The sequence below is a fragment of the Corynebacterium epidermidicanis genome (assembly GCF_001021025.1).
GTDB classification, from domain to species: domain Bacteria; phylum Actinomycetota; class Actinomycetes; order Mycobacteriales; family Mycobacteriaceae; genus Corynebacterium; species Corynebacterium epidermidicanis.
The window spans coordinates 1-57671 of record NZ_CP011541.1; the positions used below are offsets into that span (position 1 = coordinate 1).

A 57671-nucleotide genomic window follows, 5' to 3' on the forward strand; every position below is an offset into this window, starting at 1 on the left:
GTGCAGCAAAATCCGGAACAACTTCACGCCCAATGGCAGGACGTGGTTGCTGAACTCACCCGGCGCTCCCAGGAGCCCAATTCGGGCATCGCACCGCTCACTAAGAGGCAGCTGGGGTTCCTCCAGTTGTCACCCCCATCACTTTCGTCCCCGGTTTCGCCCTATTGGCCACGCCCCACGAAATGGCCAAAGAGGTCGTCGAAAACGAATTGGCCGAGCCTATCGAACAGGTCCTGCAATCGATGCTCGGTGCCCACACGAGGTTGGCTGTTTCGGTAGCTCCCACCGAAACCTTGCCGGCGGCGTCATCCCCGCAACCGGTCGTCGAGAAGCTGCCCGACGACTGGGCGGAGGTCCACATTCCGGTTGCGGAAGAGCCGGAACCCCCAGCCCCGGTAACGCCGGTGGCCCCGGAACCGCAGCGCATTGCTCGCGAGCAGCGCAACCCGCGTTCCGATGTCACGCTCAACCCGCGCTACACGTTTGAAAACTTCGTCATTGGTGGGTCCAATCGCTTCCCGCACGCGGCGGCCGTCGCCGTAGCGGAGTCCCTGGCCACGGCCTACAACCCCCTGTTTATTTGGGGCGGTTCCGGTCTGGGTAAAACCCACCTGCTGCACGCGATCGGCAACTACGCCCAGGTCCTGCAACCGGGGTTGCGGGTTCGGTATGTGTCTTCCGAGGAATTCACCAACGACTACATCAACTCGGTGCGCGACGACCGCCAGGAAAAATTCAAGCAGCGCTACCGCAACCTGGACATCCTGATGGTCGACGACATCCAATTCCTCGAGGGCAAGGAAGGTACGCAGGAAGAGTTCTTCCACACCTTCAACGCTTTGCACCAGGCAGACAAGCAAATTGTGCTGAGCTCGGACCGCTCGCCGAATGACCTCTCGATTCTTACGGATCGCCTGCTGACCCGCTTCAAGGCCGGCCTGATCGTGGACATCCAGCCTCCAGACCTGGAAACCCGGATCGCTATTTTGTCGAAGAAGGCCAAGCTTGACGGGACGGTGGTTCAGCACGACGTCCTCGAGTTGATCGCCTCGCGGTTCGACACCTCGATCCGCGAACTCGAAGGCGCCTTGATTAGGGTCATCGCGTATTCCTCGCTGATCCGAGAGCCACTTGATCGACGCACCGCCGAGATCGCACTGCAAGACATCATGCCTAGCAGCGAAGACCCCGAAATTTCGGCGACCTCGATCATCCAACAGACGGCCGAATATTTTGAACTTAATGAGGATGCGTTGACCGGCACCGGGAAAACCCGCGCCGTGGCGCACGCTCGACAGTTAGCCATGTACCTCTGCCGCGAACTCACCGACTTGTCGCTGCCACGCATCGGGCAGTTCTTCGGAGGCAAGGACCACACGACCGTGATGTACGCGGTGCGCAAGATCAACCGCGAAATCAACGAGAAGCGTGACACGTACGACCAGATCCAGGCCATTACCTCACGAATTAAGTCTAAGAACCGCAGCTAGCTGATTGATTGGGGCTTGGGGCGCTCTTTTTGAGGGCTCCCGAGCCCCTTTTTTTGCGCTGCAGACCTGCTATGTCGTCCCTTCGTGGTAGTCGGACTACGCAGAACGCCCAAAAAACCGCCAAAAATAGGCCCGGTAGGTAGTCCGACTACCGTGAGGGGACGCAGTAGGGCTATTGAAGCCCTTCAACTCAGGCGCAGCCGACCCGAATAGACTGCCCAACCCCCGCCCGCCGCCTACCGACGCCAGCCGCCGCCTACCGACGCCAGCCGCCGCCTACCGACGCCCGCCGCCCACCTACCGACGCCCGCCGACAAACCAGGCGTCCGCCCTAGACACAAACCAGAAAGCTATCCACAGACTTATCCACACCTGTGTAATTACAACTTTGTAATTCGGTGAGCCTCATCACAAAACTGGCGTCCAGGCGCACATTCCGACCCTGTGCACAACTGCCTGAAACCGTGGTATAGAAAGGTGGACAATGTGTGGACAACCCCGACCTGCTCAAGTTCTCCACAATTGAGGCAAGTTATCCACCGAAATACCACAAGTTATCCACAGGCAAGACTCGCCGATACGAGCTGCACGAATTACATCTTTTCCACAGATTGCACAGCACTTACTGTTGTTCCCATCTTTAAACTTGTAATTTCTAAAGCAGAAAAGGGGCCTGGGGAGAAGTTGTCATCGAGCGTCGCAGACGCCTCGAGGCAACCAAGCCGGAACGAATGACAAAAGTTCCCTAATCTCGTCTGAGCCAGGTACGTTTGTTTGTAATTCCAAGATTCGGATCGCAAGGAGATTTCTCGAGCATGGACCAGCAAGCTGTAACCTTCCGCGTCGCGAAGGACGATTTCGCCAGCGCGGTAGCGTGGGTGGCGCGTAGCCTGCCATCGAAGCCAACTCAACCGGTTTTGCGCGGCATGCTGATCACCGCTGACGACGAGGGCCTCGAACTCGCAGGTTTCGACTACGAAGTCTCCACCAAGCAGCGGATTTCTGCTGAAGTTTCCCAGTCCGGTCGTATTGCCGTAGCTGGCAAGTTGATCGCGGAAATCGTTGCGACCCTGCCGAACAAGCCTGTCGACGTCACCCTCGACGGCTCGAAAGTGTTGGTTTCCTGTGGTGCTTCGCGCTTCGAACTGCCAAGCATCCCGCTGGATGACTACCCGCAGCTACCGGCTTTGCCGGAAGTCACTGGCGCGATCGATCCGAAGTTGTTCACCGATGCCGTCACCCAGGTCGCTACCGCGGCCGGTCGCGATGAAACCCTGCCGATGCTCACCGGCGTGCATTTGGAGATCAATGGCGAAGAAGTCCTGCTTGCTGCCACGGACCGTTTCCGCCTCGCGGTGCGCAAGTTCAACTGGATTCCACGCAATCCGCAGGTCGAGGCTAAGCTGCTGATCCCAGCCAAGACCCTGCTGGAGAACGCGCGCAGCCTGGATACCAGCCTCAACGACCCAGTTGAAATCGCAGTTGGCAACGAGGAAATCGGTGCTGAAGGGCTGTTTGGTGTTCACGCCGATACTCGCCAGACCACCACCCGTATGCTCGACGCCGACTTCCCGAACTTCCAACCTTTGCTGCCAAAGACGCACACCTCGATCGCTACCGTGGAGATTGGGCCACTGCAGGATGCCATCAAGCGTGTTTCCTTGGTTGCTGATCGAAATGCCCAGATTCGGATGAGTTTCTCGGAGGGCCAGGTCATCCTGGACGCCGGTGGTAACGATTCTGGTCACGCCGAAGAAGTCCTACCTTGTGCTTTTGCAGGTGAACCGCTGCATATCGCCTTCAATCCGGGTTACCTCAAGGACGGCCTGGCGGTGATCCGCACCCCGCGTGTTGTTTTTGGTTTCACCCAACCTTCCCGCCCGGCGATCATGATCCCAGAACCACAAGAACTCCCGGAGGCGAGCGAAAACGGCGAGTTCCCAACCCCGGAAACCGACTTCACTTACCTCCTGATGCCGGTTCGTCTGCCAGGCTAAGCCGAATAAACTGTGTTTCTGCGCCATCTGAAGCTAAGGGACTTTCGTTCCTGGCCCGAGCTTTCCCTCGAGCTCACCCCAGGAATGACGGTTTTTGTGGGCCGCAATGGCTTCGGCAAGACGAATATCGTCGAAGCCATCGGCTATGTCGCTCACCTCGGCAGCCACCGCGTTTCCCAGGATGCACCATTGGTCCGGGCGGGTGCGGACAGCGCGCGTATCTCTGCCACGGCGGTCAATGAAGGCCGGGAGCTCACCGCACACCTGCTACTCAAACCACACAGTGCCAACCAGGCGCAGCTCAATCGTACGAAACTTAAAAGCCCGCGCGAGGTTCTCGGCGTGGTCAAGACGGTGTTGTTTGCCCCGGAGGATCTCGCTCTGGTGCGCGGGGAGCCCGCCGAACGACGCCGCTACCTCGACCAAATCCTGGCCACCCGCATGCCGCGCGTCGCCGGTGTCAAGGCAGATTATGATCGCGTTTTGAAGCAGCGAAATGCCCTGCTCAAGTCAGCCTCTGCTGCTTTGCGACGTGGCTATGACGACAACGAAGGTGGCGCAGCGCTGGCAACTTTGGACGTGTGGGACGCACAACTTGCAAGTCTCGGTGGCCAACTCATTGCGCACCGGATCCGGCTCGCAGCCGAATTGGAGACTTTTGTCGCGGCCGCATATTCCCAGATCGCCCCGGAGTCCCGCCCTGCAGGTTTGAGTTACCTTTCCTCTGTGCCGGAGGCAGGTGCAGACCCGGACATCAACGAGGCACTCATGCTCACTGAGCTCGCGGCAAAGCGGCACCGCGAGATCGAACGCGGCCTTTCCCTCGTTGGCCCCCACCGCGACGACCTTGAGCTGATGCTCGGCGACCAACCCGCCAAAGGCTTCGCGAGCCACGGCGAAACCTGGACGTATGCCCTCTCTCTCCGTATCGCCGAGTTCAACCTGCTGCGTACCGACGGCACCGATCCCATCCTCATCCTCGACGATGTCTTCGCCGAGCTCGATGCTAAGCGACGCCGCGCCCTGGTCGACATCGCAGCTGGAGTAGAACAGGTGCTCATTACCGCGGCTGTCGACGGCGATCTCCCAGATAATCTGGGGGAAACCAATATCACCCGGCACCGAATCACCGTGCGCGATCTCGCCGAAGGGGGACGGATTTCGGAGTTGGATGCCGATGACTAGCGAAGATCCTATCCAGCAGGCGTTCGAACAGATGCGGGCCGAGGCGAAGAAGCGCGTTGGCTATGTTCCCGACTTGAACAAACAGGTTGAGCGACGGAGGTTGGAAAAACCCACCAAGCCGAAGATGCGGGGCATCCCTACCGGGAGGGACGGGCGTCGATTAGCCAGGCGTGACCAGACGGTTTCCTTGTCGTCGGTTCTCAACCAGGAGATCAAGGCTCGGGGTTGGCAGCGGGAAATTGCTGGTGGCTGGGTGAATTCGCACTGGGCCGAGTTGGTGGGGCCGAACATTGCGCAGCATACAAAAGTAGAGATGCTAAAGGACAAGAAGCTGTTTATCACGTGCGATTCAACGGCATGGGCGACGAACCTGCGGATGATGCAGCGTCAAATTTTGCAGCAAATCGCGGCTCATGTTGGGCCGGACATTATCGCTGAACTGCGTATTTTTGGTCCGCAAGCGCCGAGTTGGCGGAAGGGGCCATTGCATGTGAAGGGGCGTGGGCCGCGGGATACGTATGGGTAACAGATGGCTGCAGCATTACGAAATAGTAACGATTATCGTTTAGGTGTTGAATATCGATAAATGATGTTTGAATCTAGATGTGTTACTTCCCTTCTACTCCGAAAGGATCGACATGTTTAGAAAAAAAGCAGTGCTTATCGTTGCCTGTATGACTGGAATTGCTAGCCTGACTGTTCCAGTTGCTGTGGCTGCACCGGCGGAGTCTGTAACGGCGGGTGTTCCGGAACAATCCAACGTTCCTGCCGTTCGCGAAGCTCAAGAGCAGTATCGCCAAACCGCTTCTCCAGAGGAATATGCAGCAGCGATGCGGGCATTTGAAGAGCTGCAGACTGAAGGATTGATTTCGCGGCAATCTGAAGCTGGCCCGGATAACTCGGTTCGTGGATTCGGTTGTGTTTCCATTCCGAAGTGGGCAGTAGTCGCACTTGCTTGGGATATGATCGCCCGTGGGGCAGTCGTCGGTACCGTTGGGGGATTCCTGGACACCACAATTGTTGGCCTGCCTGCAGGTGCAGTCTTGAACGCACTCGGAATTGCAGCAGGTACTAGTGGTAACGGAGTGCTTTATTGGGCCGACCATACAGATTGGCCAAAAAATATCTGCTTGTAGGAGTATTCATGCCTGGCTGGTTTATCGGCTTAATAGTTACATTCTTGGCATCCATTGTTGGGCCTCTCATCTCCAAAGTGAGATCCAAGAAGAAGACACCGGACGACTCCAAGTAAAAGGGAAAATTAGGCTCATTCTCTTTTCACGAGAGTGGGTCATTTAGTTTCCTAAATTTATTTGATGACAGCAGAAATGTTTAGAAGAGTAAATACAGTGGCAGAATAGTCGTCATGTGCGGGCGACCTGGGCCACGAACCTGCGGAATATGCAGCAGCGATGCGGGCATGTGAAGAGCTACAACGTGCCGGTGTAAATACAACAAGTCAAATGCCCAACGGGAGCGAGGTTGCTCCACGTGGAATTGGGTGCATTTCGATTCAGAAATGGGCTGTTGTCGCATACGCGTGGCAGATGAGGCTCGGAGGAATCGTCGAAACTGCAGTTGGCGGTGCAGCGACCGGAAGGATCCTTGGAACTCCAGCAGGTGTAGTTCTAAGTCTCATTGGAGCCGACGTGGTTGAAATTGGGAGTCAGTTGCTTGCTTGGGTAGACGCTACTAATTGGCCAAAATCGATTTGTATTTGAGTATTGGAGTAGAAAATATCCCCTGAACTGTGGATTCCAAGCATTGATACTTTTATTTGCTTTGTCCTTGCCCTCATTCTCGGGAATCAGATTAAGCACCGGATGAAGGCTGAACAAAAGATTCGGGAACTCGAAGCTGTGCTCAATAGCAAAACGCTAACCGACGACAAATGACGCGCGCTATAACGATCGAATTTATTCAAGGACAAGATCGTGCGGGGTGCAGTAGTTGCTGGAGCCGGTGGTTTCATTGACGCTACAATCCTTGGTTTTCCAGCAGGTGCAGTCTTGAACTCACTCGGAATTGCTGAAGAAACATCGGGTTACGCCTTGTCCGACTGGGCTGAATCTACTGATTGACCAAAGAGCGTGTGTATCTGATCCAGAGATGCTTTAAATACAGAAAATGAAGCGAGCTAGGAGAATCCATGTTCCCAGGATGGCCAATCGCTGTAGCGATGCTTATAGGCTCACAAGTTGTGTATTTCGTTGCGACCGCCTCACGCAGGAAACGAAACCGTGTAAAGGGACCAAAACATCAATAGTGGAATGGTTCAAAGGTAAGGACCTTAGGCTCATTGTTTTGCTCAGATTCAATGAGCCTAATTTCCGTTTGAAGCAACTTATGATTTTCGGCACCGCGTCGAAAAGCTAGTCAAAAACCAAAAATACACGCCAGATTAGCGCCTACGCGTGTCAGCACTAGCCCGCGTAGGGGGAGTACACAGTGTAAGATAGAGGGGTCTATAAGCAATTAGAGCAAGGAGTGCTACCAACTCGTGGCTGCGCAACATGAATACGATGCTTCATCGATCACGATCCTCGAGGGTCTAGAAGCTGTCCGCAAGCGCCCTGGCATGTACATCGGCTCTACCGGTGAGCGCGGCCTGCACCACTTGGTGTGGGAAGTCGTGGATAACTCGGTAGACGAAGCCATGGCAGGTTTCGCAGACCGCGTGGATGTCACCCTGCTCAAAGATGGCGGTGTCGAAGTCATCGATAACGGCCGTGGTATCCCAGTGGAGATGCACCCATCTGGCGCCCCAACGGTGCAGGTCGTCATGACTCAGCTGCACGCCGGCGGTAAGTTCGACTCTGAGTCTTACGCGGTTTCCGGTGGTCTTCACGGCGTGGGTATTTCCGTGGTGAATGCGCTGTCCACCCGCGTCGAAGCTGACATCAAGCGCGACGGCAAGCACTGGTACCAGCGTTTTACTAATGCGGTACCAGACCCACTGGAAGAAGGCAGCAACGCCCGGGGGACCGGTACCACAATTCGGTTCTGGCCGGACGCCGAAATCTTTGAGACCACCGAGTTCAAGTGGGATATCATCGCCAAGCGTCTGCAAGAGATGGCCTTTCTGAACAAGGGACTCACCATCACCCTCACCGACCAGCGCGTTACCGAGGAAGAACTTGAACTGGAAGAACTCGCCGAAGCTGGCGACGCCGCGGAAGAGGTTTCCCTCGACAAGGCCGATGAAGCCGTAGAGGCTGCACAGGCCAAGCCAAAGAAAAAGGAAAAGACCAAGACTTTCCACTACCCAGATGGCCTGAAAGACTACGTCACCTCGATTAACAAGTCGAAGACTGCGGTTCACCCGACCATCATCTCTTTTGAGGCTAAGGGCGAAGGACACGAAGTTGAGATCGCGATGCAGTGGAACTCCGGCTACTCCGAATCCGTGCACACCTTCGCAAACACCATCAACACGCACGAAGGTGGCACCCATGAGGAAGGCTTCCGCGCTGCGCTGACCTCCTTGATGAACAAATACGCCCGCGAGCACAAGCTGCTCAAGGACAAGGAACCAAACCTCACCGGTGACGACTGCCGTGAGGGCCTCGCCGCAGTGATTTCCGTTCGGGTTGCTGACCCTCAGTTCGAAGGCCAGACCAAGACCAAGCTGGGTAACACCGAGGTGCGTTCTTTCGTACAGAAGTCCACCAATGAACACCTCGCGGATTGGTTCGACGCCAACCCAGCCGAAGCGAAGGCAGTCATCTCCAAGGCGGTGTCTTCCTCGCACGCTCGCCAAGCTGCCCGCAAGGCCCGCGACCTGATCCGTCGCAAATCTGCCACCGACCTCGGCGGCCTGCCAGGCAAGCTTGCCGACTGCCGCTCCAAGGACCCGGAGAAGTCCGAGCTCTACATCGTGGAGGGTGACTCCGCAGGTGGTTCCGCCAAGTCCGGACGCGACTCGATGTACCAGGCCATCCTGCCACTGCGCGGCAAGATCCTGAACGTCGAGAAGGCCCGCCTGGATAAGGTCCTGAAGAACAACGAAGTCCAGGCCATCATCACGGCACTGGGCACGGGCATTAACGACGAGTTCGACATCGCCAAGCTGCGCTACCACAAGATCGTGCTCATGGCCGACGCCGACGTCGATGGCCAGCACATCGCAACCCTGCTGCTCACGCTGTTGTTCCGCTTCATGCCAGACCTCATCAAAGAAGGACACGTCTACCTCGCGCAGCCACCGCTCTACAAGCTCAAGTGGGGCAAGGGCGAGCCAGGCTTCGCCTACTCCGACGCCGAGCGCGACCAACAGCTCAAGGAAGGCCTCGACGCCGGCCGCAAGATCAACACCGACGACGGCATCCAACGCTACAAGGGCCTGGGCGAGATGAACGCCAACGAGCTGTGGGAAACCACCATGGACCCCTCGATCCGCATCCTGCGTCGCGTGGACATGGAAGATGCCCAGCGTGCCGACGAGCTGTTCTCGATCCTCATGGGCGACGACGTAGCAGCGCGTCGTTCCTTCATCACCCGAAACGCGAAGGACGTCCGCTTCCTGGATATCTAAAGTTCCCCTCTGGCTGCTTGGCGAAACCTGCGCTGGGCGCTGTGCAAAAGCAGCCAGGGGAACTTAGAATAATTCCTTATCAACCCAGTTTGTATAGACTGGGGAACATGAAAATTCCCCAAGGCCCATGTGAATCCATCGCCGATACCCTCGGAAACACCCCACTGGTAGCCTTGGGGAATTTCCCGTTGGAAAACCTCACCGCCTGGGCCAAACTCGAACAGTTCAACCCCGGTGGCAGCGCCAAAGACCGCACCGCGCATGCAATGGTCAAAGCAGCAGACATCAAACCGGGTGCCATGGTTATTGAGTCCAGCTCCGGCAACCTTGGACTAGCGCTGTCCCGCGAAGCAACGCTCGGGAAGTGGGATTTCCACTGCGTGGTCGATCAGCGCGCCAACAAAGCAACCGTTGCCTACATGCGCGCGATGGGGGCGACCATCCACGCCCTCACCAAACCCGACCCGGAAACAGGGGACTGGCTGATGGCCCGACGAAATAAGGTCGCTGAACTGCTACAACAGCACCCCGAGGCCATCAACCTAGACCAGTACTCCAACCCGGCTGCCTTCACCGCCCACGCGCAAGGAACCATGCGCGAGATTCACGCACAACTTGGCTTCGCCCCGGACTACCTCCTCGTTGCTGTCAGCACCACCGGCACGGTCGGCGGCTGTCTGCGCTACATTGCCGAACACCAACTACCCACCCAAGTCATTGCAGTGGATGCCGAAGGCTCAGTGCTTTTCGACGGCCTTCGTGGCACCCGACACCTGCCTGGATTTGGCGCCGGTGTCGTGCCCGAGCTATCAGAATCCGTGAATCCGCACCGCGTGATGCGGGTTGCCGACGTGGCGTCGATAAGCGCTGCCCGCCGCCTCGCCCGCACCACGTCGATCCTGCCCGGTGCTTCGGGCGGGGCGGTAATCGCCGCGCTCCAGAAACTTGACGCTGAGGCGTCGGGGACAGCGGTGGTGGTGCTGCACGACGGCGGGAATGCGTACCTCGAGACGATTTACCGGGATGACTGGGTGCGCGAGAACCTGGGTGAAGAAGCGTTGGAGGAGATCAATGGCTAAGTTGCGCGTCGCGATTGTTGGCGGTGGGCCACGCGGATTGTGGGCTGTCGAGGAACTGCTCAACTTGGCGTGGCAGCGTGCCCTGGAGCTGGATATCACCGTGTTCGATCACGGCGGAATCAAGGCTTACGACCTAAGCCAGCCCGACTATTGGATCCTCAATGTGGATGCGCGGATCGTCGAAACCACCACCCTGGGCAGCTTCAATACCTACACCGGAAACTCGCGCCCCTATCCACCCCGGGCAGCGGTGGGGGAGTTCTTCGCGGAAGCATGGCGCCAGCTACCGATACCACCGAGCTGCACGCTGCAGCACCGCGACGAGGAAATCACAGCTCCGGCTGAACTGTGCACGCAGTTTGATCAGGTTTTGGATGTCCGCGGGCACCAGGCCTCGTGGGAAGGGCAGCTGCCGGATGCGCTCCGCGTGTATCCACACGGGCAACTGGCCGACATTAGTGCAGGTAGTAGCGTCGCGATTCGGGGCACTGCACTGACCTTCATTGATGCGGTGCTTGATCTCACCCAAGGTCGGGGCGGGCAATTCACCGACGCTGGGTATCAGCCCAGCGGCCAAGAACCTGCGGTTATTCGGCCGGTTAACCGCCGGGGCCGATTCATGGACGTCAAACCGGACCCCGGAGTGGTACCGGACTTAGTGGAGATTTCTAATCGCTTCGGCCCCCAGGTCTTGGCGGCGCAGTCTACGCGCGACATCGTGGACACGGTGCTAGCCGCCGCCCGGTGTTTGACCGACGACCCCGCAGTGTCTGACGTGCTGGACGTTGACCAGCCGGAGGTAGAGGTCGACCCGGTGGCAGAGCTCAAAACCTCGCTACGGGTGGCGCGCGGGGAGCTGCCCCTGAACGCGCGGGCCGCGGTGGGTGTGGCGTTCCGCGCCCTATATCCGCAGCTTGTGGAAAGAGTTTCATTCAACTCTGAACTAACTGGCTTTCGGGAATTAGCTCGTCACCTAGAGCCGATCGCCTTCGGGCCCCCGGCTGACAACGCCAGCAAAATAGTCAGCCTGCTCGACGCTGGTCTGATTGAACCTCCCACCAGCGGCGATTTCCCCGAAGCAGACTTCACCATCGATGCAGTTTTAGCACCACCGCCGAATCCGCCGGTGCGCACCGATCGCGATGGTTTCATCGGTGAGAACCTCGCGGTCATCGGCCGCGCCACCGAACTGTGGGTCCTGGGCAACGACACACTCTCGCGCACGCAACACGACGTTATTCCGCGGTGGGCCCGCCGGGTGGTCGCCGGTATCTCGCCGACTCGCGTCCACGGTTTGCCACCACTCGCGCCCACGATGTCTTCGTGGTCGGCCCGCCTGAGCACGGATCGGGTGGGGTGTGCGGAACTTCTTGCCGAATTCGGCAGCCCGGTGAACGTGGTCAACCCGAGCCCGATGCTGAACAATGCGGCGGAGTTGGTGGCCGCGGGAGAGGAATTCGGCGTCGACGTCCGCGTTTTCTACGCGCGCAAGGCCAACAAGGCGCTGGCGTTTGTGGACGCCATGCGGGACGCTGGCCAGGGGATCGATGTAGCGAGCTTCCGCGAATTAGCGCAGGTCCTAGCTGCTGGGGTTCCCGGGGACCGGATCATCGTCAGCGCCGCGATTAAGTCCGATGAGCTACTACAACTAGCCATCGATAACGGGGTGACCATCTCCGTTGATAGCGTCAGCGAACTGGATCGGATCAAGGAGCTCGCTTGCCGCCCGACTGCTATTGCGCCCCGCCTTGCCCCCAACCCAGCGTCGCTGCCTCCCACCCGGTTCGGCGAGCGTAGCACTACCTGGCAGCAGGCGCTCGCCGGCGACCTCGGCCAGGTTCGCGTGACTGGTGTTCACGTGCATCTGCATGGATACGCGGCGGCCGATCGCGTGGCAGCCCTGCGGGAGGCGTGTACGTTGATCGACGCCCTCACCAGCCTCGGCCACCAGCCGGAATTTATTGACCTCGGTGGCGGAGTGCCCATGAGCTATCTCCACTCCGAGGAACAGTGGCGCCATTTCCAGCAGATGCGTGCGCGCCTCGACGGCGTCGACAAGCCCGGCCAGCTTGCCGAATTTACCTGGAAGAACGATCCCCTGCGCACGCTCTACCCATATTGGCAGCGCCCCACGCGCGGCACCTGGCTGCGAGAGATTTTGCGCGACATTGCCCGTGAGCTGCGGAGTAGGGGGTTGCGGCTGCATCTCGAGCCCGGCCGCTCGCTTCTCGACGGCTGTGGCTTGATCCTGGCGCATGTGGAGTTCGTGAAGAAGCGTAGCGACGGCGTAGCGCTCGTCGGCGTGGCGATGAACCGGACCCAATGCCGAACCACCTCGGATGATTTCACCATCGACCCGGTGTTGCTGCCCGCGGATCCGAACCGTGCCGGTGCAGAGATCGAAGCGTATCTGGTGGGGGCGTACTGCATTGAGGATGAGGTGATCCTGCGCCGCCGGATCCGCTTCCCGCGCGGGGTACAGCGCGGTGATATTATCGCCATCCCCAACACGGCTGGATACTTCATGCACATTCTGGAGAGTGCGTCGCACCAGATCCCGCTGGCCAAGAATGTGGTGTGGCCGGCCGGCGAGCTGGATCGCATTGATGAATAGCAGGGTTTTTGTGAGCACCAGCGGGCCTACAATGGTTGTATGACCACACTGATCCGCGCGGATGGGCTCAACATCACGCGAGGCAAGAACCAGATCCTACATGACATCCAGTTTGATCTGCGTGCAGGCCAAATCATTGGGATTATTGGGCCGTCAGGTTCAGGAAAGACCACTTTGCTTCGCGCTATTGTCGGCGTGCAGCGGTTCCAGGGGGAGCTAACGGTGTTGGGGCATCCTGCAGGGGATCGTCGCAACCGGGGCCGTATCGGTTACATGACGCAAAGTGCCAGTGTGTATGAAGGTTTGACGGTGGCGGAGAATGTGGATTACTTTGCTAAGTTGGCTGGGGTTCGTGGCGCTACCGATGAAGTTGTGGAGTTCTTGAGCCTAGGTGACCAGCGAAATCAGAAAGTCAGCAACCTGTCTGGAGGGCAGCGCAACCGGGTGAGTTTGGGAGCCGCGCTGGTCGGTAACCCAGAGCTACTTGTTTTGGATGAGCCGACGGTCGGTCTCGACCCGCTGACTCGCGAAAGTATTTGGCAGCACCTCCGCGACCTCGGCACCAGCATCCTCATCTCGAGCCACGTCATGGATGAGGCGGCTCGGTGCGATGACATTTTGTTACTGCGGGAGGGGCGGGTGTTGGCACATGCGAGCCCGGCAGAGCTGCGTCGACAAGCGGGGGCGCAGGACTTGGACGATGCTTTTCTGACGTTGATTAAGCGGGAGCAACGATGAATTTGATTGGGGCCACCATGCAGCGGATCCTGCGGGAAATCACGGGAGATCGGCGCACGGTTGGGCTTATTGTGGCGGTGCCGTCGCTGCTGCTCGCGCTGCTATATTTCGTATACGACGGCTCGCAGCTCTTTAATCAGGTGGCGGTGATGATGCTCGGGGTGTTCCCGATGCTCCTGATGTTTATTGTGGCTTCGGTGACGATGCAGCGCGAGCGCAAATCCGGCACCCTCGAACGCCTCATGACCACCCGATTGACGCAGGCTCAGCTGCTCGCAGCCTATGGTTTGGCGTTTAGTGCGTTCGCGCTGGTGCAGTCGTTGGTGTTGGTGGTGATTGCTCATTTTCTGCTCGGCGTCGTCACTGAAGCGCCGATCGGCTGGATCTTTGTGATTGCGCCACTTTCCGGCATCGTCGGAGGGGCGTTTGGATTGCTGGCCAGTGCTTTTGCGGAAAATGAGTTCCAGGCAGTGCAGTTCATGCCGGTTTTCTTCGGCCCGCAGTTCTTCCTGGGTGGCATTTTGGTGCCACGCGGTCAGATGAACGAGGTCCTCCACGGGATCTCGAACGTGCTGCCGATGTCTTATGTCATCGACTTACTGAGGGGCCTGATGATGAGCAGCCAGCTGCCTGAGCATTTTGCCCGCGACATCGTAGTGGTGGTGCTGTTTGCTGTGGCTGCGCTCGTGCTCGCGGCGACCTCGATGCCACGAGCAACGAAGTAACGGCCAAACGTTAGGTGTCGTTCCTCTCGATAACTTCTCCCAGGCCGGCAACATTTTCCGCGAGGATCTTTCCCCCACGCGGCCGCAGTGAGCCGTAAACCTTATTCAGCGCAGGGTAATTCAACTTCGAGGCCACTTTGTCGGCGGACGCCATGAGCTTGTCGGCTACCTCAGCCTTGTGGGCCTCGAGATGGCTCGCGAAAGATACCTGCTCAGGGCGCGAATCCCAGTAAGGGGAAAGCACCTCGAGGGCCTCGGGAAGGAAATGCTTTACACCCAACTCAATCGCATTGGGCTTGGCCTTTTCTGCGGCCTTGAGCCCGCCTTTGATGGCCATGCCCGTGATCCCGGACTGCTTATCGACGGTCGTGCGAACATAATCAGCCACGTCGCGGTAGAGGGCGTCCCTGCGTTGGCCAGTGAATACGTCATTGAGTGAGCTCATGTTCTCATCCTAGCTAGGTTCTACTAAAGGTGAGGGTAAAGGAAGATCCCCTTAGGGCACAGCTTCCTTATTGCTAAGGCAGCGATCTCCTAAAGGGACCCGTCGCGATTCTTCCGCCACAGTAGTTAACTGCAATCACAACAGTCACAAATGTAACAAAGAGGGGCGAGGAGTAGCAACCGGTATGGGCGATTTCACCTTTCGGCATAGGCGACCAAGACGTGCGCCAGCACATCGTTGTGGGAACTAAGCGGGCGCAGCTTTTCACAAGCACTAAACACGGCCTCGCGTTGCGACTCTGAATTGCGGAACACGGGAACACCACCAATCGTCGCACCGACCAAGGCGGCCACGGAAACAAGCGCGGGAAGTGAGCGTATCGACGCCCCCGTCAGCGACGCAACTTCGTCGGCAAGCACGAGGGCGTACTCAGCGTCCACGGCGCACCCGCTCCTCCAGCGCTGCGTAGGAGGCGACCTCGCGCCGGGCTAGTTCCCGCAGCTCAGCGGTGCGAACTGTCCGGGCTGCCTTCTCGACGATCGCGCGTGCCGCAGCCTCCTGCTTAGAAACTCCCAACGAGGAGGCTAGGAGGGTAAGCGCTGCGTCTTGTTCGGTGGTAAGGCGGAGTGTCATGGCCATGGTATCAATATGATACCAGCGCACGCGCTCAACGCCTGAAAAACGTACACTGGAGGGGATTTCCTAGCAGAAAAGGTTTAACAAGTGAGCGACGAGAGTCTCTTTGATCGTATTCAGCCGATCGACATCAACGAGGAGATGCAGTCGAGCTACATCGACTACGCCATGTCCGTCATCGTCGGTCGCGCGCTGCCCGAGGTCCGCGATGGCCTGAAGCCGGTGCACCGCCGCATCCTGTACGCCATGTTTGACAATGGTTTCCGCCATGACCGCTCGTACGTGAAGTCCGCGAAGCCCGTCGCCGAAACGATGGGTAATTACCACCCGCACGGCGACGTCGCTATTTACGACACCCTCGTGCGTCTCGCCCAGCCGTGGAACATGCGCTACCCGCTGGTCGACGGCCAGGGTAACTTCGGTTCCCGCGGCAACGACGGCCCGGCCGCCATGCGTTACACCGAGTCCCGTATGACTCCGCTGGCGCTGGAAATGGTGCGCGACATCCGCGAAAATACCGTCGACTTCGTGCCCAACTACGACGGCAAGACCACCGAGCCAACGATTCTGCCTTCGCGTGTGCCTAACCTGTTGATGAACGGCTCCGGCGGTATCGCCGTCGGTATGGCTACCAACATCCCGCCGCACAACTTGAATGAGCTGGCTGAGGCTATCTACTGGATGTTGGAGAACCCAGAAGCTGATGAGGCGGCCCAGCTTGAGGCCTGCATGGAGCGCATCAAGGGCCCAGACTTCCCGACCGCTGGTCTGATCGTGGGTACCGATGGCATCAAGGATGCGTACACCACCGGTCGCGGTTCCATCCGCATGCGCGGCGTGACGTCGATCGAGGAAGAGGGCAACCGCCAGACCATCGTCATCACCGAGTTGCCTTACCAGGTCAACCCGGACAACATGATCTTGAACATCGCAGAGCAGGTTAACCAGGGCAAACTCGCTGGTATCGCGAAGATCGACGATGAGTCGTCCGACCGCGTGGGCATGCGCATCGTGATCACGCTCAAACGGGATGCCGTACCACGCGTGGTGCTCAACAACCTGTACAAGCACTCTCAGCTGCAGACCAACTTTGGTGCCAACATGCTCTCCATCGTGGATGGCGTGCCCCGCACCTTGCGTATTGACCAGATGGTGCGCCTGTACACCGATCACCAGATCGAAGTCATTATCCGACGCACCCAGTTCCGCCTGGACGAGGCTGAAAAGCGCGCCCACATTCTGCGTGGCCTGGTCAAGGCGCTCGACATGCTCGACGAGGTCATCGCCCTGATCCGCCGTTCGCCAACTGTCGAGGAGGCTCGCTCGGGCCTGATGGGGCTTCTCGACGTCGACGAGATCCAAGCAGACGCGATCCTCGCCATGCAGCTGCGTCGCCTGGCTGCCCTGGAGCGGCAAAAGATCGTGGATCAGCTCGCCGAAATCGAGCTGGAAATCGCCGACCTCAAGGACATTCTGGCCAATCCGGAACGGCAGCGCGCCATCGTACGCGACGAGTTGAAAGAAATCGTCGATAAGTACGGCGATGAGCGCCGCACCCAGATCGTGGCCGCGACCGGCGATGTCACCGAAGAAGACTTGATCGCCCGCGAGAACGTAGTAGTAACCATTACATCCACGGGTTACGCCAAGCGCACCAAGGTGGATGCGTACAAGTCGCAGCGCCGTGGCGGCAAGGGAGTACGAGGCGCAGAGCTGAAGCAGGACGACGTCGTCCGCCACTTCTTCGTGTGCTCCACCCATGACTGGATCCTGTTCTTCACCAACTACGGTCGCGTGTACCGCCTGAAGGCCTATGAGCTGCCGGAAACCTCCCGCACCGCGCGCGGCCAGCACGTGGCCAACCTGCTGGAATTCCAGCCCGGCGAGCAGATCGCCCAGGTCATCCAAATCCAGTCCTACCAGGACGCGGAATACCTGGTCCTGTCCACCCAGCAAGGTCGCGTGAAGAAGTCCCGCCTGCTCGACTACGAATCGAACCGCTCTGGCGGTCTGATCGCGATCAACTTGAACGAGGGCGACAAGCTCATTGGTGCCGCGCTTTGTTCCGGCGACGACGAGCTGGTGTTGGTGTCCGAGGAAGGCCAGTCCATCCGCTTCCGTGCGGACGATGAAACGCTGCGCCCGATGGGCCGCGCCACTGCGGGTGTTAAGGGCATGCGCTTCCGTGGCGACGACCAGTTGCTGTCCATGTGTGTCGTCCGCGACGGCGAATACCTGCTGGTAGCCACCTCGGGTGGGTACGGCAAGCGCACAAGCATGGAGGAATACTCCGTGCAGGGTCGCGGCGGTGTCGGTGTGGTGACCTTCAAGTACAACGCGAAGCGCGGCAAGCTCATTGGCGCGCTCGCGGTTGACGACGACGACCAAATCTTCGCCATCACCTCGGGCGGCGGCGTGATTCGCACCGAAGTCAACCAGATCCGCCCAACTTCGCGCGCCACGATGGGTGTGCGCCTCGTCGATCTTCCTGACGGGGTGGAATTGCTAGCCATCGACAAGAACGTCGAGGACGAAGGCGAAGAAGCCGCCGAAGCTGTCGCAACCGGCAAGGTAGCTTCCCCAGCGGAGGCCTCGGCTGTCGCTGCGGAGACCGAGTCTTTGGAGACGGTGGTTGACTCCGCCGACCAGCCTCTCGACGCGTCTGGCGTGCCGCAGGACGATTCGCAGGACGAGGAGTAGGTAGATGGCTGCTAAGCAGATGACCGTGCAGCACGTGTCGGTAGGTTCGGCGTTTAGAACCGCGCTCGTTTTGTCGCTGGCCGGGCTCATCGCCTGGATGATCTGCGTGATCCTGCTGTACCTAGGCATGGCGCAGGCGGGCGTGTGGGACAGCTTGAACTCCGTCATCGGCGGCGCGGGCGGCGAAGGCACCATCTCTTTCAAGGTCGTGATGTCCTTTGCTGGTCTGCTCGGCGCGATCATGGCGGTGCTTATCTCGGTGCTGGCTCCGCTCGGCGCGGTGATCTACAACGCGACCGTCGATTTGTTCGGTGGTCTCGTGGTTACGCTGCGCGACGACCTCGACTAAAGGTCCCGCTCATTCAACCCCGCGAAAAGATACTATGACCAGGCGATTTGCATTGTGTCGACGCGGGGTTGTAAAGTTCATATTCGTTCCCAGGGCCTATAGCTCAGTCGGTTAGAGCGCATCGCTGATAACGATGAGGTCGCAAGTTCGATTCTTGCTAGGCCCACAGGAACAAAGGGGCATTAGCTCAATTGGTAGAGCATCTGCTTTGCAAGCAGAAGGTCAGGAGTTCGATTCTCCTATGCTCCACAGATAACCCGCTCCAGCTTAGGCTGGGGCGGGTTTTGTGGTGTCTGAAGTTGGGGGTTTCGGGGCTGTGCAACTTGAGGGTTAAGTAAAGAAAAGTGTGTCCGGTCGGTGTGTCGCCGGCCGTCCGTGTTTGCTGCACAAGTGCTATGTCGTCGCTTCGGCGTAGTCCGACTACGTAGAGCAGCGTTTTTTAATGAATATAATCCCGCAGCGGTAGTCCGACTACACCGAAGTGACGACATCGAGCGAGCTAACGCTCCCAGACAACAACAAATACTGGCCTCAGGCCCACAACGCTGCGGAAATCACGCATCGGAGACACACTTTTCTTTACTTAACCCCCGCAAGGCTTCTTCGGACCGGTTTTTGGGCTCTCCGGTGTGCTGAAGTTTCGTGGCCGGGGTCGTGGCGCTTGTCGACGCAACCGGTGTCGCGCTTTTCACCATGCAGCCCCGGAACCTGCCGAACCAGCCAGCACCCCAGCCGTAATCTACCTGCGACCGAGGTAGAGCTTCGTCGCATTCTGCCGGAGGATTCCCGCCCGGACGCTTTCGTCGAGTTTCGCCCCGCGCACGTAGTCAAAGGCGCGCACGTACTTTTCCTCCTGGAAGTACGGGAAGTCGGATCCGGCGAGTATCTGACTAGCGCCGAAGGCTTCAACAGCTAGGCGCAGGGCTGGTTCGTAGAAGTTGGCGGCGTCGAAGTAGAACCCTCGTAGGGTCGCTTGCGGGGAGGCGGGGAAGGCATTCCAGTCGGCATAGTTGTCTTCGATGCGCTGGAAGAGGAATGCGAGGTCCCCACCCAGGTGCGCGATGTGGAAGGTGATGTTCGGGTACCGCGCGGGGATGTTGGCTTTGAGCAGCGCGAGCACTGTGGTGGCGTCTTCGATCGGGGCGCCGTTGACCCATTCCAGGTGTCGGCTAGTCACCAGGTGCGAGCAGAGACCGCTACCCGTGGGGTGGATATTGACAATGGCGTGCGCCCGGTCGAGTGCGACCCACAGCGGGTCGAACGCTGGGTCATCGATCATGTTTTGGCCACTAAGCACGGTGGGTAGCGACACCCCGACGAATCCGCGGTCGAAGACTTCCGGGACTTCGGCGACCGCGGCGGCGATATCGGTTAAGGGGAGCGCTCCGTAGGCGAGAAAGCGGTCCGGGTGGGCGTCGATAAGCCGGGCATATTCGTCATTGATCCAGGTTGCCGCTTCGGCGGTGGGTGGGACCTGCGGGGTCACCGCGAGCACTTGCTTTTCGACGCCCGCCTCGTCCATCCAGCGTAGTCGGCGGGAGATGTCCTCCGGCGTGGAGTAGGCGCCGAGGCCGCGCGCGATTTTGGTGGTGGCCGGCGACACCCCGGCCTTTTCGATCATGTCTAGGTAGCGTTCGGGGTAGACATGGGCATGGGTGTCGATGGCGGTGAGCATTATTCTTCGGATCCTTCCTGGGCACCATAGGCGACGCCCATGGTGATGATGGCGACGATGATTGCCACGATACTGATAGTCATGACGGCAGTGTTGATGCTGCCGGAGTCGGCGAAAGCAGCCACGATGGTTGCGACCATCGAGGAGGCCACCGCGGTGCCGATTGCGCGGACCAGGGCGTTGACGCCGTTGGCCTCGCCAATTTGGTGGCTCGGTGCGTAGCGGACGATCAACATCGGCAGGGCGGCGTACCCGATGCCCACGCCGAATCCGATGATCGTCGCCCAGCCGACCAGCCAGAACCCGGAGGTTACCGGGATGAGCCGCAGCGCGTAGCCCAAGGCAGTGACGACGGCACCAATGATGAGGATGCGGTTTGCGGGGATGCGTCGAGCCAGGTTAGAAGTCAGCGGCGCCACCACGAACATGGCCAGCGCGTTCGGGAGCATTGCCATGCCAGCGGCGGTTGTCGACCAACCGAAACCGCCACGCGCGACCGGGTTCTGCAGCTCGATGGTGGTAGAAAGCAGGTTGGTGAACATCAGCAGGCCCATGAGGAAGGAAGCGATGTTGGTCAGCAGGATCTGCTGAATTGCGGAGGTCTTGAGGTCAACGAGCGGATCAGCAACGCGCACCTCGATGGCGCCCCAAGCTGCCAGCGCGAGCAGTGCGACGAGGAACGCCCCGATGGTGGCAAACGAACCCCAACCCCAGGCATTACCTTGGGAAATGCCGAGCAGCAACGCAACCAAGCCCAAGGAGAGGAGTACGGCACCGCCGAAATCAAAGCGGTGGCCCTGGCGGGGAGCGGTGGCTGGCAGCACGGCGATGATCAACGCCATGGAGGCCGCGCTGAGCAGGGCAGAGACCACGAATAGCGCCTGCCAGTTAAAAGCTGCCGTGATCGCGCCGCCTAGCGGAATACCGATACCGCCACCCACACCGAGCGTCGCGGACAGAATGGATAACGCGCCCGGGACCCGGTGGGCAGGCAGGCTATCGCGCATCTGTGCCATGGCCACTGGGACCAGCGCGGTGCCCACGCCTTGGAGCGCACGGCCAATAATAAGCAGCGTGGCTCCGCCGAGGGGTGCCAGGATCGAACCCAGGAGGGTGATCGCCATGGCTAGGAGCAGCATGCGGCGACGCCCCAGGTTATCCGAAAGCTTGGAGATGATCGGGGTGGCGATTGCGCCCGTCAGCAAAGTAGAGGTCACTGCCCAGGACACCACCGTGCTGGAGACACCAAGTTGGGCTGGCAAGACCGGCACGGCGGGGACCAGCAAAGTCTGTTGCAGCGCGACAGTCAAGCAGGTGAAACCACCCGCGAAGATAACTAAGGGAGCCCGAGACTCAGTCTTCGTCGGCTCCGAGACAACTGCAGTTATGCTTGAAAAACCTCCAACGTTGTGCGATGTGACATTGTCAGAGCAAGATTAAGCAGTGGGTGCACATTTGGGAATAGGCTTGCAAAACCTAGCTAGTTTCACCACTTGTGCGCTAGAATTGCGCAAAAACAACAAAAAAACTGCAAAGATTGGGCGCGCATGCATATCACCCCCTTGGATCGCCGACTGCTGCTCTTGCTTGACCGCAACCCCACCGCACCAGCCACGGAACTCGCTACTGAGCTGGGGGTAGGGGAGCGCACCGTCACACGCAGGTATGCGCAGCTTCGCGACGCCGGGCTGGTCCGCATTCTCGGCCGGACCCTGCCCAGCTTCGATAATCAAGTGGCGTGGCTCGTGCGCGCGGAGATTAATCCGCTGAACGCGCACGCCTTCGCGCGCAAATTGGCGGAATTACCGAGGAGTCGTTGGGTGCGTGTCAGTAACGATGGCACGGAAATTAACTGTGGCTTCGTGACGTCCGAAAAGGACAATGAACTGCAATTGCTGCTGCGGAGCACCTCTGTGCACCGGGTCCGAACGCACGAGCTGTTGCGGGTGTTCACTCACAATAACCAGGGAGCTACAGCCAGTGCAGGCCGAGCACTGGACGCGATTGATCAGGAGATTCTCGCCGCGCTCGGCAGGGACGGTCGGGCGGACAGCACGCGGATCGCCCGCCAAACTGGGGTCAATTCCAGTACGATTTCGCGTCGTAAGCAGCGTCTCATCAAAGACGGCATCTTGTACTTTGAGGCCGAGATTGAGCCGGAGGCGCTGGCCCTGGCCGGTGACGCCCTGCTGTGGCTGCGGGTGCAGCCAGGTCATCTCATCGAGCTAGCGAATCACCTTCGGTCCTTGCCGGAGTGTCGTTTTGTAGCGGCATGCACTGGGGTGCACAACATGGTGGTTAACGTTAGGACTGTCGAAGTTGCCGACATCATCGACTTCGTGGATGTTCAGCTGGCTAACCGTGGTGTAATGGAATATGAAATCTTCCGGGTCGGCGCCACCTATAAGCGTGCGGGTCGCTAGGCCAGGTTCGGGGCGTCGATTAGCTGTTTGGCTGGGCGTGTAGCCGCTCCCAGCAGGTGGTCAGCAGCTGGTCAGTGGCCTGAACGCCGAAATCTTCGCGGACTAGTGCCGTAAATGTGTCGAAGTCAGGGATGTCTTCGCGCTCGCCGTTTCGATTGATGGTGGTGTTCTGGAGTGTGATGCGGGTGCCGTCTGGGAAGTGCCGCGCGAGCACGAGGTTGGCAGTAAACATCGTCCCGGGCTTTGTGCAGGTCAGCCAGTTGGCGGTGTCGATATCGCTGAGCTGTAGGGCAGGGCCACCCATATTGAAGCCATAGAGGCTGCGGAATTGGCCGTCTTCAGTGCGGGATTGCACGGCAAAGTGGGTGTCCCCTGGGAAGTTGCCGTGGATCACGCGGAAGCTGCCGCGATCAACACCGATCGGCAGCGCCAAGGTAGGAGTGCCACCACCAAAGCCTGGGTCGAGAACCACGGTGTGTCCCTGCACGTTGACCGTGGTCAGCTGGTGGCTCAAGGGGCCGGGTTGGCTCGCATCGGGGCGCAACAGGATGCGCGCGAGATGCGGGGTGGGGGTAAACCCGAGCTCGGTTAAGACCAGCTGGAGGAGGCGGGCATGCTCATGGCAGTAGCCTCCGCGACGGTCGTCGACAAGCTTGCGGAAGACTGCGTCTGGGGAGATGTCAATCCGCTCGCCTGCGTAGACATTGAGGTTTTCGAAGGGGATCGCGGCGGCGTGTGCGCGGAGCATGGTGTCGAAGAAGGCGATGACCTCGTCGAAGGGGGCGGTGGCGAGGTCAGCCGGTGGGGTGGGTAGGGAGAGACGGGTGAAGTAACGTTCGATATTTGATGACATGTCTACAACCCTACTCCGGGTGTCAATGGGGCGTTATGCTGCAGGAATCTTCGTGGTCCTGATGCCCCGGGGGTTCAAATTGGAACGTCGAATGCTTCACACTCACGGGGAAATGTTCCGCCAGGCACTGCTGCAAGGCATCGAGGACCTGCGGAGCATGGCCGTGGTGAAAACACTCCTCGCGCAGCACCACATGCGCGGTAAGGATCGGCAAACCCGTCGTGATCTGTGAGGCGTGGAGGTCATGCACGTCCAGGACGTGCTCATTTTCGAGTACATGGCGGCGCACCTCGGCAAGATCCAGGCCCACTGGGGTCGCTTCGAGCAAAATCGCGCCGGACTCCCGCACGATCATCCACGCGCGCGGCAAGATAAGGATCGCAATAAAAATCGACGCCAGAGAGTCGGCCCTGCTCCACCCGAACCAGGTCATCGCCAGCGCCGAGACGATCACTGCCACGGAGCCCAGCGCATCGTTCACGACTTCCAGGAGGGCCGCCCGCACGTTGATGCTTTCCTTATCTCCCCCGGCGAGCACCGCGATCGCCAGCACATTGCCGAGCAGCCCAATCACCCCGAACCACAACAACCCGCTTGCGGACACGCTCACCGGATCAAAGAGTCGCCGGCACCCCTCGATGACGCCGTACAGGCCGACACCAGCCAGAATCGTCGCCTGGGTGCCGGCCGCCAAAACCTCCGCGCGCCGCAGCCCCCACGTGTGCCGGAGGGTCGGTGGACGAAGCGCGAGGTTCGCGGCGGTCAACGCCATGAGGAGGCCGGAGGCGTCGGTAAGCATGTGGCCTGCGTCGACGATGAGGGCCAGGCTGTCGGTGAGCCACGCCCCGACGAGCTCGGCGAGCAAAATGCCCAGCGTGATCGCGAAGGCCAGCGCTAATCGACGCCGGTTGGTTGCCTCGTGTGCGTGCCCGTGTGCATGATCATGATGGTGACCCATGCGCCCCAGTGTAGCTTAATGAAAACTTAATGAAAATGCGCTGGTGGGGCTGGCTATCCGCAGGGATCGGTGAAATCACCTTGCAGATTCAGCGTGCGAGCATTGCCTCCGTACATGGCCTTCGCTTGACACAGCGCAGCGCGATCATGACCAAAAGGAAAATACACCGGGTAGATATCTTGACCATTGACGCTCTTGCGTATCGACGGGCAGGTCCCCGGAATCATATACCTGGCGCCTGGATACTTGTTGAGGGCCGCTAACAGCTCATCTTCACGAGTGGGGGAGTTCAGCACGGACTGCACAATCAGGATCCCCTGGCCATTGCATTCCGGTTGACTAATCCGAAGGTCGCTTTTGCTCTTGGGTAGGCCCAAGGGGTCTGGTATAGCCATGTCGCCAGGTTTGCTGCAGGTAGCGACACGATTCTTAAACCGTTCCGGCACTTCTGGGTTGCACGGGTAGGTAGAAATCTCCCAGTTTCTACCGTTGTGACGCACGAGTGAAAGCACACCCGATTGCGGCACCCCGGCTACTGCGAAGGTGCCGTCGCAATCTAGGATCGCGCTGAAATCGGGGCGTCCAATCTCTCTCGTAATGGTTACTGGGTCACAGTTGTTGGGCTGGCTGGCCTGCCCTGAATCGATGGGCTGGGACGTGGTCGCCGAAGATGCGACCGGGGTGTCCACCTGCGGTGCTGACTCTGGCGCTGCGACGATGACCGTCTCAGTTACAACCGTTGGCCCCGGGGAGCCCTTCTCGGAGTCACTACACGCAACTAAGAGCGCACAGGCAGCAGCAATTCCCATGATCGGTCGCAAACGTCGGTTCATATGACGAATCATAAAGGGGATTCTCTGGTGCCGCCGGGCTGGAGGCACAGCGGGAAGGCAAAAGCGGGTTAAGTAAAGAACAGTGTGTCTGGTCGGGGTGTCGTCGGCCGTGCGGGTGTGCTGCACAAGTGCTATGTCGTCGCTTCGGCGTAGTCCGACTACGTAGAGCAGCGTTTTTTAATGAATATAATCCCGCAGCGGTAGTCCGACTACACCGAAGTGACGACATCGAGCGGGCTACGGCTCCCACACCCCAGTAAATACTGGCTTCAGACCCACAACGTTGCGGAAAAGATGAATGAGAGACACGCTTTCGCTTACTTAACCCACAAAAACACCCAGCGTTGAAAAACGCTGGGTGTTGGAGGTTGATTGCGGGTTACTTGCCCTGCTTCTTGTCGAAGTCTGCTTCGGCTTCTTCAGCCTGGGCGGTGAGGTCGTCGAGGCGCGCGATGTCGCCCTCGAGAGCTTCGTCGACATGGTCGTCAGCAACCTCGGAGTCGTTGACTGGGGTAACCTCAGCGGCTGCCTTATCGATCGCATCCACGCGGTGCTTGGCCAGCTGTTCGTCGAGGGAGTCGAGGAACTCACGGTCCTCGGCGGTCGGTTCTGGAGCACCTTCGGCTGGGGTCTGGGTGGAGTAGACCAAGGTGGAGCCTTCACCTGCGTGCTCTTCGACGCGTGGTGGAACGGTGCCTGGCTTCTCTGGGCGGAAGATGAACCAGTACAACGCGCCTGCGAGCGCCGAAAGAATCGCGATGAGGGTGAAAGCGGTGCCCAGCTTCTTGCCCTTGTTGTCCTTCTTGACCAACCCGGCCTTCTGAGCCTTCTTGATGGCCTGCTTCTTCTGCTTGGTCAGGTCTTTCACCAGCTGCTTCCGGGTCTTGCGGGTCTCCTTAGCAGCGACTGCGGCGCGATCTTCGGCTTCAGCGCGGGCCTTTTCCAATCGGACTCGCGCGTTTTCTGCCACGGCACCGACGGTAGCTACCGTGGCTTCCTTGCCGGCGTCGATACGCTCGCGCCCGAGGTCAGCCAGCTCGGCGATGGTGTAGTTCTCGGCTGCGTGCGAAAGGGCGTCGTAGGTTTCGGCGGCCTTGCGTTCGCGGTAATCATTGACTGCTTCGAAAGCGCTGCGGGCGACGTTTACCGCCAGGCGCAGATTTTTGGTGTTCATATTATCTCCTAAACTTTTCACTGCTTGTGTCCCCAATGGTAGCGATAATCTTGCCGACGCGACGTGGGCCAAGGGTCCGCCGATCTGCTTGCACCCGCCCCGCCGAGGTGGCTTAACCACCCCTTTTCTGCGGTTTGACGTATTATTAGCTGCATGACTCTTAAGACCGCTACTGCGACGCTGCACACCAACCGCGGCGACATCGTCGTCGAACTCTTCGGTAACCACGCCCCAAAGACTGTTGCTAACTTCGTCGGGCTGGCTGACGGCTCCAAGGAGTACAAGACCGCAAACGCCTCCGGCACCAACGAAGGCCCGTTCTATGACGGCGCCATCTTCCACCGTGTCATCGACGGCTTCATGATCCAGGGCGGCGACCCAACCGGCACCGGCACTGGTGGCCCGGGCTACAAGTTCGAAGACGAAATCCACCCTGAGCTGCGCTTCGACCGCGCATACCTGCTGGCTATGGCAAACGCCGGCCCAGGAACCAACGGTTCCCAGTTCTTTATCACCGTGGCTGCTACCCCTTGGCTGAACGGTAACCACACCATCTTCGGTGAGGTCACCGACGCTGCCTCCCAGAAGGTCGTCGACGAAATCGCCACCACCCAAACCGGCGCCATGGACCGCCCGATTAACGACGTCGTGATCGAATCCATCACCATCGCGTAATATTTTCGCACCACGCCCGCTTGTCGACGCCCGTCGGCAAGCGGGTTTCGTGTTTTCCAAGGAGCAACTTCATGACCCCCATCCCCGTCGTATTCAAGCGCTGGTACGTCCAAGCCCCGGTCACCGTCCTGCTATGCCTGGCAATCCTGCTGGTGTATGTGGTCACGGCCCTGCAGTCCCTGTCTTTAGCGGACAATTTGGCATCTTCCTCGCTGGCTCAGGCTTGGGTGCTGTTTCTGCCAGATATGGGAGCCTCCTGGTTTGGGCCGTTGCGGGCACTGGGCACCGCGTTTCTTCATGTGGGGCCAACTCACCTGGTGCTCAATGTGCTGTTGTTGTTCCTGTTTGGCCGGGAAGTGGAACAGACGTGGGGTTCCAAAATGATGGCGATGGTGTTCGTCACGGCGGCCGTGGGATCTTCGGCGTTCTCGGTGCTCATGGCGCCGGGATCCCGTTCTGCTGGTGCCTCCGGGGTGGGTTATGCCCTGATGATTTTGTTGGTGCTCATCGTGGCTCGTCGCGGTGGGGACCTGCGGGCACCACTTGTGCTTATCGCGGTGAACGTGGTGTTTTCGTTGACGATGCCGAACATTGCGCTGTGGGGACATGTGGGCGGGCTCTTGGTGGGCGCTTTGCAGACCGCTGCTTTGTCTTTCCGTAGCGGGGGTGCTCGTTGGGGTGGAATATGGGCGGTTTTGGGGCTCGGTATTGGGTTGTTGATGTGGCAAGTAGTGAGATTGTTCCCCCACTGGTGGGAGGCAGGCTTCTAGACCTGCGCAGTTTTCCACCGACACGGCCGAATTATCCACCAGGTTATCCCCATCAAGTGATGGGGATTCTTCTTTGCCCAAGTTATCCACACCAGTTATCCACAGTGTGGATAACTACACTTTTGTAATTTGCCATTGTTTCTTCTAACTCAAGGGTTTTTAACGACGTTAATCCAGGTGGATTCGGTTAAATGTTCGACGGTGAAAAAGTTACCCACAGAGTTATCCACAGGCTGTGGATTGTGTGTAAGAAAACTTTTTGTGGATTCATCCCCACATTTGTCCCCAGGCTGTGGATAACTTTCGCTGACATGTCTTGTTAACTATCCCGTCACTTCAGCAAGTCTTTCCGGGGGTGGAATTACAAAGATGAGTTTTACCTTCGAGCCTCAAAGTTTTCTCGGCTACCGGCAGGCGTTGTAAAGAAATCGTAAAAGTGCAGGCAGTAGGCGCAAAGAAAGCGCAAAGATCACCTAGGGGCGGGCGTCGGCACGCCTAGCGTTAGCAATGCCAGTCCAACCACGGGGCTGGGCGGAGGACGCAGCCACGCCCTCTCGCTCACTGCACAAAAACGCAAGAGGTCGACCTAAAGATGACGGATCTGTTGATCGTCGCCTTCATGATCGCCAACTTCGGGGTAGCAGCTGCCATCGCGGAGTTTCTCGGTCGGGAGGGCAAATGAATATTGCATTGCTGTTGATTGTGTTGGGATTGCTGGGCTATCTGGTGGTCTCCCTGATTGATCCGGAGCGATTCGCATGACCGGCGGTTTTGTGCCCGGCATTGCACAGGCAGCTGTCCTTGTAGCGATGCTGGCAGCAGCCTATGTACCTTTGGGCAACTGGATGGCAAAGGTATATCAGTCCGAAAAGGACTGGGGAATTGAAAAATTCATCTATGGCGTACTTCGGGTCGATCCGAAACAGGGACAAACGTGGCGCAATTATGCCAAGGCGCTGCTGGGGTTCTCGCTGGCGTCGATAATTGCGCTGTACGCGCTGCAGCGGCTGCAGACGGTGTTGCCGAGCTTCGGAAATCCCCGCGAGGAAGCGGTCGAGCCGTACATGGCGTTTAACACCGCGGCGTCGTTTGTGGCGAATACGAACTGGCAGTCCTACTCCGGTGAGGCGACGCTGACCAATGCGGTGCAAATGCTCGGCCTGACGGTGCAGAATTTCGCATCGGCCGCCGTCGGTATGGCGGTGGCGATCGTGCTGACCCGCGCGCTCGGGCACCTGCCGTTTCGGTCCGGTAGCCAGGCCGAACCTGGCCTCGTGGGCAACTTCTGGGTGGACCTAACCCGTGGCTTGGTGCGCGTGCTGCTTCCGGTGGCGTTCCTCATCGCGGTGGCACTGGTTGCGCTGGGCACAATGCAGTCCTTTGGCTCCAACCTGGTGACGCACTTAGGTGTGGAGATCCCGCGTGCCCCGGTGGCCTCCCAGGAAGCCATCAAACTGTTAGGCACTAACGGTGGCGGTATTTTCGGTGCGAATTCCGCGCACCCTTTTGAAAACCCGAACTCGATCACCAACGTCATTGAGATATTTTCCCTGTTGGTCATCCCGTTTGCTCTGTTCCGCACCTTCGGCGTGATGCTCGGCAATCAACGCCAGGCCTACACTCTGCTTGGTGTCGCCGGCGGGATCTGGGCCGCGATGTTGGTGCTGGTCACGTGGGCGCAGCACACCCTGGTGGGCGCTGCGGCGCAGGCAGCCGGCGCAAACACGGAAGGGCTCGAGGCCCGCTTTGGTGTGAATGCTTCGGCGCTGTTCGCAGTCTCGACCACCGGCACCTCCACCGGCGCGGTGAACTCGATGCACGATTCCTATTCGCCACTCGGTGGCGGACTATTGATCCTGAATATGCTGCTCGGTGAAATTGCCCCGGGTGGTGTGGGAACAGGACTCTATGGTCTGCTGATCGTCTCGATCCTCACCGTGTTCATCGGCGGCCTGCTGGTCGGTCGCAGCCCGGAGTTCCTGGGCAATCGCATCACCAAGCAGGAGATTTCCGCGGTGTGCCTCTATATCTTGACCATGCCGATCCTGGTGCTCGCGGGCGTGGGAGCTTCGCTCGCGCAGCAGAAATTGGTGCAAGATTCGGCTACGAACATGGGCGAGGCAGGCACAGCGCAAAATGCGCACGGCATCTCGGAAGTGCTTTACGCTTACACCTCAGCCTCCAACAACAACGGTTCCGCGTTCGCGGGGCTCACCGTTACTGACCCATGGTGGCAGGTCACCCTGGGTGCCGCGATGCTGCTCGGTCGTTTCCTGCCGATCGTGTTCACCCTCTATCTCGCGGGTTCGCTGGCCAAACAGCGCCCACAGGCCACCACCGCCGGCAGCTTGCCGACGACCGGCTTGACCTTCGCCACCTTGACCATCGGAGTGATCATCCTGGTGGCAGCTCTAACATTCTTCCCAATCCTTAGCTTAGGTCCGCTCTCGGAGGCCCTGGTATGACCACTCAAATGAAGGTGAAGGCTGACGACAATAAGTCGTCGGCAAGCGCTGCGCTTAAGATTCTGCCGCGTAAGATGTTGCCCCAAGCTCAAGCCCGCAACCCGGTGTTGTTCGTGGTGTGGGTGGGGGCGCTGCTCACCACGTTGTTCTCGATCGGGCAACCGAGTGTGTACGCCTGGACGGTCACCGTGTGGCTGTGGGCGACGATCGCGTTCGCCGCGTTCGCCGAGGCATTCGCGGAAGGTCGCGGCGCAGCCCAGGCGGATAGTTTGCGCGCGGTGCGTGACGACGCCATGGCGAATCTCATCACCGCCGATGGCGTGGTGCAGGTGGCGGCCGCCGAACTCAAGCGTGGCTCTGAAGTGCTGGTGAGCGCCGGGGAAACGATCCCGGGCGATGGTGACGTCATCGAGGGTGCCGCCACGGTGGACGAGTCCGCAATCACGGGTGAATCCGCACCCGTGCTGCGTGAGGCCGGTGGCGATCGCTGCGCCGTGACTGGTGGCACGGTGGTCATTTCGGATCAGATCCGGATGCGGATCACGTCAGAGCCGGGCGAGACGTTTGTTGACAAGATGATTGGGCTGGTGGAGGGCGCGCAACGCCGGAAAACCCCCAATGAGATCGCGCTCAGTATCTTGCTGTCCACCCTCACGATCCTGTTCCTCATCGCGGTGGTAGCGCTCGCCCCGTCCGGCCTGTTCGCCGGGGTGCGCCTGGAGCCACTGTCGCTCATTGCCCTGTTGGTGTGCCTGATCCCGACGACTATCGCCGCGCTACTATCCGCAGTGGGCATCGCGGGCATGAACCGTCTGGTGCAGCACAACGTGCTGGCCACCTCTGGGCGTGCGGTGGAAGCCGCGGGCGACGTGGCGACGCTTCTGCTGGATAAAACCGGCACGATCACCTACGGAAATCGGCAGGCCACAGCGCTATTTGTGGCCGAGGGGATTGAGGAAAACTACGCTGCCGCGGCGGCGCGGGTAGCGTCGATCGCGGATGAGACTCCGGAAGGCCGGTCGATCGTCACCTGGCTGACCTTCACCTATGACCTCCCCGCCGAGGCGAGTGCAGCGGAAAAGACCGCAGAGATCATCCCGTTCACCGCTACTACCCGCATGTCGGGTATCGACATTGATGGTCGCATCTTGCGTAAGGGTGCTGGTGACGCGGTGCGGGCGTGGGTCGAGGAAGCCGGTGGAAAGTGGCCCACCACGGTGGAAAATGAGATCGAACGCATCGCCCAGGACGGCGGTACTCCGCTGCCAGTGGCGGAAGAAACCGCAGATGGTGCGCGCCGGGTGTTGGCGGTAGTCCAGCTGACGGACGTCGTAAAGCCTGGTATGGCGGAGCGCTTCGCGGAGATGCGCGCCATGGGCATCAAGACGGTGATGGTCACCGGCGATAACCCGCTGACGGCCGCGGCGATCGCGCGGGAGGCTGGAGTGGATGACTTCATCGCGGAGGCCACTCCAGAGGATAAGCTCGCGCGCATCAAGCAGGAGCAGGCCAGCGGACGCATGGTCGCGATGACCGGCGACGGCACCAATGACGCCCCGGCGCTCGCGCAGGCCGACGTGGGCGTAGCGATGAACACGGGCACCTCCGCAGCCAAGGAAGCCGCGAACATGGTCGACCTTGACTCCGACCCGACGAAGCTTATCGACGTCGTTCGCATCGGCAAACAGTTGCTCATCACCCGCGGCGCGTTGACCACGTTTTCGCTGGCCAACGACCTCGCCAAGTACTTCGCGATCCTTCCCGCACTCTTTGCCAGCCAGCTGCCACAGCTGGGACGGCTCAACATCATGCATCTGCATTCGCCGCAGTCAGCGATTGTGTCCGCGGTGATCTTCAACGCGCTGATTATCGTCGCGTTGATCCCGCTGGCGCTGAAGGGCGTGAGCTACAAACCGGCCTCCGCCGCTAGTTTGCTGCGCCGCAACCTGGGAATTTGGGGGTTGGGTGGCGTGATTACCCCGTTCATTGGCATCTGGTTGATTGACCTGGTCGTCCAGCTACTACCTGGAATGTAAGAAGAGGAGAACAAGGCAATGAAGAGCTATCTGCGCAATATGGTGGCGGGTTTTGTCGCCGTGGTGCTATGCATGGTGGGCCTGGGGCTGGTTTATCCCGCGAGCGTGTGGGCGGTGTCCCGCCTCACCGCGGAGCGCGCCGAGGGGCACGTGGTCTACGACGGCGACTGCGCGGTGGCATCCCGATTGCTGGCCGATGGCAGGGAAGGAGCCGGTTGGTTCGTGGGCCGCGCGCCGGGCATGACCAACTTGGGCCCGGCTGCGCCGGAGTTGACCGAGTCCATCGGGAAGCTGAAGCAGGAGATTGCCCAGCGGGAAGGGGTCGCCGAAGCTGATGTTCCCGCCGATGCCGTCACTGGATCGGGTTCGGGTGTCGATAGTGATATCAGCCCCGAATACGCCCAACTGCAGGTCCCGCGTGTGGCCCGTGAGCGGGGGATGACGCCGGATGAGGTCGCCGAGCTCGTCGCCCAGGCTACGGTGCCGCGTGGTCTCGGTGTGCTGGGTGAGGAAGTGGTCAATGTTTCCCGGTTGAACCTGTCTTTGCCAGGCGGGGAGCGCTGCAACTAGTGGTGGCGCTTTAAGATACGGACATGAGCGAGGAGATGTCGCATAACGGGCGCCCACGCCCCGGCACGTTGAAGATTTACCTGGGCGCGGCCCCCGGCGTGGGTAAGACCTGCGCAATGCTTAACGAGGCGCAAGCCCTGCAGGCTTCCGGCAAGAAGGTCCTGGTAGGCATCGTCGAAGACCACGGTCGCACCTACACTCGGCAGCTCGCGGAGGGGCTGCCCCGCCAGGCGCTGCTGCCCGGGGTGGGGCGCGGTGAGCTCAATGTCGCCGGGGTGTTGGCGGCCGCCCCGCAGGTCGCCGTGGTGGACGAGTTCGCCCACTCCAACCCGACAGGCGCGCGACACGCCAAGCGCTGGGGCGACGTGCAGGAGCTTCTCGACGCCGGCATCGACGTCATCTCCACGATGAACATCCAGCACCTCGAATCCCTCAATGACGTGGTCAGCGAGATCACCGGAATCACGCAGCAGGAAACCGTACCGGATGAAGTGGTGCGCGCCGCCGACACCATCGAGCTGGTGGACATCTCGCCCGAATTCCTACGCACTCGGCTCAGCGACGGCCACGTCTACAGCGCAGAGCGGATCGGGCCCGCACTGAACAACTACTTCCGGCTCGGCAACCTCACCGCGCTACGCGAACTAGCCCTGTTATGGCTCGCCGATCAAGTCGACGACGCGCTGAACAAGTACCGCACCGAACAACACATCACCGACACCTGGGAAACAAAGGAGCGGGTGGTGGTGGCGGTGGAAAACGCCGCGCACGCCGAGCCATTGATTCGCCGCGGGCGTCGGATTGCCACCAAGTCCTCCGCGGAACTGCTGGTGGTCCACGTGATCAGCGGTGATTCCTTTACTACGGGCAACACCGCGACGCTGGCCCGGCTGCAGGAACTCGCCGAGGACGTGGGCGCCAAGTTGCACCAGGTAACTGGCGACACCGTGCCGGAAGCCCTGCTGAATTTCGCGCGGGCCGCGAATGCGACCCAGTTGGTGCTGGGGGCGACGCCGCGGCGTCGATATGCCCGGCTCCTCGGCGAATCAGTGGCGGAGGCGGTGCTGCGTAACTCCGGCAAGATTGACTGCCATATGGTGAACCTGCCACTGAAATCACGGTCGCGGGTGCGGGCCCTTTTTCAGCTGCCAAGCACCGGCTGGTTGGGTATTGCCTGGCGGTGGCTCAGCGCCCTGGTGGCGCCGGCGCTGCTCACGGTGCTGCTGGAATGGTGGGGCGCGCAGGATCTGGGCACGGGCACAATCGCGGCGTTTTATTTTGCGTTGATTCTGGCGATGAGTTTGGTCGCCGGGCTCGGGCCGGCGCTGCTGACCGCTGTGGTGTCGGGGTTGGTCGTGAACTGGTATTTCACCCCGCCGCTGCACACGTTCAACATTTCCGAGCCTGCTAACGCGGTGGTGCTGGTGGTCATGGTGGCTACCGCGTTCGCGGTGGGCATTCTGGTTCAGCGCGCGCAGCAGGAACGCCTGCGGGCAGCTGGTGCTGCCCGAGACGCCGAGCTGCTGACCATCTTTTCCCGGGCGGCGCTAGGGGAAGAACCCGTCGAAAGGCTGCTGGCCAAAGTTGCGGAAGCCTTCGGCTGCTCCAGCGCGGCGGTGCGAGATCCGGCCGGGGTGGAGCTCGCCCGATGGGACTCGATTCACGGCCCGACTGGCGGGGAAGTCACCACGCATGTCGATGCGCACAACGGCCAGGTGCGCCTCACGCTCGTCGGTCCCGCCCCCGCAGCGAAAGACCGAGCATTGGTGCTGGTAGTAGCTGATTACCTGGCCGGGGTGTTCTGGCAGCAGGCACTCGCACGGGAAGCAGCCCGCGCCGACGCGATCGCCGCCGCCGACGACCTCCGCCGCGCGCTCCTGGCCTCCGTGGGACACGACTTGCGCACGCCCCTGGCCACCGCGAAGTTGGCGGTATCCTCGCTGCGCAGCTCAGAGGTCGAATTCAGCGCGCAAGACCGGGAAGACCTACTGGTTGGTGTGGAGGAAAGCATCGATCAGCTCACCGATCTGGTCACCAACCTGCTCGACTCCTCGCGGCTCGCGGCCGGTGCTGTCACGGCGCGCCGGGATGTGGTTAGTATCGCCGAGGTCGTGCACCGCGCCGTCGCATCCTGCTCCTTCGGCGCGTCCGTGGACACCATGCGCCGCGTCGTGGTCGACCCTTCCGTGCGGATCCAGTGCGTGGCCGATGCGGCCCTGCTCGAGCGGGTGGTGGCGAACCTCGTCGATAATGCGCTGCGCTACTCGACGGGCCTGGTGTGGATCAGTGGCCAGCTTATCGACGCCTCCGTGCTGCTCACCGTCTCCGACACCGGACCCGGCGTGACGCCTGACATGCACGAAAAGATGTTCCAGCCTTTCCAACGGCTCGGGGACACGAACAACGATAATGGGGTAGGACTCGGGCTTTCCGTGGTCAAAGGATTTGTAGAAGCGATGAATGGTTCCGTGACAGTGCTCGACGGGCCGGGCGCAGCTTTCGTGGTGCGCCTGCCTGCGGAAACTGCCGCGGCCGAGGAAGGCGGTGCTGGTGGCAAAAATACTCGTAGTTGATGACGACTCCCGGCTGCTCAAAACGCTGGCCATCAACTTCCGAGCGCGTGGCTATGACGTGGTCACCGCAGGGACCGGCACCGACGCCCTGCGGCTGGCAGCCTCGGCCTCGCCCGACGTCATCGTGCTGGACATGGGCCTGCCCGACATCGACGGCGGCACCGTCCTCGAAGGGATCCGTGGCTGGTCCAACGTACCCGTCGTGATCCTCACCGCCCGCGCCGACCCGCTCATCTCCGCAGCCGCCCTGGACCGCGGCGCCGACGACTACGTCACCAAACCCTTCGCCATGGAGGAACTGCTCGCCCGCATCCGCGCTGCCCTACGACATGGGGGCCCGCGCCCGGCCGGCACCACCGCCGTATCGACGCCCGTCATCGAAGTCGACGACCTATATATCGACATCGCCAGCCACGAACTACGCAAAGCCGGCGCATCCATCCACCTCACCCCGACCGAATGGGGAGTCCTCGCGATGCTCATCCGCGCCCAAGGGGCCCTGGTGCGCAAAGAAGAAATCCTGGCGGAAGTCTGGGGCGAAAGCTACCGCGACCAAGGCCACTACCTGCGAATTTACACATCCCAGCTGCGACGCAAGATCGAAGACGACCCCTCCCAACCACGACACCTCCTGACAGAGCCAGGGTTGGGGTATCGGTTTGTGGTTGGGTGATTGGTTGGTTTTGGTTGGTTTTTGGGGTTAGGCCTCGGGGGCGCGGTGTTGCGGGTTGGCCGGGCCCCGTGGGTGGTGGTGTTGCGGGTTGGTTGGGCCCCAGGGGTGGTGGTGTTGCGGGTTGGTTGGGCCCCGGGGGTGGTGGTGTTGCGGGTTGGCTGGGCCTCGGGGGCGCGGTGTTGCGGGTTGGCCGGGCCCCAGGGGTGGTGGTGTTGCGGGTTGGCCGGGCCCCGTGGGTGGTGGTGTTGCGGGTTGGCCGGGCCGGGTGAGGCCTAAGTTATTTGTGGTACAAAAAGCTACCAATTTGTGATCTGCTACATCTTGCGCAAACTAGTTTTGCGGCTAAAATAGAACACGTAAGCGAATCTCGAATATTCACCGAGGGGGTGGCCATGACTCACATTAGGGCAGCGCAGCTAGCAATTAAACACGCGCTTTTGGAGCGTTGCGACGCCTCGATGGTCGCTGATCTTGTCGCCCTCAAAGAAGATATTGCCAGGTTGGAAACGAAAATTGCAGCGCAATCGGACGTCGGAACGCTCTGTAAAGAAGGTATGACGCGACGGGCTGCGAGGAGGGCTGTTCGGCGGGCGGATAACCCGTGGTTTGAGCAGGTAGGTGTCGAACACCAAGACGAAATTCTCGGTGGATTGGAACAACTTTCGGATCGATCTGATCAACGAGAGGCAATTTATCGTGCTGCAGCCGAGGCAGCCCCGCATAGTTCGCTGCATCAGATTAGAAACTTCACCAACAAACTGGTTCGTGAGGAAAACTCCCGGCTATCCCACAATCCTGACATCGCATTTAGCCTGCGGAAATTCTGAAGCGTCCTGGGTTTTGTTCCTACTCACTTTTGAGAGGATTGGAACATGGCCAAGAGGTATTCACAGGAGTTCAAGGATCGCGCGGTGCGGATGCTGATCGATCGTTTAGCCGATGATGGCTCGTGTTCTCAGTGGCAGGCGGTCAATGAGATCGCACCGAAGCTAGGGATCGCGAATGAATCGCTGCGCCGCTGGTACGAGCAGCATTTAGTGAACGCGGGTGAACGGCAGGGGCTTACGCGTGAAGAGCATGAGGAGATTAAACGGCTCAAACGCGAGGTTGCGGAGTTGCGGCGGGCGAATGAGATTTTGAAGACTGCTTCGGCTTTTTTCGCAGCGGAGCTCGACCGTCCGGCCCGATAATGATTGCTTATATTGATGAGTATAGGGATCGTTTCGGGGTCGAGCCGATTTGCCGGGTATTGGGCGTGAGTCTGGAGGGAGGGTTTATCACCTCTCGTGGCTACCGGCTGGCGAAGAGCAGGCCAGCGAGCGCCAGAAGCATACGAGACAGGATCCTGATCGATGAGCTCAAGAAGATCCACACCAAGAATTACAGCGTCTACGGGGTGCGGAAGATGTGGCATGCAGTGCGGCGTGCTGGTTGGGATGTTGGCCGTGACCAGGTGGCTCGGCTCATGAGAATCGGTGGAATTGAGGGTGTTCGCCGGGGACGCGCCCCAATCACAACCCGGCCCGTTCAGGAAGTAGATTCTCGTCCGGATCTGGTCAATCGGCAGTTCAAGGCCAGTAGGCCCAACCAGCTGTGGGTTGCTGATATCACGTATGTACGAACCCTATCCGGCTTCGTGTATACAGCGTTCGTTACTGATGTGTATAGCCGCAAGATTGTGGGTTGGGCGACGCGTTCTTCGATGAAAACCGAGGCGCTACCACTAGAGGCACTCGAGCAGGCCATTCAGGGAGCGAAAGATACTCTGGTGGATCTGACGCATCATTCCGATCATGGCTCGCAATACACGAGTGTTGCCTACAACGAGAAACTCGCTGACTACGGGATCAAGCCCTCCACCGGGAGCGTGGGTGATTCCTACGATAACGCGCTAGCCGAGGCTGTCAACGGCCTGTACAAAGCCGAGCTGATCTATTCCCAGCCCTGGTTCTCACTGACCGAGGTCGAGTTTGCGACGTTGAACTGGGTCCACTGGTGGAACCACGAGCGCCTCCACGAAGCCCTCGGATATAAGAGCCCTGCAGAGATCATCGATATGTATAATCACACCCGGGTCAGCGAGCTGACCCCCGTATAAGAAGCGGAACAAAACCCAGGACGCTTCAATTCCGCATGCAACGACAAGATGAACATGGTGGCTGCCGTTTTCACGGCTACCTTCCCGCCCGCGACGCAGCTTTACTACAAGCACTAATTGATCAAGCTTTCAAGACCGTCGCCGATGAGGAAGGAAAACTTACCGTCGACCAGCGAAATGCCGAGGCGTTTGGTGAAGTCATCCGTATGGCCAGCAGCCATCGCGTAGTCAATACAGGGCACGCTGCCCTCGTTGTCTCGGTGCTCGACACCGATGAATTCGATGTCCACGCGAAGTTCGGCACCAACACCGGCGTCGACCTCAGCCTGTTCGATATCGCGCACCTGGCCGGAGATCGAATCAGTGACTACATCGCCGTGCACACCCACAGCGGAGCAGTGAAAAGCCTGATCACCGCACGTCGATCTGCGAACTTCTTCCTGCGCATCGCCCTGCTCGCCGAACAATTCGTCTGCCAATACCCAGGCTGTGATGAACACGCCGGACGATGCGACGCCCACCACATCACCCCCTGGGCACGCGGAGGCCCGACCGGCCTAGAAAACCTCGGCCTACTTTGCCGAAAACACCATAGACAAAACGACGACAGCCACCGAAGATCCCACCTGCGAAAACACGATGGTCAATGCACGTGGCACGACAGAGGAACAGCCACCCCCAACAACTCCCCAGCCGCCAACCGGGCAGCGGGGCGCCGAATCAACGATCAACACCCGCGCCCACCAGGGCCAAAAGACTAACGCCACCCCATGGTCATCAGCAGACCCAAAATGAACAAACCAAAGCCGATGCCATAGTTCCACGGACCCAGCTCACGCATCACCGAAATATCAGTGCCCGCCAAATAATTAACCACGAGCCACAACAAACCAGCCAGCATCAGGCCAAACATAATGACCTTGTACCAAATCGGCGTGCCCGAAGAACTAATCTTCACCGGAGTACGATTATCCGCATTAGAACTAATCGGAACGGCGTTCTGTGAAACCTTTGCCTTAGGCATACTGCACCTTAACTAACGTTGAGTATTAATACTATTCCGTAGACTCTAGCCAACCTACGGCGATGGCAGCAACTGGAACTCCAACACATTCACCGCCACCAAGCCATCCTTACGCAAATTCTCCCCAGCCGCCGGCGACTGGCCCTTGATCTTGCCCTGATCCACCAACGCCTGCGTCGGAATGCGCTTGACCTGCAGAGACGTATCCGGCGCCGTCCAACCCGCCGAACGCAACGCAGCCAAAGCCTGCGGCACCGTCATGCCATCCAAGCTCGGGGCAGCCACCATCGCACCATTGGAAACAGTTACATTCACCGTCGAACCCTTGGCCAACTTCTGGCCCGACTCCGCCACCGAAATCACCGTACCTTCCGGCTCCGTCGAATCAACCACCCGCACCGTCGGCACGAAGCCCAGCGAGGTCACATTGCTCTCCGCCACCGACCACTTCATACCATCGATCACCGGCACCCGAACCAGCTGCTCACCCTTGGAAACAGTAATCGTCACCTTCGAACCCTTAGACACCTGCGCGCCCGCCGCCGGCGACTGCTCCAGCACCTGACCAGCAGGAACATCCGCGGAGAAATCCTCCTTCACCACAGACTCCAACTGTAAGCCCACATCGCCCAACGCCTTCGACACCTGCTCCGTGGTCAAACCAGCAAGCGACGGCACCTCCACAATCTCCTTGCCGGAAGACACCGTCAGCGTCACCGCCGCCCCCGGCCGAACCTGCGAACCCGCGGTCGGGTTCGTATCAATCACAAAACCCTTCGGCACCGTCGGGCTCGGCGCCTCTCGACGCTCCAACTGCAACCCCAACTTAGTCAGCTGCGCCGTCGCCTCCTCCTCGGACTTCCCCTTCACCGAAGGGATCGCCACGTTCGCAGACTCCTGCCGCTGGCTACCCAACCCGTCGCCCAGCTGCGTCCAGGCAACATACGCCCCACCGGCCAACAAACCTAACACCAGCACACTGGCGACAACACGCCCCCACGGCTTTGAGCTCTGGCGACGCTCGGCTTCTCGACGCTCCGCGCGCGTCATCCCCGTCACCATCGTCGGCGCGGCAGCGGGAGCAGCGGCAACCGGCGCAGCGGCCACCGGTGCAGCGGGAGCAGCGGCCACATGGTTGCGGGCCGCCAACGCCACCGAATTGCGCTGCAAGCGCCGCAAATCCTCCGCAAACTCTGTAGCGGTCTGGTAGCGATCCTCCGGGTGCTTCGCCATGGCTGTCAACACCACGGCATCGATATTCACCCCGGTCGTCGGCGACAAGGACCCAATCAACGCAGATGGCGGCTCCGGGTCAGCCTCGACGTGCTGATACGCAATAGCTAGTGGCGAATCCCCACTAAAAGCGGGCTTGCCAGTCAAAAGCTCATATAGGACACAGCCCGTGGCGTAGATATCCGAGCGCGCATCTGCCGTCCGCCCTCGCGCCTGCTCGGGGGAGAGATACTGCGCAGTACCTACAACTGCCGCGGTGGCGGTGATGGTCGAGGTGGCGTCGCCAAGCGCGCGGGCAATGCCAAAATCCATCACCTTGATCGCCCCGGTCGGGGTGACCATGATGTTGGCTGGCTTGATGTCGCGGTGGATGATCCCGGCGTCGTGGCTGACCTGCAGCGCTTCGCACACCGGGATCAGCAGCTTCGCGGCGTCGGCGGGCGGCAAGGGAGCGTCGGTCCGGATGATTTCGCGAAGTGTTTTCCCCTCGACCAACTCCATCACGATGTACGGCACGGTGATGCCATGATCTTCGGTATCGCCGGTGTCATACACCGCGACGATCGCGGGGTGGTTCAGCGAGCCGCCGTTTTGCGCCTCCTTGCGGAAACGTTCGCGGAAACCCGTGTCGCGAGCAAGGTCAGCCCGCATGATCTTCACGGCGACATCACGGCCAAGAAGCGTGTCCTTGGCACGGTAAACGTCCGACATACCGCCGGTACCGATGAGTTCGCCAAGCTCGTAGCGCTGGCCGAGTGAATGCAGTGGCATCGTGAAGCTGACCTCCTTTTCTTATCCGCGATTACCCGAAGGGTTAAGATTACCCAGATTCGGCAGCCCCGTCGGCATCGCCGGCGCCGACGGCAGGTCAACGGTCAGGCTCGGCAGCGGCTCTTCTGGCACCGACACCTTCGGATCCGTCGACTTCTTGTTGTTGGTCTTCTTTTCCTTCGTCGATGTCGACGCAGGAGAGCTTTCCTCCGTCGGCGTGACGTAGATCGTTGTCGCTTCCGGCGCCTTCGTCGTCGTAGTAGGAGCCTTGCTTGTCGACGGCACCACCGGCGCAACACTCGTCTTCTCCGTCGTCTTCGTCTCCCGAGTCGACGTGACCGGCGCCGGCGCTGGGGCCGGCGCCGGCTCGTCGCCCGAATTTAACAACGCATACGCCACCCCACCGCCAGCCAGCAAAGCAACCAAAGCTAACACTGCTGGCCACGCGCCGGACTTCTTCTTCGCCGGAGCCGCCGGTGGAACGTAAGTCGGGCCGGGCTTAGCTGCGGCCAGCGCCTCAGCCGGCGTACCCACCGGCATGACGGTGGTCGCACTCGTCGGCGAACCCCCGATTACTTGGGTGGCTTCCGTGGTGCCGGGGCTCGGGTCGACGGGAGGCTGACCGAGCCGCACCCGCGAAATCGACTGCGCGAAGGCGCCGCCATCGGGGAACCGACGAGTGGCGTCTTTGCGCATGGCGATCGCGATGAGCTCCCGGGCCGGTGCCGAAACGCTCACCGGCAGCGGTGGGGCCGCGTTCTTGATGTGGGCGATCGCCACGGAAACGGAGGAATCACCCACGAATGGCCGCTTGCCGGCGAGCAGCTCGTAGCCCACCACTCCGAGCGAGTACACGTCGGAGGCGGCGGAAACGTCGTGCCCTTGCGCCTGCTCGGGGGAGACGTACTGGGCGGTGCCCACTACCATTCCTGTCCTGGTCAGGGGAACCGCAGCGGCCGCCTTGGCGATGCCGAAGTCGGTGATCTTTACCCCGTCTTCCGGGGTAATCATGATGTTGCCGGGCTTGATGTCGCGGTGGACCAGACCCATGGCGTGGATCGTGGCTAACCCATGCGCTGCTTGTTCGAGCAGCCCCAGCGCTCGATCTTCATGGAGCGCGCCTTCGCGCGCGAGCAGATCCGCCAGGGATTCGCCCCGGATGAACTCCATCACGATGAAGCAGAATGTGGTGCCGGCGGCGTCGTGCGATTCCCGGTAGTCGTAGGTGGCCACCACATTGGGGTGGTTGATGTTTTCGGCCGCCTGGGCTTCGTTGCGGAAGCGGGTGAGGAATTCTTGGTTGTCGGCGAACTCGGGCCTCAATACCTTGATGGCAACTTCGCGGTTGTGGCGAAGGTCGTCGGCAAGCCACACGGTGGACATGCCGCCGTGGCCGATGATCCATTGGAGGCGGTAGTCGTCGCCGATGAGGGGTTGGATCCGTTCGATACCGTCGGTGTTGTAGGAGGTCACGGGTGCTTCCTTTCTGCGCTTAGCGCGCGCTCCGCAGCGCAGCATCGATCACGGCGCGGCCAATCGGGGCAGCCACTGAACCACCGGTGGCGGCCTGGCCTCGATCGCCGCCGTTCTTCACGACGACTGCGACGGCCACGTCCGCATCCTTCGATGGTCCAAAGGCTATATACCAAGCGTGTGGGTTTGAGTTACGGGAATCTTCCCCGTGCTCGGCGGTGCCGGTCTTGGAGGCGATGTCATCGCCACGGTAGCCGACGGTCATCTTCTCTGAACCGCGCATCAACTCGGTCAGCGCCGCGGCGGTGTCCTTGTCTACGGCTTGGTTCATTTCCTTCGCGTTGATCTTCCGGATGGTCTTCAGGTCCGCGCCCTGGATTTCGGACACCAGGTGCGGTTCCATCCGCTTGCCACCGTTGGCGACAGTAGCCGCCACCACGGCGTTCTGCAGCACCGACATCGATACGTCGCGCTGCCCAATCGAGGATTGGCCGCGGGCCGCCGGGTCTGAAAGATCCCCCAGGCTGCCGCTGGCGACCGGCAGGCCAAGGTCGTACTTCTCGCCGACACCGAACTTAGTGGCGGCGTCCGTCAGCGCCTTGTCGCCCACGTCAATGCCCATTTCCACAAAGGCGGTGTTGCAGGACTTCGCGAAGGCTTGCTGCAGTGTCGTCTGGGCGCCACCACACGATTGGCCACCGTAGTTTTCCAAGGTGGTGTTCGTGTTAGGCAAGGTGATTTCCCGTGCTCCCGTTACCGGTGAATTCAGGTTGTAGCCCTTTTGCAGCGCCGCCGCGGTGGTGATCACCTTGAAAGTGGATCCCGGCGGCAGCGTTTCCTGCGTGGCGTGGTTCAGCATCGGGGAATCCGGATCGGAGTTGAGCTGCTGCCACACACTATCTGCATCGGGGCCGACGATCCCCGCCGGATCGTAGGAAGGCGTCGACGCCATCGCCAACACCTCACCAGTCTTCGGCCGGATCGCCACCACTGCGCCCGAATAACCGTTCTTCGTCAGCCCTTCGTAGGCCGCGCGCTGCACCTCGGGCTGCAGCGTGAGCTTTATCGACGCCCCCGTCTGCTCCTTCCCGGTGAGTTGGTCAAGCCATCGGCTCGCGAACAGCGACGGGTCTGAGCCGTTTAGGATCTCATTCTTCGAGGCCTCCAACCCGGAGGCGCCGTAGATGTCAGAAAGGTAACCGATCACGGGACCGTAGGCGGTCACTGGGTTCGGGTAACTGCGTTGGTAGAAACCTTCGGAATCCTGGACGGATTGGGCGAGCACTTGGCCCCCAGCGGAAATCTGTCCGCGCGGTTGCGATTTCATCTCCAGGAAACCCCGGCGGTTCAACGCGTTGTGGGCGTATTCGTCGTCGCTAAAGGCCTGCACTCGGGTTAAGTTGATCAGTAGTGCCAGGATGAGCAGTAGGGCAAAGATGAACGTCTTTCGGATGGACTTATTCATGAGCGCACCGCCACATTCAGTTCGGTGTGTGGGCCGCTGACGGCCGACTGCGGGATGGCCACCTTGGGCTTGCGGGCGGAATCAGAGATCCGCAGGATGATGCCCAGCAGGATGTAGTTTGCCATCAGGGAGGATCCACCAGCGGACATGAATGGGGTGGTCAGGCCGGTCATCGGCATCATCGCGGAAATGCCGGCGGTGACCACGAAGATTTGCACAGCGATCGTCAGCGACAGGCCGGCGGCGACCAGCTTGCCGTAGGAATCCTCCACCAGCAGGGCAGTGTGCATGCCACGGGCGACAAACACCGCGAAGAGGACCAGGACGGCCGCCAGGCCGAACAGGCCAAGCTCCTCGCCAATCGTGGCGAGAATGAAATCCGACCAGGCCACCGGCACGATGTACGGGTAGCCCTGGCCCAAGCCCGTACCCGTGACTCCGCCCCAGGACATGCCAAACAAACTTTGGGCGAGCTGGCTGCTCTTGTCCCAGTTGCCCACCGGGTCGAGGAAGAGGCTGAACCGGGTCTGGATCTTTGTGGATACCTGGAACAAGGCGAACCCACCGATCGCAACCAGCGTGAAACCGATGAGCAGCCAGGAGGCCCGCCCCGTGGCGAGGTACAGCATGCCCAGCACCGTGCTGAACAGCAGCAGAGCCGGGCCGAAGTCGTTTTCTCCGGCCATGATCAAAATTGCGATCGCCCAAACCAGCACGATCGGTGCGAGGTCGCGCAAGCGCGGAAATTCCATGCCGAAGAAACGGTAGCCCGCTACGGTAAACAGCGCGCGCTTATTGACCAATAGCTGGGCGAAGAATAGCAGCAAAAGAATCTTGGAGAACTCCCCCGGCTGGATGGAAAACGGACCGAGCGCTAGCCAAATCCGGGCGTCGGCCTCCGCCGGCTGAGGCCAGACCATCGGCAACGCCAACAGCACGAGGCCCACGGCGCCGAGCAGGTAGGAGTAGCGGGTTAGGCTGCGATGATCGCGGAGGATGAACAGTACGGCGATGAGCATGACGACACCCACCAGCGTCCACATGACCTGCCGCGTAGCCATGGATGTCTCTTTGGCGGCATCGAGACGTTGGATCATGAGCAGCCCAAGCCCGTTGAGGAGTGCGACCACCGGCAGCAAAATTTGGTCTGCGTGTGGCGCCTTCCAGCACATCGCCAGGTGAGCCAGCGTAAACACGCCCACGTAGCCGCCGATCACGTAGGCCACCGATTTGGTGAGTTCGTTGCCTAGGGACACTTCCAGGTTGATGAGCGCCACCGCGATGATGACCGCGCTCAGCAGCAGGAGCCCAAACTCGGTGCGTCGAGAAGTCAAGCGTCGGAAGAATTCCATTAGCGCACCTCCCGGCAGTTCACGCCCGGCGTATTGAGGTCACCGGCCGCGCTTGCCGACGCCTCCGTGCCCTCCCGCACGACGCACACCGGCAGCACCGAGGTGGATAGCGTGGTCATTTGCTGCATCACTTCGTCATAGGAACCACCGGGGAGTTTGGCCTCCACTTGGGCGCGTGCGTCCGGCTGGAGGTCAGATTTCTTGAATGGTTCGCAGTCGGAAGATTGCATGTCCACCACCTTGAGGCGGCCTTCCTTGTCCAGGCAGGCCTGCTGGTAGGTGTGGTGGAGTTCCTTGCCGAAGATGGCATAGTCAGCGCCCTGCTCGATCACGAGCGCTTCGTCTTTGGTGGCGACATAAAAATTATTGGACATGTGGTTGTAACCCCACACGCCCACGCCAGCTAGTGCGAGGAACACCAGGACCGTTATCAGTGCCCCGAGCCATTTCCCGTTGCTTTTGTTTCCCTCGCCTGGACTGGGAGGGGTGGGCGAGGTGGGTTCGGGTTGTGGTTCGATCGTTCTCGATTGGCGATCCTGCAGCACGGCGGCTCGTCCGGCCGCCGTGTTAGGTCGCGGATCCTCCGGCTGGTCGCCATTGAGGGCGCCGCCTACTTCTGGGGTGGTTGGTAGGGCAGTTTCGTCGAAGGAGTCCGTGTCGACGACGTCCGCGATCACGATCGTCACGTTGTCGGGGCCACCTGAGCGCAAGGCAAGCTCGATTAGCCGGGCGGCTGCCTCCGCGGGGGTGCCCTCATTCAGCGTCGACTCAATGGTCGAATGAGTCACCGGGTCGGAGAGCCCATCGGAGCACAGCAGCAGGCGGTCACCCACCTGGGCGTCGAGAAGCTCGAGCGTGGGTTCTACCGGGCGGCCGGTGTACGCCTTGAGGATCAGCGACCGTTGGGGGTGCGTGGAGACATCTTCGGCGTCGAGTTCGCCTTCGTCGACGAGTGCTTGGACGTAGGTGTCGTCGCGGGTGATTCGCTCCAGCGCGCCGTCGCGGAGCCGGTAGCCACGGGAGTCGCCGACGTGGAGCATTCCGAACTGGGTGCCGTCGAAAAGCAGCGTGGTGCAGGTGGTGCCCATGCCGTCGGTCTCGGGGTTGGCGCGCACGCCCGCCGCGATGGCCTGGTTGGCGTCGTCGGCGACGGTGCCGAGGAGGGCGAGCATGTCGTTGTCGCCGGGGTCGGCGTCGAGCACGCGGAGGTGCTCCACCATGAGTTGGGAGGCGATTTCACCGGCGGCGTGGCCACCCATGCCGTCGGCCAAGACCAGCAGGTGGGGGCCGGCGTAGGCGGAGTCCTCATTGTTGCCTCGCACCAGTCCGCGGTCGGAGGCGACGGTGTAGTTGAGTTTTAGCATGTTATGGCTCCAACCTGACCGTGGTGCGGCCGATAGTGATATCGCTGTCTAGCGTGATGCGTTCGGGCTGGTCGATGCGGGTCTGGTTCACGTAGGTGCCGTTGCGCGAATCGAGATCTTCGACGAACCAGTCGTTGCCGCGCCGGGTGATGCGGGCGTGGCGGCCCGAAGCGTAGTCGTCACCGAGTACGAATTCGGCATCTTGGCTGCGCCCGAGGGTGAATTCCTGCAGGGTCGAGATGTCCATGTGGGACCCGGTGAGCGGCCCGTCCACAATCTTGATGATCCTTGGCGCGCCCTTGCCGCGGGATTTCCCTGGATGAGCGCGGGGGATGGCGGCCCGAGGCGCGGATGCTGCGGGCCCGGCGACGGCGGCGGTGTCGCGACGCAGCGCGCGAAACGCCATGAAGATGAAGAACCACAGCAGCACGAGCAGGCCGATGCGAAACGCTAACAAGATCATGGGGTGGCCTTCCTTCTGGTGAGTGCTAGCTGTGAGTAATGCGAACTTCGATTGTTGAATGACCCAGGTTAATGATGTCGCCATCAGCAAGCATCCAGTTCTCCACTGGGATGTCATTAACGGTAGTGCCATTTGTGGACTGCAAATCCACCAGCACAGCATCCTCGCCATCCCACGTGATCTCCGCATGCTCGCGACTCACCCCGGTATCCGGCAGACGCAAATCAGCCTCCGAGCTGCGCCCAATGATGTTCGAGCCCTCCTTCACCGCATAGGTCCGGCTCGAGCCGTCCTGCAGCAGCAGGTTGATGTGCTTGTGCGACTGCTTATCGACGGCCGGTTCTGGCGAGTACTGCATGACGGGAGAGTCTTCCTGTTGCTGGACCTGCTGGGCTTGAGCTGGGGATTGTGTTGCTGGGGCGGCTGGGGCGGCTGGGGCGGCTGGGGCGGCTGGGGCGGCGCCCACGTACTCGGAAACCTGCCCCGGTTGGGGATCAACCGAGGACACTGCCTGCAGCTGACCTACGCGCAGCGAGTCCGACTGTGTTATCGCGACAACTGTCGGACCGGCGCTCATCCATCCTTGATTCCGCAGGTGACGAGCCATCTGGTCTGCGAATTCCAACGGCAGATTCGGATAGTTCTGGGTGAGGTTGGCGAAGTCCTTTTCACTGACGTGCACATGGAACACGTTGGGAGCTTCGACATAGCCCTCGTAGGTGCGGACCATGTTGTCAGAAATTTCCTGTTTGAGTAGCTCCTCAATTTCCGCAGGAACAACCTTCCCACCGAAAACCCGGGCCAGGCCGTTATCCAACCCGCGCTGCATTGCAGAATCTAGCTTGGCGATCCGATCCATCACACCCACGATTACTCACCCTCCTTTCCGTTTACCTATGGTTTAACGTGTCTAGTATAGGTGCGAGTTCCCATTTGCCCCCATTTACTTCCCTGAATTCGCTGCACAAAGTCCTAAAAAGCGGCTTCTGGCCTGCGGATTTGTGCTAAGGATCGGCGTGCGTGCTAAATTAGGTGAGTCGCAAACATTGTTTGCTGCTACTCGGGCGAGTGGCGGAATGGCAGACGCGCTGGCTTCAGGTGCCAGTGTCCGTAAGGACGTGGGGGTTCAAGTCCCCCTTCGCCCACAATGAGCGGTTCACGAACCGCAAGGGCCGGAGATCACAAACTCGAAAGAGGGAGTGACCTCCGGTTTCTTTATTTTTCTGAACTTTAGCGGTCGAGGATTGCAAGTGTGGGGATTTACATCCTAACTCCCGCTCTCGCCTGTCGAACTCTTGTTTTCGATGGTGTCAATAAGTCATTTTGCTTGTTGTCTTGATCTGACGTCCTGGCTTTAGCTCCCGCTGCGGGGCAATTGGAATCCTCCAACTGAGATGTTTTCTCCTCCAACTGAGATGTTTTCCTTGGGGTGTTGGAGGATTTCCTAGTTGTTGGATCCCGATTTAAGAATTACTCGACTAGGCCGACGCGGATAAGGTTTCCATCAGGATCGGCAACTACGAAGGTGCGGCCGAAGACGTCATCGTAGGGTAGCTGCACAATTTGGACTTCTTTTGATTGGTGCTGCTCATTCACAGTTCCTGGTCAGAAATACGAACTCGGCTACACGCTCGCATCCTTAATCATGTGGTGGGATCGTCGAGTCAAAGAAGGGGTTCTCAAAGAAACCGATAACAGTTTCACCCTCGACGAGGATTACGCCGGTAGCGTCTTCGATCAGCTTCGCCAAGGAAAGATCCAAAACTAGCTTTTCCAGAATTGTTGTTCCTGCGCCCAGCACTTAAAAGCAATCGCCCATAGTAGAGGACACCACTACTACTAAACGATGGAGTACACCTCAAAAAACAGTTTTAGAATTACTGTCAGAGTCAGAAGGCGTTGGCACAGATGGCCGCAGCCCTAGCCGCTAAGCACGCCGGTGACCGGATCGAGATCCACTCCGCCGGCACGACACCCGGCACGAAGCTCAACCCCCAGTCCGTCGAGGTTATCGCCGAGGCCGGTGCCGACATGTCCGCAGGCCACCCTAAGGGTGTAGATCCACAACTGTTGCACGAGGTCGACCGCGTGATCATCCTGGGAGGTGATGCCCAGCTGGAGCTACCCGACGGTGCCCGCGGTACGTGCGAGCGGTGGGTGACTGACGAGCCGTCCCAGCGTGGCATCGAGGGCCTGGAGCGCATGCGTCTGGTCCGTGACGACATCGACGCCCGGGTGCGCCGGCTCATCGCCGAGCTGCTCGAGAACTGACCGCCCCACCTGACACCACCAACGACCCCGCGCGAATTCGCGCGGGGTCGTTGGTGTCTGCACCGGCTGTCAGCTCCTCGTCCGAGGGCCAGACACGCTGGTAGAGACCGGGATGTGTCGGGTTAGGACGTAGCCTGCGGGTGCTGCTCCTCCTGGTCACTGGTGGTCTCAGTGGTGTCGGTGTTGTCGTCGGCGACGATCTCGACCCCGCAGCAGTCGGAGGTGGAGTTTTTCTTGGTAAACAGGTCCTTGAAACCCATGAGAGTGTGTCCTTTCGGTAGGGGTACGTGGTTTAGAGGATGATCGTCATCGCGTAGCCGGCCAGCATGGCCGCCAGCAGAATGGTGATCACGAAGGTGGCCAACAGTTTCGGTTTGAACACCGCCGCCAACATGGAGACCTCCGGCGGAGAGGCCCCCGCCCCGCCGATCATCATCGCGAAGATCGGGCCGATGGCCACCCCGGCACCCGATAAAGCCAGGGCGACCGGCAGCATCGTCTCGAGTCGGACATACAGCGGGATACCGATCACCGCAGCCAGTGGAATCAGCCACCAGACGTTTCCACCGGCCATAAATCCCAGGCCGTCTTCGGGCACGACCCCGTAGATGAATGCACCGATGGCCACGCCGATGATCATCGGAAGGAGCATGGGGCGAAGATCGTCCCATGCCTGACGGATAGCTGCCGGGGTTTCTTGTTTGATCCCACGCCACGGGGTCCCGTCCAGCTGGGGCCCGCCCTTGACCTTGACCTTGCGCAGCTGGTCTTCCATGCCCAGCGCGGTCCAGGCCCAGGGTGCTCCCAACGCTAGCAGCACCATGATCACCGCGTAGCTGATCGCGACCTGCCAGGTAAAGATCAGCCAGATCCCGCCGACGATAACCGGGTTGAGCAGCGGCGAAGCGATCAGGTAGGTCACGGTGGTACGAAAGGCCACCCCGGCTTTGAGCATGCTGACAAACATCGGGATCGTCGAACAGGAACAAAACGGAGTGATCGCCCCCAACGCCAGTCCCTTGACCTGACCGGGAACCGCTCCACCAGCCATCCAGCTCTGCAACCGCTCCGGGCCGAAGCGCCGGTTGATCAACGCGACCGCATAGGAGATCACCAGAAACAGCAGGAGCAGTTCGACCAGGAGGACAGTGAACGTGCCGAGCGCGCTAATCAGCATCAACGACCTCGTTTCTCAGGGAGGTGTCCGTGCAGCAGGCGCGTTGTCCCTCCGGCGTCAACGTCGCCAGGTGCGCCAGCCAGCGCACCGGATCAGCCAGCTGAGCACAACACACCGAATTCAGCGTGGCACGACCCCTCGGCTCCGAGTCCACCAGTCCGGCCTTGCGCAGGGCAGCCAGATGATGGCTGACCAACGCCTGACTCATCCCGGTGGCCTCATGGAGCTGGCGGTTGGTCATCGACGTCTCCGCCAAGGTGAGCAGGATTGTCAACCGGTTTTCATCCGACAGCGCGGCCAGTGTGGGTACGAGTAACTGGGCTCGCTCGGCGGGACTGAGATCCGACGCGGGGATGGATAAGGAAATCTCTGTAAGCATACTCCGATATTAACAAGCGGCGACTTGTATTTCAAGCGATAGTTTAAACGTCGGAAAAGGGGCCCCTTCCGGCCTTTTCCGAGTGTCGCACTTCTAAGGAAGTGAGACCACTGTTGGCGGGCAGATTCCCTCTGACTTCAACTCGGCGATTGCCCTGGCTAGGGAGGGTGCTTTATCGGTGTTGATCACCCGCGGGAACCCGGTTATCGTGTTCGACCTCAGGGTCTTGGCCAGGAAACGCTTCGCTGCGGCCACGTTCTGCTTCGGGGAGAGGTAAAAGGTCCAGGGTCTGGCCACCGGCGGTGATCGCCCGATAGAGGTAGCACCACCTGCCGCCGACCCGGATATAGGTCTCATCCACCCGCCAGGAACTGGCCTGCCAGTCGGGTACCTGTCGGTACCACCGTGTTTGCTTGTCCAGCTCAGGGGCGTATTTCTGGGCCCAGTGGTAGATCGTGGTGTGATCGACTGGCACGCCCCGCTGAAGTCATCATTTCCTCCAGATCGCGGTAGCGCACCCCGTAGCGGCAGTACCACCGCACTGCTCACAGAATGATGTCACGGGGAAATGGCGACCCGAGAAGATATCCATGGCTGTGATTGTTTCACGTCGATCTTCCTACTGCCCCAACTTTGCAACAGCACTGATTCGAGGAATCGACCTTGATGGGATCATCCAAGGTGCGCACCCCGACCTCACGCTCCTGAAGGTCATGGATCAGGTTGAGTGTGTCACGGACGGTGCGGCCCAGCCGGTCGAGGGTGTGGACGACGATGACATCTCCCGCGCGGGCTTGCTGGAGTCCGGGCCGATTCGTGGTGGATCCGGATTTCTTGTCGACGTAGATGTATTTATCCGCAACACCTTCTTTGCGGAGCGCGTCGATCTGACGGTCGGGGTCTTGTTTTGCGGTGGAAACCCGGGCGTAACCAATATCCATGACCCACAGCGTGCCGGAAGTCTATTCTGCAGCAGGTTTCGCGAGTCAATTCGTTGGAATAGCTTGTGGAACAGTCCTCTCCTGGGACTATGTATTTTCAATTGGTTTCCTTAAGGGCGTCTCACTTCCTTTGAAGTGGGACACCTTGATTGGTACGTGGGCCGCCACTGGCCTGGGCCGGAAGCTGCCGGCAATAGCCCTCACCTTTAAATCACGTCGGGAACACCGCCAACTAGGCAGCAGCTTCCTTCCTGCGCAGTGAAGGCCTCAGCCTGAAGGTGCAGACGATCTCTGGCAACGACGCCACCCCATGTTGAAGTTAGTTCAGTAATAGCTGTATAGTTCAGCACATGCTGACTATTGCTTCTCGTCTAGACGTGATGAACCGGTTGGGTCGGGCCATGGCGGATCCGACTCGTTCCCGCATTCTCCTGACGCTGCTGGAGGGGCCGGCCTACCCGGCCGCTCTCGCCCAGGATCTGGAACTGACGCGCTCGAACGTGTCGAACCATCTCGCTTGCCTGAGGGACTGCGGAATTGTTGTCGCCGAACCGCAGGGGCGACAGACCCGCTACGAGCTCGTTGATGCTCATCTGGCGCAGGCGTTGAACGCGTTGCTGGATATCACCCTGGCCGTCGATGACAACGCCGAATGCATCGACGCCGGATGCGCCGTACCTGGGTGTGTCACTGGACAGGAGAGTGCGTAGTGGTAACCGGTCTACTGTCGGCGATTGGTCTGTTTATCGCCACCAATATCGACGACATCATCGTGCTCTCGCTGTTTTTTGCCCGCGGGGCGGGGCAAAAAGGGACCACGCTTCGGATTCTGGCTGGTCAGTACCTCGGCTTCATGGGCATCCTCGCGGCCGCAGTCCTGGTCATGCTGGGGGCAGGAGCATTCCTACCTGCTGAGGCGATCCCGTACTTCGGACTAATTCCCCTGGCCCTGGGACTATGGGCGGCCTGGCAGGCCTGGCGAAGCGATGATGACGACGATGATGATGCGAAGATCGCCGGGAAAAAGGTGGGTGTGCTGACCGTCGCCGGTGTGACGTTTGCCAACGGTGGCGACAATATCGGCGTCTACGTTCCGGTCTTCCTCAACGTGGACACTGCCGACGTCATCATCTACTGCATCGTTTTCCTCGTCCTGGTGGCAGGCCTGGTCCTGCTGGCAAAGTTCGTGGCCACCCGCCCGCCCATCGCAGAAGTCCTTGAGCGCTGGGAGCACGTGCTGTTCCCGATCGTCCTGATCGGCCTGGGCATCTTCATCCTCGTCAGCGGCGGCGCCTTCGGCCTCTAATAGGCCCATGCCGAGTGAACTGACCCCCATTTTCTGGACTGGGTTAATTCTAAATGGTTAGGGTCTTTGCGAGGGCCTGGTTCCGATACTGCATCGGTGCCAGGCCCTTGAATCGTTCTTGGAATGGTGCTGTTGCAAAGTTGGGCGGAGAGCAGCGAAGACTCAGTTTCTCATTCCCTGATGGCCGCTGCGTGTGGGCGTTGTTAGGCCGTCTCGAAGACTCAGTTGACGATCACCGCGTCCGGGTTCGGTTGCCCGTAGGCAAACATCGTGCCTTGCCCTTTCCGCAATGAGTGCATCGCCTCCATCCCTTTCAACGTCCGATATGCAGATGTCCGGTTCTTAAACGCGTCTTTCGGCCCGAGGGTCCGCTTCAGCCGACCATGGTCGCCTTCCAGGATGTTGTTGAGGTATTTCACCTGCCGGTGTTCCACTGTTGGCGGGCAGATTCCCTCTGACTTCAACTCGGCGATTGCCCTGGCTAGGGAGGGTGCTTTATCGGTGTTGATCACTCTGGGATACCTGGCTGGCGCATTGGATCTGAGGGCCTTGGCCAGGAAACGTTTCGCTGCGGCCACGTTCTGCTTCGGGGAGAGGTAAAAGGTCCAGGGTCTGGCCACCGGCGGTGATCGCCCGATAGAGGTAGCACCACCTGCCGCCGACCCGGATATAGGTCTCATCCACCCGCCAGGAACTGGCCGGTGGGCAGAGACAAAGCCCTGGAATGAACTCCTGTCACCAGGGTCATTCCAGGGCATATTTCCCCTGACTAAGAGAAGCAGTGACACAGAAGGTCTACCTCAGCGTGGGCCCTGTGGGCGTGCAGGTTCCGTGTGTGGCTGGTGTGCTGTGGCATGGTCGGTAGCGATTGATGACCGACTCTGGAGCGGGTGCCTTGTCTGGTCTCGCGGTTCAGGGTGGGTGGACTATTCGGCGGGTTGGATCTCGCTCTCGGTGACCCACTTGTGGTTGGTCATCGTCATCCCGTCGACGGTGAGATCAACCATGTAGACCGTCTCCTCGGTGGAGTAATCGATGGTGGCCTCAGCACCCTTCATGCCGGACATGTGCTCGGCATCCAGGACAACGCTCGCCCCGTCAGGCAGGGGGGGCCTGACCCGGATCGACCAGCTCCTCATGGACGACCCAGCGGTGGTCGGTAACCGGGGCCCCACCCTCGGTGGGGGTGTAGCTGACCGAATAGGTCGTGGTGTCAAACGCCCCGGAAATGGTGGCGGTGGCCCCGTCCATGCCGGGCATGTGGTCAGCGGTGAGGATGACCTCGGTGCCCACCGGGTACGTGGGATTCTCGGCCTCTTCAATGCCTGCCGGCGGTGCCCCGCCGTCGGCAGGGTGGTCGTGCCCGCCGTGACCTTCGTCGGCAGTGGTGGTGTCTTCCTGGTGGGTCTCGTTGGTCTCTGCGCTTGCCGTCGTGGTGCTGGTGGTGTCGGCATCGTCGGAGTTGTCGGTGGCGTCGCTGCAGGCGGTCAGCGCCAGGGTGGAGGTCAGTACCAAGGCGGCGAGGGTAATGTTGCGTTTCATGAGCGTTCCTTTCAAAGGTGGTGTGAGTTAGGGGTCGAGAGACAAGGTCAGTCAGTAACGGTTACGGGGGATATCGACCCACTGTGTTCCTCCTTCCCGTCGGTCGGAGCCAGGTGAGCCGGCTCCAGACCAATGCGGCGCAACAGCTGGGCGTTCAGGGCCACCACGATGGTCGAGGCAGACATCAAGATCGCGCCCACGGCCGGGGACAGCACGAACCCGATCGAGGCGAGCACTCCGGCGGCCAGCGGCACGGCGAGGATGTTGTAGCCAGAGGCCCAGATCAGGTTCTGGATCATCTTGCGGTAGCTGGCATGGGACAGCTCGATCATCGACAGCACTGCCCGCGGGTCATCACTGGCTAGGACCACCCCGGCAGATTCCATGGCCACATCCGTGCCGGCACCGATGGCGATACCGACCTCCGCGCGGGTCAGAGCGGGGGCATCATTGACACCGTCACCGACCATGGCCACGCTCAGGCCACGCTCCTGCAACTGGGTGACCTTGGTGTCCTTGTCCTGGGGCAGGACCTCGGCGAAGACCTCATCGATCCCCAGGTCCTTGCCCACTGCCTGGGCCACCTGCTGCGCGTCACCGGTGATCATCGCGACCTTCACCCCGCGATCCTGCAGGGCTTTCACGGCGGCGCGGGATTCGGGGCGGATCTTGTCCTCGACGGCCACGGCACCGATGATCTGACCGTCGCGGACAATATGGAGCACGCCGGCCCCACGCCCGGTCCAGGCGCTGGTGGTGTCGGTGAGCTCGGCCGGGGTGGTGAGGTTGAACTCGCGCAGCATGTTCGGCCCACCCACGAGGATTTGGGTGCCATCGACAGTGGCCCGGATCCCGCGGCCGGAGGCGGCGGTGAAACCGGTTGCGCGCAGTGGGCGGCGTGAGGCCTCCGGGTGTGCGGCCGCGGCAGCCACGATCGCGCGGGCCACGGGGTGTTCACTATCGGCCTCCGCGGCGGCGGCCAGGGCCAGCAGGTGCCCTTCCGAAGTACCGGGCACCGGGGCGACACCGGTGACCGCGTGCGCACCCTCGGTCAAGGTGCCGGTTTTGTCGAAGAGCACCACGTCGATGGTGCGCATCCGCTCGAGCGCCATCCGGTCCTTGATGAGCACCCCGGATTTCGCGGCCCGCTCGCTGGAGATCGCAATGACCAGCGGAATCGCCAGGCCCAGGGCGTGCGGGCAGGCGATGACCAGCACCGTGACCGTGCGCACCACGGCATCGTCCGGGCTGCCGATGATGGTCCACACCACCGCGGTGATCAGAGCGGAGATCAGCGCGAACCAGAACAATAACGCTGCCGCCCGATCCGCCAGGGCCTGGGCCCGGGAGGAGGACTCCTGGGCGTCGGCAACCATGCGTTGGATCCCGGCCAGGGCGGTGTCCCCGCCGGTAGCCTCCACCCGGATGCGGACGGTGTTGTCGGTGGCCACGGTACCGGCGACCACCTTGTCACCGGTGTCGCGGAAGACGGGACGGGATTCGCCAGTGATCATCGCCTCATCGAATTCGGCGGCTCCGTCGAGGATGGTTCCGTCGGCCGGCACCCGGGCACCGGCCCTCACCAGCACGACGTCGTCGACGACCAGCTTGGAGATGGCCACGGTGCGGGTGGTCCCGTCGATGACTTTCTCGGCCTCATCCGGCAGCAGGGCAGCCAGTGCGTCAAGCGCGGAGGACGCGGCCCCGAGAGCGCGCATCTCCAGCCAGTGGCCCAGCAGCATGATGGTCACCAGCAGGGCCAGCTCCCACCAGAAGTCCAGGTCAAAACCGCCCAGCCCCAGAGTGGTGACCCAGGAGGCGACAAACGCTACGGTGATGGCCATGGCGATCAGGAGCATCATCCCGGGTTGGCGGGATTTCAGTTCTTTCCATCCGCCCTTAAGGAAAGGCGTTCCGCCGTAGACGAAGATGATCGTGCCCAGCACCGGGGGGATCCAGGTGGATCCAGGGAATGCCGGGAGATGGTAGCCGAGCAGGTGGGCGACCATGGGGCTGAAAATAACGACGGGAATGGACAGAATCAGCGACCACCAGAAGCGGCCCCGAAACATTGCGGTGCTGTGTCCGGCGTGTTCGCCGTGACCATGAACGTGGTGGTCTTCGTCCAGGGCGGAGTGCGGGTGATCGTGGGGCATCGCCTGGCCGTGGGTGTCGGCATCCGCGTGGTGTTCGTGGCTGGCATGATCCGGGTGGTGGGTGTGGTCTGTTTCCGGAGCGGGGTGATCACTATGGTGATCGCCGGAATGATGGGGAGTGCTCATGACGTTCCTTTCGCTCAACTCGGTCGGGGTCGAGATGATGGGTAGAACTGATCAGGATAAGACGGTGTAGCCGGCCTCCTCGATGGCCCGGCGAACCATCTCCGGAGGTACGACACCGGTGACCGTGACGGTGGAAACACCACCAGCAGCGAGATCAATCTGGACCTCGTCAACCTGGGGGAGGGCCTGAAGGGCCTGGGCCACGCTTTTCGCGCAGTGCCCGCAGGTCAGGCCGGTGACCTGGTAGCTAGGGGAGGACCCTCCTGCTGACGAGTCGCTGGCGGCAGGGATGGAGGCGGTGTCGGCACGTGAGGCAGGTCCGCAACAGCTGCAGCCGTGGGAGACCATCGGCAAGAGACG

The 57671-nt window shown here is 60.4% G+C and carries 51 protein-coding genes, 3 tRNA genes and 6 pseudogenes (1 of these 60 running past the window's edge); 31 read left to right on the forward strand and 29 right to left on the reverse strand.

Annotated elements, in window-relative coordinates; all coding sequences use genetic code 11:
- From dnaA to CEPID_RS00050, 10 genes and pseudogenes are all read left to right on the forward strand, one after another.
- Window positions 1–1490 (forward strand): annotated as a pseudogene (gene dnaA, locus CEPID_RS00005) (chromosomal replication initiator protein DnaA).
- A gap of 815 nt (window positions 1491–2305) precedes the next feature.
- Window positions 2306–3487 (forward strand): DNA polymerase III subunit beta, encoded by a 1182-nt coding sequence (dnaN, locus tag CEPID_RS00010; RefSeq protein WP_047239231.1) that lies wholly within the window; start codon window positions 2306–2308, stop codon window positions 3485–3487.
- 12 nt (window positions 3488–3499) lie between these two features.
- The gene (gene recF, locus CEPID_RS00015; protein ID WP_047239232.1) at window positions 3500–4672 is read left to right on the forward strand and encodes a DNA replication/repair protein RecF; all 1173 of its coding nucleotides are present in this window, start codon (window positions 3500–3502) and stop codon (window positions 4670–4672) included.
- The gene (locus CEPID_RS00020; protein ID WP_047239233.1) at window positions 4665–5198 is read left to right on the forward strand and encodes a DciA family protein; all 534 of its coding nucleotides are present in this window, start codon (window positions 4665–4667) and stop codon (window positions 5196–5198) included. Before recF ends, CEPID_RS00020 begins: the two co-directional genes overlap by 8 nt.
- Before the next feature lie 148 nt (window positions 5199–5346).
- Entirely contained in the window at window positions 5347–5808 is a 462-nt protein-coding gene (locus tag CEPID_RS00025) for a hypothetical protein (RefSeq protein WP_144413384.1), read from the forward strand.
- A gap of 1364 nt (window positions 5809–7172) precedes the next feature.
- Entirely contained in the window at window positions 7173–9206 is a 2034-nt protein-coding gene (gene gyrB / locus CEPID_RS00030; protein WP_047239235.1) for a DNA topoisomerase (ATP-hydrolyzing) subunit B, read from the forward strand.
- A gap of 107 nt (window positions 9207–9313) precedes the next feature.
- Window positions 9314–10285: a pyridoxal-phosphate dependent enzyme gene (locus CEPID_RS00035; RefSeq protein ID WP_047239236.1), complete on the forward strand. Its 972-nt coding sequence runs from the start codon at window positions 9314–9316 to the stop codon at window positions 10283–10285.
- The gene (locus CEPID_RS12650) at window positions 10278–12899 is read left to right on the forward strand and encodes an FAD/NAD(P)-binding protein (protein ID WP_083984298.1); all 2622 of its coding nucleotides are present in this window, start codon (window positions 10278–10280) and stop codon (window positions 12897–12899) included. Before CEPID_RS00035 ends, CEPID_RS12650 begins: the two co-directional genes overlap by 8 nt.
- Window positions 12900–12938: 39 nt before the next feature.
- Complete coding sequence (locus CEPID_RS00045; RefSeq protein ID WP_047239237.1) at window positions 12939–13637, forward strand: ABC transporter ATP-binding protein; 699 nt, start codon at window positions 12939–12941, stop codon at window positions 13635–13637.
- Window positions 13634–14362, forward strand: a complete 729-nt coding sequence (locus tag CEPID_RS00050; RefSeq protein ID WP_047239238.1) for an ABC transporter permease — start codon at window positions 13634–13636, stop codon at window positions 14360–14362. The genes CEPID_RS00045 and CEPID_RS00050 overlap by 4 nt, the downstream gene beginning before the upstream one ends.
- A gap of 10 nt (window positions 14363–14372) precedes the next feature.
- Here CEPID_RS00050 and CEPID_RS00055 read toward each other — a convergent pair whose 3' ends face one another.
- From CEPID_RS00055 to CEPID_RS00065, 3 genes are all read right to left on the reverse strand, one after another.
- On the reverse strand, window positions 14373–14807 hold the full coding sequence (locus tag CEPID_RS00055) for a DUF6918 family protein (protein WP_052843232.1): 435 nt from the start codon (window positions 14805–14807) through the stop codon (window positions 14373–14375).
- A gap of 194 nt (window positions 14808–15001) precedes the next feature.
- Window positions 15002–15247, reverse strand: a complete 246-nt coding sequence (locus CEPID_RS00060; RefSeq protein ID WP_047239239.1) for a hypothetical protein — start codon at window positions 15245–15247, stop codon at window positions 15002–15004.
- Window positions 15237–15446 (reverse strand): hypothetical protein, encoded by a 210-nt coding sequence (locus CEPID_RS00065; protein ID WP_047239240.1) that lies wholly within the window; start codon window positions 15444–15446, stop codon window positions 15237–15239. The genes CEPID_RS00060 and CEPID_RS00065 overlap by 11 nt, the downstream gene beginning before the upstream one ends.
- Before the next feature lie 138 nt (window positions 15447–15584).
- On the opposite strand from CEPID_RS00065, the gene gyrA reads away from it, so the two are divergent.
- The 4 genes from gyrA (at window position 15585) to CEPID_RS00085 (ending at window position 18741) form a co-directional block, all read left to right on the forward strand.
- Complete coding sequence (gene gyrA / locus CEPID_RS00070) at window positions 15585–18143, forward strand: DNA gyrase subunit A (RefSeq protein ID WP_407921630.1); 2559 nt, start codon at window positions 15585–15587, stop codon at window positions 18141–18143.
- 4 nt (window positions 18144–18147) lie between these two features.
- Window positions 18148–18492, forward strand: coding sequence for a DUF3566 domain-containing protein (locus CEPID_RS00075; protein WP_047239242.1), 345 nt, complete (start codon window positions 18148–18150; stop codon window positions 18490–18492).
- Between the two features lie 92 nt (window positions 18493–18584).
- Window positions 18585–18658 (forward strand) — tRNA-Ile (locus CEPID_RS00080).
- 10 nt (window positions 18659–18668) lie between these two features.
- Window positions 18669–18741 (forward strand) — tRNA-Ala (locus CEPID_RS00085).
- Between the two features lie 490 nt (window positions 18742–19231).
- Here the strand turns inward: CEPID_RS00085 and CEPID_RS00090 are convergent.
- Together CEPID_RS00090 and CEPID_RS00095 are read right to left on the reverse strand one after the other, a co-directional pair.
- The gene (locus CEPID_RS00090; RefSeq protein ID WP_047239243.1) at window positions 19232–20167 is read right to left on the reverse strand and encodes an amidohydrolase family protein; all 936 of its coding nucleotides are present in this window, start codon (window positions 20165–20167) and stop codon (window positions 19232–19234) included.
- The gene (locus CEPID_RS00095; protein WP_052843233.1) at window positions 20167–21477 is read right to left on the reverse strand and encodes an MFS transporter; all 1311 of its coding nucleotides are present in this window, start codon (window positions 21475–21477) and stop codon (window positions 20167–20169) included. Before CEPID_RS00095 ends, CEPID_RS00090 begins: the two co-directional genes overlap by 1 nt.
- Before the next feature lie 237 nt (window positions 21478–21714).
- On the opposite strand from CEPID_RS00095, the gene CEPID_RS00100 reads away from it, so the two are divergent.
- Window positions 21715–22590, forward strand: coding sequence for an Lrp/AsnC family transcriptional regulator (locus CEPID_RS00100; protein WP_047239245.1), 876 nt, complete (start codon window positions 21715–21717; stop codon window positions 22588–22590).
- Between the two features lie 19 nt (window positions 22591–22609).
- Here the strand turns inward: CEPID_RS00100 and CEPID_RS00105 are convergent, their stop codons facing one another.
- The 4 genes from CEPID_RS00105 to CEPID_RS00120 form a co-directional block, all read right to left on the reverse strand.
- Window positions 22610–23443 (reverse strand): arylamine N-acetyltransferase family protein, encoded by an 834-nt coding sequence (locus CEPID_RS00105; RefSeq protein WP_047239246.1) that lies wholly within the window; start codon window positions 23441–23443, stop codon window positions 22610–22612.
- A gap of 22 nt (window positions 23444–23465) precedes the next feature.
- The gene (locus CEPID_RS00110) at window positions 23466–24401 is read right to left on the reverse strand and encodes a cation diffusion facilitator family transporter (protein ID WP_047239247.1); all 936 of its coding nucleotides are present in this window, start codon (window positions 24399–24401) and stop codon (window positions 23466–23468) included.
- Window positions 24402–24454: 53 nt separating this feature from the next.
- The gene (locus CEPID_RS12335) at window positions 24455–25234 is read right to left on the reverse strand and encodes a hypothetical protein (RefSeq protein ID WP_144413385.1); all 780 of its coding nucleotides are present in this window, start codon (window positions 25232–25234) and stop codon (window positions 24455–24457) included.
- Between the two features lie 379 nt (window positions 25235–25613).
- On the reverse strand, window positions 25614–26408 hold the full coding sequence (locus CEPID_RS00120; protein ID WP_047239248.1) for a hypothetical protein: 795 nt from the start codon (window positions 26406–26408) through the stop codon (window positions 25614–25616).
- A gap of 153 nt (window positions 26409–26561) precedes the next feature.
- Between CEPID_RS00120 and CEPID_RS00125 the strand changes: the two genes are divergently transcribed.
- The 11 genes and pseudogenes from CEPID_RS00125 to CEPID_RS13700 form a co-directional block, all read left to right on the forward strand.
- The gene (locus CEPID_RS00125; protein ID WP_047239249.1) at window positions 26562–27083 is read left to right on the forward strand and encodes a peptidylprolyl isomerase; all 522 of its coding nucleotides are present in this window, start codon (window positions 26562–26564) and stop codon (window positions 27081–27083) included.
- Window positions 27084–27154: 71 nt separating this feature from the next.
- Window positions 27155–27853 carry a rhomboid family intramembrane serine protease gene (locus CEPID_RS00130; RefSeq protein WP_047239250.1) on the forward strand — a complete coding sequence of 233 codons (699 nt, stop codon included), beginning with the start codon at window positions 27155–27157 and terminating at the stop codon, window positions 27851–27853.
- 678 nt (window positions 27854–28531) lie between these two features.
- Window positions 28532–28615 carry a K(+)-transporting ATPase subunit F gene (kdpF, locus tag CEPID_RS13015; protein ID WP_047239251.1) on the forward strand — a complete coding sequence of 28 codons (84 nt, stop codon included), beginning with the start codon at window positions 28532–28534 and terminating at the stop codon, window positions 28613–28615.
- Window positions 28612–30318, forward strand: a complete 1707-nt coding sequence (kdpA, locus tag CEPID_RS00140) for a potassium-transporting ATPase subunit KdpA (RefSeq protein ID WP_047239252.1) — start codon at window positions 28612–28614, stop codon at window positions 30316–30318. Before kdpF ends, kdpA begins: the two co-directional genes overlap by 4 nt.
- Window positions 30319–30326: 8 nt before the next feature.
- Window positions 30327–32354: a potassium-transporting ATPase subunit KdpB gene (kdpB, locus tag CEPID_RS00145; RefSeq protein ID WP_047241213.1), complete on the forward strand. Its 2028-nt coding sequence runs from the start codon at window positions 30327–30329 to the stop codon at window positions 32352–32354.
- Between the two features lie 18 nt (window positions 32355–32372).
- Window positions 32373–32924, forward strand: coding sequence for a potassium-transporting ATPase subunit C (locus CEPID_RS00150; RefSeq protein WP_047239253.1), 552 nt, complete (start codon window positions 32373–32375; stop codon window positions 32922–32924).
- A 23-nt stretch (window positions 32925–32947) separates the two neighbouring features.
- Window positions 32948–35497: an ATP-binding protein gene (locus CEPID_RS00155; protein ID WP_236684255.1), complete on the forward strand. Its 2550-nt coding sequence runs from the start codon at window positions 32948–32950 to the stop codon at window positions 35495–35497.
- Window positions 35475–36170, forward strand: coding sequence for a response regulator (locus tag CEPID_RS00160; RefSeq protein WP_047241215.1), 696 nt, complete (start codon window positions 35475–35477; stop codon window positions 36168–36170). Before CEPID_RS00155 ends, CEPID_RS00160 begins: the two co-directional genes overlap by 23 nt.
- Before the next feature lie 392 nt (window positions 36171–36562).
- Window positions 36563–36997 (forward strand): hypothetical protein, encoded by a 435-nt coding sequence (locus tag CEPID_RS00170; RefSeq protein WP_047239255.1) that lies wholly within the window; start codon window positions 36563–36565, stop codon window positions 36995–36997.
- 45 nt (window positions 36998–37042) lie between these two features.
- A protein-coding gene (locus tag CEPID_RS00180) for an IS3 family transposase (protein ID WP_144413386.1) occupies window positions 37043–38268 on the forward strand; the annotation gives its coding sequence in 2 pieces (ribosomal slippage) (window positions 37043–37322 and window positions 37322–38268; 1227 coding nt in all).
- A 35-nt stretch (window positions 38269–38303) separates the two neighbouring features.
- A pseudogene (locus CEPID_RS13700) lies at window positions 38304–38810 on the forward strand (DUF222 domain-containing protein); the annotation flags it as partial.
- 30 nt (window positions 38811–38840) lie between these two features.
- Here CEPID_RS13700 and CEPID_RS13405 read toward each other — a convergent pair.
- The 9 genes from CEPID_RS13405 to CEPID_RS00225 are packed head-to-tail and all read right to left on the reverse strand — an operon-like array spanning window position 38841 to window position 48272.
- Window positions 38841–39035 (reverse strand): hypothetical protein, encoded by a 195-nt coding sequence (locus CEPID_RS13405; protein WP_162488677.1) that lies wholly within the window; start codon window positions 39033–39035, stop codon window positions 38841–38843.
- Window positions 39026–39292, reverse strand: coding sequence for a cell division protein CrgA (crgA, locus tag CEPID_RS00190; protein ID WP_047239259.1), 267 nt, complete (start codon window positions 39290–39292; stop codon window positions 39026–39028). Before crgA ends, CEPID_RS13405 begins: the two co-directional genes overlap by 10 nt.
- A 54-nt stretch (window positions 39293–39346) precedes the next feature.
- The gene (gene pknB / locus CEPID_RS00195; protein WP_047239260.1) at window positions 39347–41296 is read right to left on the reverse strand and encodes a Stk1 family PASTA domain-containing Ser/Thr kinase; all 1950 of its coding nucleotides are present in this window, start codon (window positions 41294–41296) and stop codon (window positions 39347–39349) included.
- 21 nt (window positions 41297–41317) lie between these two features.
- The gene (locus CEPID_RS00200; RefSeq protein WP_236684257.1) at window positions 41318–42769 is read right to left on the reverse strand and encodes a serine/threonine-protein kinase; all 1452 of its coding nucleotides are present in this window, start codon (window positions 42767–42769) and stop codon (window positions 41318–41320) included.
- A 19-nt stretch (window positions 42770–42788) separates the two neighbouring features.
- Window positions 42789–44234 (reverse strand): penicillin-binding transpeptidase domain-containing protein, encoded by a 1446-nt coding sequence (locus CEPID_RS00205; protein WP_047239262.1) that lies wholly within the window; start codon window positions 44232–44234, stop codon window positions 42789–42791.
- Window positions 44231–45586: an FtsW/RodA/SpoVE family cell cycle protein gene (locus CEPID_RS00210; RefSeq protein WP_047239263.1), complete on the reverse strand. Its 1356-nt coding sequence runs from the start codon at window positions 45584–45586 to the stop codon at window positions 44231–44233. Before CEPID_RS00210 ends, CEPID_RS00205 begins: the two co-directional genes overlap by 4 nt.
- The gene (locus tag CEPID_RS00215) at window positions 45586–46950 is read right to left on the reverse strand and encodes a PP2C family protein-serine/threonine phosphatase (protein WP_047239264.1); all 1365 of its coding nucleotides are present in this window, start codon (window positions 46948–46950) and stop codon (window positions 45586–45588) included. Before CEPID_RS00215 ends, CEPID_RS00210 begins: the two co-directional genes overlap by 1 nt.
- 1 nt (window position 46951) lies before the next feature.
- Window positions 46952–47413: an FHA domain-containing protein FhaB/FipA gene (locus CEPID_RS00220; protein WP_047239265.1), complete on the reverse strand. Its 462-nt coding sequence runs from the start codon at window positions 47411–47413 to the stop codon at window positions 46952–46954.
- A 25-nt stretch (window positions 47414–47438) separates the two neighbouring features.
- Window positions 47439–48272, reverse strand: a complete 834-nt coding sequence (locus CEPID_RS00225; RefSeq protein ID WP_047241216.1) for a DUF3662 and FHA domain-containing protein — start codon at window positions 48270–48272, stop codon at window positions 47439–47441.
- Window positions 48273–48475: 203 nt separating this feature from the next.
- Between CEPID_RS00225 and CEPID_RS00230 the strand changes: the two genes are divergently transcribed.
- Window positions 48476–48558, forward strand: a tRNA-Leu gene (locus CEPID_RS00230).
- A 325-nt stretch (window positions 48559–48883) separates the two neighbouring features.
- Here CEPID_RS00230 and CEPID_RS13625 read toward each other — a convergent pair.
- Complete coding sequence (locus tag CEPID_RS13625) at window positions 48884–49009, reverse strand: VOC family protein (RefSeq protein WP_269080276.1); 126 nt, start codon at window positions 49007–49009, stop codon at window positions 48884–48886.
- Between the two features lie 43 nt (window positions 49010–49052).
- Window positions 49053–49214, reverse strand: a complete 162-nt coding sequence (locus tag CEPID_RS13250) for a hypothetical protein (protein ID WP_158407997.1) — start codon at window positions 49212–49214, stop codon at window positions 49053–49055.
- 107 nt (window positions 49215–49321) lie between these two features.
- On the opposite strand from CEPID_RS13250, the gene CEPID_RS00240 reads away from it, so the two are divergent.
- Window positions 49322–49684: an arsenate-mycothiol transferase ArsC gene (locus CEPID_RS00240; RefSeq protein WP_047239266.1), complete on the forward strand. Its 363-nt coding sequence runs from the start codon at window positions 49322–49324 to the stop codon at window positions 49682–49684.
- Window positions 49685–49806: 122 nt separating this feature from the next.
- Here the strand turns inward: CEPID_RS00240 and CEPID_RS13420 are convergent, their stop codons facing one another.
- From CEPID_RS13420 to CEPID_RS00260, 5 genes and pseudogenes are all read right to left on the reverse strand, one after another.
- Complete coding sequence (locus CEPID_RS13420) at window positions 49807–49944, reverse strand: hypothetical protein (RefSeq protein ID WP_169747264.1); 138 nt, start codon at window positions 49942–49944, stop codon at window positions 49807–49809.
- Window positions 49945–49976: 32 nt separating this feature from the next.
- Entirely contained in the window at window positions 49977–50798 is an 822-nt protein-coding gene (locus CEPID_RS00245) for a permease (protein ID WP_236684259.1), read from the reverse strand.
- A 52-nt stretch (window positions 50799–50850) separates the two neighbouring features.
- Window positions 50851–51240 carry an ArsR/SmtB family transcription factor gene (locus CEPID_RS00250; protein WP_047239268.1) on the reverse strand — a complete coding sequence of 130 codons (390 nt, stop codon included), beginning with the start codon at window positions 51238–51240 and terminating at the stop codon, window positions 50851–50853.
- A 108-nt stretch (window positions 51241–51348) separates the two neighbouring features.
- Window positions 51349–51832: pseudogene (locus CEPID_RS00255) on the reverse strand (IS6 family transposase); the annotation flags it as partial.
- 55 nt (window positions 51833–51887) lie between these two features.
- Window positions 51888–52181, reverse strand: a pseudogene (locus CEPID_RS00260) (recombinase family protein); the annotation flags it as partial.
- Between the two features lie 350 nt (window positions 52182–52531).
- Between CEPID_RS00260 and cmtR the strand changes: the two are divergent.
- On the forward strand, window positions 52532–52891 hold the full coding sequence (cmtR, locus tag CEPID_RS00265; RefSeq protein WP_047239269.1) for a Cd(II)/Pb(II)-sensing metalloregulatory transcriptional regulator CmtR: 360 nt from the start codon (window positions 52532–52534) through the stop codon (window positions 52889–52891).
- Window positions 52849–53487 carry a cadmium resistance transporter gene (locus CEPID_RS00270; RefSeq protein ID WP_201775204.1) on the forward strand — a complete coding sequence of 213 codons (639 nt, stop codon included), beginning with the start codon at window positions 52849–52851 and terminating at the stop codon, window positions 53485–53487. Before cmtR ends, CEPID_RS00270 begins: the two co-directional genes overlap by 43 nt.
- Window positions 53488–53708: 221 nt before the next feature.
- Here CEPID_RS00270 and CEPID_RS00275 read toward each other — a convergent pair.
- The 3 genes and pseudogenes from CEPID_RS00275 to CEPID_RS00285 all read right to left on the reverse strand — a co-directional run.
- A pseudogene (locus CEPID_RS00275) lies at window positions 53709–54186 on the reverse strand (IS6 family transposase); the annotation flags it as partial.
- 227 nt (window positions 54187–54413) lie between these two features.
- A pseudogene (locus tag CEPID_RS00280) lies at window positions 54414–55029 on the reverse strand (YdhK family protein).
- 47 nt (window positions 55030–55076) lie between these two features.
- The gene (locus CEPID_RS00285; protein WP_047239271.1) at window positions 55077–57101 is read right to left on the reverse strand and encodes a copper-translocating P-type ATPase; all 2025 of its coding nucleotides are present in this window, start codon (window positions 57099–57101) and stop codon (window positions 55077–55079) included.
- A gap of 9 nt (window positions 57102–57110) precedes the next feature.
- Between CEPID_RS00285 and CEPID_RS13500 the strand changes: the two genes are divergently transcribed.
- The gene (locus tag CEPID_RS13500; protein ID WP_047239272.1) at window positions 57111–57356 is read left to right on the forward strand and encodes a hypothetical protein; all 246 of its coding nucleotides are present in this window, start codon (window positions 57111–57113) and stop codon (window positions 57354–57356) included.
- A 6-nt stretch (window positions 57357–57362) separates the two neighbouring features.
- Here the strand turns inward: CEPID_RS13500 and CEPID_RS00295 are convergent, their stop codons facing one another.
- A protein-coding gene (locus CEPID_RS00295; protein WP_047239273.1) for a heavy-metal-associated domain-containing protein crosses the window boundary here: on the reverse strand, window positions 57363–57671 show its 3' portion. 18 nt of this gene lie beyond the right edge of the window; 309 of the gene's 327 nt are visible here — the last part of the coding sequence; the start codon falls outside the window, past its right edge; it ends in the stop codon at window positions 57363–57365.

Bases quoted from the DNA above. Each gene is read 5' to 3' on its own strand.
- dnaN (WP_047239231.1), top strand. From the start codon at position 2,306: ATGGACCAGCAAGCTGTAACCTTCCGCGTCGCGAAGGACGATTTCGCC.
- CEPID_RS00020 (WP_047239233.1), top strand. From the start codon at position 4,665: ATGACTAGCGAAGATCCTATCCAGCAGGCGTTCGAACAGATGCGGGCC.
- CEPID_RS00025 (WP_144413384.1), top strand. From the start codon at position 5,347: ATGACTGGAATTGCTAGCCTGACTGTTCCAGTTGCTGTGGCTGCACCG.
- CEPID_RS00035 (WP_047239236.1), top strand. From the start codon at position 9,314: ATGAAAATTCCCCAAGGCCCATGTGAATCCATCGCCGATACCCTCGGA.
- CEPID_RS12650 (WP_083984298.1), top strand. From the start codon at position 10,278: ATGGCTAAGTTGCGCGTCGCGATTGTTGGCGGTGGGCCACGCGGATTG.
- CEPID_RS00045 (WP_047239237.1), top strand. From the start codon at position 12,939: ATGACCACACTGATCCGCGCGGATGGGCTCAACATCACGCGAGGCAAG.
- CEPID_RS00050 (WP_047239238.1), top strand. From the start codon at position 13,634: ATGAATTTGATTGGGGCCACCATGCAGCGGATCCTGCGGGAAATCACG.
- CEPID_RS00055 (WP_052843232.1), bottom strand. From the start codon at position 14,807: ATGAGCTCACTCAATGACGTATTCACTGGCCAACGCAGGGACGCCCTC.
- CEPID_RS00065 (WP_047239240.1), bottom strand. From the start codon at position 15,446: ATGGCCATGACACTCCGCCTTACCACCGAACAAGACGCAGCGCTTACC.
- gyrA (WP_407921630.1), top strand. From the start codon at position 15,585: ATGCAGTCGAGCTACATCGACTACGCCATGTCCGTCATCGTCGGTCGC.
- CEPID_RS00075 (WP_047239242.1), top strand. From the start codon at position 18,148: ATGGCTGCTAAGCAGATGACCGTGCAGCACGTGTCGGTAGGTTCGGCG.
- CEPID_RS00090 (WP_047239243.1), bottom strand. From the start codon at position 20,167: ATGCTCACCGCCATCGACACCCATGCCCATGTCTACCCCGAACGCTAC.
- CEPID_RS00100 (WP_047239245.1), top strand. From the start codon at position 21,715: ATGCATATCACCCCCTTGGATCGCCGACTGCTGCTCTTGCTTGACCGC.
- CEPID_RS00105 (WP_047239246.1), bottom strand. From the start codon at position 23,443: ATGTCATCAAATATCGAACGTTACTTCACCCGTCTCTCCCTACCCACC.
- CEPID_RS00110 (WP_047239247.1), bottom strand. From the start codon at position 24,401: ATGGGTCACCATCATGATCATGCACACGGGCACGCACACGAGGCAACC.
- CEPID_RS12335 (WP_144413385.1), bottom strand. From the start codon at position 25,234: ATGAACCGACGTTTGCGACCGATCATGGGAATTGCTGCTGCCTGTGCG.
- CEPID_RS00120 (WP_047239248.1), bottom strand. From the start codon at position 26,408: ATGAACACCAAAAATCTGCGCCTGGCGGTAAACGTCGCCCGCAGCGCT.
- CEPID_RS00125 (WP_047239249.1), top strand. From the start codon at position 26,562: ATGACTCTTAAGACCGCTACTGCGACGCTGCACACCAACCGCGGCGAC.
- CEPID_RS00130 (WP_047239250.1), top strand. From the start codon at position 27,155: ATGACCCCCATCCCCGTCGTATTCAAGCGCTGGTACGTCCAAGCCCCG.
- kdpF (WP_047239251.1), top strand. From the start codon at position 28,532: ATGAATATTGCATTGCTGTTGATTGTGTTGGGATTGCTGGGCTATCTG.
- kdpA (WP_047239252.1), top strand. From the start codon at position 28,612: ATGACCGGCGGTTTTGTGCCCGGCATTGCACAGGCAGCTGTCCTTGTA.
- kdpB (WP_047241213.1), top strand. From the start codon at position 30,327: ATGAAGGTGAAGGCTGACGACAATAAGTCGTCGGCAAGCGCTGCGCTT.
- CEPID_RS00150 (WP_047239253.1), top strand. From the start codon at position 32,373: ATGAAGAGCTATCTGCGCAATATGGTGGCGGGTTTTGTCGCCGTGGTG.
- CEPID_RS00155 (WP_236684255.1), top strand. From the start codon at position 32,948: ATGAGCGAGGAGATGTCGCATAACGGGCGCCCACGCCCCGGCACGTTG.
- CEPID_RS00170 (WP_047239255.1), top strand. From the start codon at position 36,563: ATGACTCACATTAGGGCAGCGCAGCTAGCAATTAAACACGCGCTTTTG.
- crgA (WP_047239259.1), bottom strand. From the start codon at position 39,292: ATGCCTAAGGCAAAGGTTTCACAGAACGCCGTTCCGATTAGTTCTAAT.
- pknB (WP_047239260.1), bottom strand. From the start codon at position 41,296: ATGCCACTGCATTCACTCGGCCAGCGCTACGAGCTTGGCGAACTCATC.
- CEPID_RS00205 (WP_047239262.1), bottom strand. From the start codon at position 44,234: ATGAATAAGTCCATCCGAAAGACGTTCATCTTTGCCCTACTGCTCATC.
- CEPID_RS00210 (WP_047239263.1), bottom strand. From the start codon at position 45,586: ATGGAATTCTTCCGACGCTTGACTTCTCGACGCACCGAGTTTGGGCTC.
- CEPID_RS00215 (WP_047239264.1), bottom strand. From the start codon at position 46,950: ATGCTAAAACTCAACTACACCGTCGCCTCCGACCGCGGACTGGTGCGA.
- CEPID_RS00220 (WP_047239265.1), bottom strand. From the start codon at position 47,413: ATGATCTTGTTAGCGTTTCGCATCGGCCTGCTCGTGCTGCTGTGGTTC.
- CEPID_RS00225 (WP_047241216.1), bottom strand. From the start codon at position 48,272: ATGGATCGGATCGCCAAGCTAGATTCTGCAATGCAGCGCGGGTTGGAT.
- CEPID_RS00240 (WP_047239266.1), top strand. From the start codon at position 49,322: ATGGCCGCAGCCCTAGCCGCTAAGCACGCCGGTGACCGGATCGAGATC.
- CEPID_RS13420 (WP_169747264.1), bottom strand. From the start codon at position 49,944: ATGGGTTTCAAGGACCTGTTTACCAAGAAAAACTCCACCTCCGACTGC.
- CEPID_RS00250 (WP_047239268.1), bottom strand. From the start codon at position 51,240: ATGCTTACAGAGATTTCCTTATCCATCCCCGCGTCGGATCTCAGTCCC.
- cmtR (WP_047239269.1), top strand. From the start codon at position 52,532: ATGCTGACTATTGCTTCTCGTCTAGACGTGATGAACCGGTTGGGTCGG.
- CEPID_RS00270 (WP_201775204.1), top strand. From the start codon at position 52,849: ATGCGCCGTACCTGGGTGTGTCACTGGACAGGAGAGTGCGTAGTGGTA.
- CEPID_RS00285 (WP_047239271.1), bottom strand. From the start codon at position 57,101: ATGTTTCGGGGCCGCTTCTGGTGGTCGCTGATTCTGTCCATTCCCGTC.